Origin of the sequence: Streptomyces sp. E-08, assembly GCF_049913095.1 — a bacterium.
Classification (GTDB): Bacteria; Actinomycetota; Actinomycetes; order Streptomycetales; family Streptomycetaceae; genus Streptomyces.
The window spans coordinates 1639541-1697211 of record NZ_CP183971.1 but is presented as its reverse complement, the minus strand read 5'-3'; the positions used below and the strand labels follow the sequence as shown (position 1 = coordinate 1697211).

Sequence of the window (57671 nt, the reverse complement as noted above, 5' to 3'; positions counted from 1 at the left end):
GACGAGGAAGAACTGCGAGCCGCCCGTGCCCGGCTGCCCGGTGTTGGCCATGGCGACGGTGCCGGCCGGGAAGGTCACCGTGCCGTCCGCGCCCGCCTTGCCGAGGGCGGTCAGGTTCTCGTCGGGGATCGTGTAGCCGGGGCCGCCGGTGCCGTCGCCCTTGGGGTCGCCGCACTGGAGCACGTAGATGCCCTGGGTCGTGAGGCGGTGGCACTTGGTCCCGTCGAAGTACTTCTTGTCGGCGAGGTGCTTGAAGGAGTTCACCGTGTGCGGCGTCTTCGCCGCGTCCATGGTGATCGTGATCTCGCCTTCGTTCGTCTTGAGGGCCATCGCGTACGTGGCCTTCTGGTCCACGGTCAGCTTCGGCTCGGGGCCCGCCGACTCGCTCTCCGTGGGCGCCGGGGTGCTGGGCGTGCCCGTCGGGTCGCCCGCCGCGCCGGGCGAGCCCTTCGACGAGTCGTCCGTCAGCTCCACGGAGGCGTACACGGCGGCGCCCGCCGCCAGCACCACCGCGAGCGCGGCCGCGACCACGGTGTTGCGGCGCTTCGCCTTGAGCCGGGTCTCCTCCCGACGCTGCTGCTGCCGCGCGTACTTCTCCCTGGCAAGCTGCCGCCGTCGCTGATCGCTGGTGACCACCGGGTCCGCTCCTTGTCGCTCGTCTGTTCCTGTCCTGGCCGGATGTGCCCGTACCGTATACGGGTTGGCTGTGGAACCGGCACCGCCGGTAGGCTCTGATCTGCCGCATTCTGCGATTTCCGCGGGTTCCGCGAATTCCGCGCCTCCGTGCCGGACGACAACTAAGGACGAACGTGCTGATTGCCGGGTTCCCCGCCGGGGCCTGGGGGACCAACTGCTATCTGGTCGCCCCCGCCGCAGGCGAGGAGTGCGTGATCATCGACCCGGGCCACCAGGCCGCCCAGGGTGTCGAGGAGACGCTGAAGAAGCATCGGCTCAAGCCCGTCGCCGTCGTCCTCACCCATGGACACATCGACCACGTCGCCTCCGTCGTTCCGGTGTGCGGCGCCCATGACGTCCCCGCGTGGATCCACCCGTCCGACCGCTACATGATGAGCGACCCGGAGAAGGCCCTCGGCCGCTCCATCGGGATGCCCCTCATGGGCGAGCTGACCGTGGGAGAGCCCGACGACGTGCGCGAGCTCACCGACGGCGCGCAGCTGAAGCTCGCCGGTCTCGACTTCTCCGTCGCCCACGCGCCCGGTCATACCAAGGGGTCGGTGACCTTCCGGATGCCCGAGACCACGGAGATCCCCTCCGTGTTCTTCTCCGGGGATCTGCTGTTCGCCGGCTCCATCGGACGCACCGACCTTCCCGGCGGTGACATGGACGAGATGCTCGCGTCGCTGGCCCGCGTGTGCCTGCCGCTCGACAACTCGACCGTGGTGCTGTCGGGACACGGTCCCCAGACGACCATCGGCCAGGAGCGCGCCACCAACCCCTATCTGCGGGACGTGGCCGCCGGCCTCGGGAGCACGGACGCTCCCCGACGAGGAATGTGACGACTCACGTGAGCACCTTCAAGGCCCCCAAGGGCACGTACGACCTGATCCCGCCCTACTCCGCCCAGTACCTGGCGGTCCGGGACGCGATCTCCGGACCCCTGCGGAAGTCCGGCTACGGCTACGTCGAGACCCCCGGCTTCGAGGACGTGAACCTCTTCGCCCGCGGCGTCGGCGAGTCCACCGACATCGTCAGCAAGGAGATGTACGCCTTCGAGACCAAGGGCGGCGACAAGCTCGCCCTGCGTCCCGAGGGCACCGCCTCCGTGCTGCGCGCCGCCCTGGAGGCGAACCTCCACAAGCAGGGCAACCTGCCGGTCAAGCTCTGGTACTCCGGCTCGTACTACCGCTACGAGCGCCCGCAGAAGGGCCGGTACAGGCACTTCTCCCAGGTCGGTGCCGAGGCCATCGGCGCCGAGGACCCGGCCCTCGACGCCGAGCTGATCATCCTGGCCGACGAGGCCTACCGCTCCCTCGGCCTGCGGAACTTCCGCATCCTGCTGAACTCGCTCGGCGACAAGGAGTGCCGCCCCGTCTACCGGGAGGCCCTCCAGACCTTCCTGCGCGGGCTCGACCTCGACGAGGACACCCTGCGCCGCGCCGAGATCAACCCGCTGCGCGTCCTCGACGACAAGCGCGAGGCCGTGCAGAAGCAGCTGACCGAGGCGCCGCTCCTGCGCGACTACCTGTGCGACGCGTGCAAGGCGTACCACGAGGAGGTGCGCGCCCTGATCACCGCGGCGGGCGTCGTCTTCGAGGACGACCCCAAGCTGGTCCGCGGCCTCGACTACTACACCCGCACCACCTTCGAGTTCGTCCACGGCGGTCTCGGCTCGCAGTCGGCGGTCGGCGGCGGCGGCCGCTACGACGGCCTCTCCGAGATGATCGGCGGCCCCGCGCTGCCGTCGGTGGGCTGGGCCCTCGGCGTGGACCGCACGGTCCTCGCCCTGGAGGCGGAGGGCGTCGAGCTCGACATCCCCGCCGCCACCAGCGTCTTCGCCGTCGCCATCGGCGAGGAGGCCCGCCGTCTCCTCTTCGGCAAGGTCACCGAGCTGCGCAGGGCCGGAGTCGCCGCAGACTTCTCCTTCGGCGGCAAGGGCCTCAAGGGCGCCATGAAGGACGCCAACCGCTCGGGAGCCCGCCTCGCCGTCGTCGCCGGCGAGCGCGACCTCGCCGAGGGCGTCGTCCAGCTCAAGGACATGGAGTCCGGAGAGCAGCAGGCCGTCACCCTGGACGCCCTCGTGGACGCCGTACGCGCCAAGCTGGCCTGATCCACCGTGAGGAAGGGCCCGGACCGCACCCCGGTCCGGGCCCTTCCTTATCTCCCGCGAACGGCCGGACCGCAGGTCGGTGTTGCAGAATGACCCTGCCCACAAGGCCGGTCGAGCGAGGGAAAAGGTGACATGGCGAAGGCAGCGGTGGACGAGGTCGGCTCCGGCCGGGACGGCGGCGGCACGATCGGGGCGAGCCGGGCCTTCTCCTGGCTCCTCGTGATCACCGGAGCGGCCGGACTGCTCGCCGCCTGGGTCATCACCATCGACAAGTTCAAGCTCCTCGAGGACCCCGACTTCACGCCGGGGTGCAGCCTCAACCCGATCGTGTCCTGCGGCAACATCATGAAGAGCGAGCAGGCCTCGGTCTTCGGCTTCCCGAACCCGATGCTCGGCCTCGTGACGTACGCCATGGTCATCGCGATCGGCGTGGGCCTGCTCGCCGGAGCCCGCTACCGCCGCTGGTACTGGCTCGGCCTCAACGCCGGCACCCTCTTCGGCGTCGGCTTCTGCACCTGGCTGATGTACCAGTCGCTGTACGAGATCAACTCGCTCTGCCTGTGGTGCTGCCTCGCCTGGGTCGCCACCATCGTCATGTTCTGGTACGTGACCTCGCACAACGTCCGCCTCGGCGTGATCCCCGCCCCCGGCGGCCTGAAGACCTTCTTCGACGAGTTCACCTGGATCCTGCCCGTCCTGCACATCGGGATCATCGGCATGCTGATCCTCACCCGCTGGTGGGACTTCTGGACCAGCTGACGGAGACCGGACTGTCGGTGCGGTGACCTAGGCTTCATGACTGTGGAGCCCGACCTCTTTACCGCAGCAGCCGAAGACCGCCAGGAGAAGGACCCGGCCAGCAGCCCGCTGGCCGTCCGGATGCGCCCCCGCACCCTCGACGAGGTGGTGGGGCAGCAGCACCTGCTCAAGCCCGGCTCGCCGCTGCGCCGACTCGTGGGGGACGGGGACGGCGGCCCCGCCGGCGCCTCCTCCGTCATCCTCTGGGGCCCGCCGGGGATCGGGAAGACGACCCTGGCGTACGTCGTCTCGAAGGCCACCAACAAGCGCTTCGTGGAGCTGTCCGCGATCACCGCGGGCGTCAAGGAGGTCCGGGCCGTCATCGACGGCGCCCGGCGCGCCGTCGGCGGCTACGGCAAGGAGACCGTCCTCTTCCTCGACGAGATCCACCGCTTCTCCAAGGCCCAGCAGGACTCGCTCCTGCCGGCCGTCGAGAACCGCTGGGTGACGCTGATCGCCGCCACCACCGAGAACCCCTACTTCTCCGTGATCTCCCCGCTCCTCTCCCGCTCGCTGCTCCTCACCCTGGAGCCGTTGACCGACGAGGACCTCAAGGGCCTGATGGCCCGGGCGCTCACCGGCGAGCGGGGACTCGGCGGCGCGGTGACCCTGCCGGAGGACGCCGAGGCCCACCTCCTGCGCGTCGCCGGCGGCGACGCCCGGCGGGCCCTGACGGCACTGGAGGCGGCGGCGGGCGCGGCGATCGCCAAGGGCGAGCCGGAGATCACCCTCCAGACCGTCGAGGAGACCGTCGACCGCGCGGCCGTGAAGTACGACCGGGACGGCGACCAGCACTACGACGTGGCCAGCGCCCTCATCAAGTCGATCCGCGGCTCGGACGTGGACGCGGCCCTGCACTACCTGGCGCGGATGATCGAGGCGGGGGAGGACCCGCGCTTCATCGCCCGCCGACTGATGATCTCCGCGAGCGAGGACATCGGCCTCGCCGACCCCCACGCGCTGCCGATCGCCGTCGCCGCCGCCCAGGCGGTCGCCATGATCGGCTTCCCCGAGGCGGCCCTCACCCTGAGCCACGCGACCATCGCCCTCGCACTGGCTCCCAAGTCGAACGCGGCGACGACCGCGATCGGCGCCGCCCTCGCCGACGTGCGGGGCGGCCTCGCGGGCTCCGTCCCGCCGCATCTGCGCGACGGCCACTACAAGGGCGCGGCCAAACTCGGCCACGCCCAGGGGTACGTGTACCCGCACGACGTACCGGGCGGGATCGCGGCCCAGCAGTACGCCCCGGACACGATCCACGGCCGCCAGTACTACGAGCCCACGCGCTACGGGGCGGAGGCGAGGTACGCGGACGTGGTGGAGCGCGTCCGGGCCCGTCTGAAGGGCGCCGAGTAGCCCCGGCCGTGCGATCGCGCTCCGCGGACCCGGTACACTGGTCCGGATTGCTGCGTCCCGTGTCCGGCCCCGGTCGGCACACCAGAACGGGACAGTCAGCGGGAGACCCGGCCCCCGGGCGGGGTTTCCAGGAGCGTCGCGCACCTTCGAAGGTGTCGCGGGCCACCCATCACCACCCGGATTCCCGGGAGCGGCGGTGGGTCGTTCGCGTGCTGCACGTATGTGCCCAGACCTGGGAGCGGCTGCCCGGCAGGTCCGCCCTGTGCGGACCCGGTGGGTTTCCCGGCTGCGGATGCGACCTCCCCTAACCCTGGTGAAGCCGTTTTCGTATCAATGAGAGAGGTTGGTTCATGCCGAACCAGTCCCGTCCCAAGGTCAAGAAGTCGCGTGCCCTCGGCATCGCGCTGACCCCGAAGGCCGTCAAGTACTTCGAGGCCCGCCCCTACCCGCCGGGCGAGCACGGCCGTGGCCGCAAGCAGAACTCGGACTACAAGGTCCGTCTGCTCGAGAAGCAGCGTCTGCGCGCCCAGTACGACATCAGCGAGCGCCAGATGGCGCGTGCCTACGACCGCGCCAAGAAGGCCGAGGGCAAGACGGGCGAGGCGCTGGTCGTCGAGCTCGAGCGTCGCCTCGACGCCCTGGTCCTGCGTTCGGGCATCGCCCGCACCATCTACCAGGCCCGCCAGATGGTCGTGCACGGTCACATCCAGGTCAACGGTGGCAAGGTCGACAAGCCGTCGTTCCGCGTCCGTCCCGACGACGTCGTGATGGTCCGCGAGCGCAGCCGCACCAAGCCGCTGTTCGAGATGGCCCGCGAGGGTGGCTTCGCCGCCGACGGCGAGACCCCGCGCTACCTGCAGGTCAACCTGAAGGCCCTGGCCTTCCGTCTCGACCGCGACCCGAACCGCAAGGAAATCCCGGTCATCTGCGACGAGCAGCTGGTCGTCGAGTACTACGCCCGCTGATCCCAGCCAAGGCGTAGTACCGCACCCGCGGTTTCAGCCCGCCGCCTCCCCGCCCTTACCGGTGGGGGAGCCGGCGGGCTTCCGCGTTCCCGGGACCCGCGCCGACCCGGCCGTACGGAACGGGCGGGGGGCCGCCGCGTCCGCCGGGTCGCCCGCGGCCGGATCCCGGCGCGCGGCGAGCGCCCGCTCCACGACCGCGTCGAGCGGCAGACGCCGGCCCTCCTGGACCGCGACGCCGAACGCCTCCGCGCCCAGGGCCTCCTCCGCCCGCTGCTCGCACAGCGCCCTCGGCCCGTCGAACGCCTCCGAGCCGAAGAGCCGGATGCCCACCGTGTCCCACACCGGCACCGCGGCCCCCTGGAGCACCGCCGCCTCCGCCGCGTCCCCCTCGCTGACCGTCACGAGCGCGAGCAGCTCGATCGCCAGGACGAGACCGACCAGGTCACGGAAGGTGTGATGGATCGAGACGCACTCGGTGAGCAGCTCCCGCGCCTCCCCGTACGCGTCCCGGGTCCACGCCGAGTACGCCAGGACGTAGAGGGCGTAGGCCCGGGTCCAGAGCTCCCCGCGCTCCTCGCAGACCTCCCGGACCTCCCGGCAGATCGCGACGGCCCCCGCCAGGTCCCCCCGGAAGGCTCTCGCCATCGCGACCTCGACCTGGCCCATCAGCACGTTGCTGTTCAGCTCGCCGAGCTCCCGGTAGGAGTCGAGCGCCCGCCCGATCAGCGACTCGGCCCGCGGCAGATCGTCCGAGAGCAGCGCCAGACAGCCCATCCGGTGCGTCGCGTACGCCTCCGCCAGCGCGTTCCGCGAGGAACGGGCCCGCTCCCCGCACTCGTGGAGCGCCGCCACCGCCGCCGTGCCGTCCCCCTGCAGGACCGACACGTACCCGAGCACCCACAGCGCCTTGAGCCGCGCCTCCTCGTGCCCGGACTCCAGCGCGACCGCCCGCTCCAGCCAGTGCCGGCCCTCCGAGAGGCGGCCGCAGCCGACCCAGGCGAACCACAGCGTGCCCGCCAGGTGCTGGGCGAGGTGGGCGTCCTCCGGGAGTTCGAGGCACAGGTCGAGCGCCGCCCGCAGATTGGGCAGCGCCGCGTCCGTGCGGGCCGCCACCTCCGGCTGGCGGGGGCTGAACCACTCCAGCTCGCACCAGGTGGCGAGCCCCATGTACCAGTCGCGGTGCCGTCGCCGCATCCGCTCGGTGTCGCCGAGCGCCGCCAGCCACTCCGCCCCGTACGCGGCGACCGTGTCCAGGAGCCGGTAGGCGGGACCGGCCGGGGTGTCCTCCCGCGACACCAGGGACTGCGCGATCAGACCCCCGAGGTGGTCGAGGACCCGCTCCGGCGGCAGCTCCCGGCTGCCGCACACGTACTCCACCGCCTCCAGGTCGAAGGGGCCGGCGAACACCGAGAGCCGTGCCCAGAGCAGCCGTTCCTCCGGGGTGCACAGCTCGTGGCTCCAGCCGATCGCGGTGCGGAGCGTCTGATGGCGGGGGAGCACCCCGCGCTCGCCGTCCGTCAGGAGCCGGAAGCGGTCGTCGAGACGGTGCAGCATCTGCTCGACCGAGAGGAGGGGCAGGCGGCCGGCGGCCAGTTCGAGGGCGAGCGGGATGCCGTCGAGCCGCCGGCACAGCTCCCGCACGGCCTCGGCGCCGGGCTCCAGGGCCGTCCCCGCGTCCGGAAGATCCGGGGAGCCGGGGTCCGCGGACCCCACCGGCGCGCCCGCGGGGGTCGTGCCCGTCACCGGCGCGCCCGCCTCCGCCGCCCGCTCGGCGAGCAGCGTCACCGCGTCCGCCTCGCCCATCGGGGCCAGCGCGAACACGGCCTCGCCCGCCACCCGCAGGGGCCTGCGGCCGACCGCGAGCACGGTGAGCCCGGGCGCGTGGGCCAGGAGCTCCCGCACCAGCGGCGCACAGCTCTCCACCAAGTGCTCGAAACCGTCCACCACCAGCAGCATCCGCCGCTCCGCGAGGTGCTCGACCAGCACCTCGCGCGGGGGCCTCGGCGTGTGGTCGGTCAGGCCGAGCGCCTCGACCAGGGCGTACGCGACCAGCTCGGGGTCGCGCAGGGGCGCGAGCTCGGCCAGCCGGACCCCTTCGCCGTAGCGTTTCTGCGCCCCCGCGGCAGCCCGAAGCGCCAGCCGTGTCTTGCCGACCCCGCCGACCCCCACGACCGTGACCAGGCGGGATGTCCCGAGGAGCGCCGTCAGTGCGGCCTGCTCGGCGGTCCGTCCGACGAACCGGTTCAGCTCCGCCGGGAGATTGCTCCGTCGCATGGGACACGGAGCGTACTCACCCGCGCGCGCTCCGTACAATCGGGTTCCCGTAACTCCCGTCCCACGGGCGGTAATGCGGTACGGCAGGACAGCCCGGGCGCGATAGGGTCGGGGGACGACTTTTCACAAGGCCAACGACAGCAGAGAGCGGTGCACAGTGACCGGTGGAGAGGTTGCCGGGATCCTGGTGGCCGTGTTCTGGGCGATCCTCGTCTCCTTCCTCGCCGTGGTGCTGGTGAGGCTGGCGCAGACGCTCAGGGCGACCACCCGGCTGGTGGCGGACGTGACCGAACAGGCCGTTCCCCTGCTGGCGGACGCCTCCGCGACCGTGCGCTCGGCACAGACCCAGCTCGACCGGGTCGACGCCATCGCCTCGGACGTCCAGGAGGTCACCTCCAACGCCTCCGCGCTGTCCACGACCGTCGCCTCCACCTTCGGCGGCCCGCTCGTCAAGGTGGCCGCCTTCGGCTACGGCGTCCGCAGGGCGCTCGGCCGGGGCCGCGCGGCGGAGGACGCGCCGCAGGCCGCTCCCGCCGCCCGCCGTACTGTGATCGTCGGCCGTACCGTGCCGTCCTCGCGACGCCGGAAGCAGAAGGGCTGAGCCGCGATGTTCCGCCGCACGTTCTGGTTCACGGCCGGCGCAGCCGCCGGCGTGTGGGCCACCACCAAGGTCAACCGGAAGCTGAAGCAGCTGACCCCCGAGAGCCTCGCGGCCCAGGCGGCGAACAAGGCGCTCGAGACCGGCCACCGGCTCAAGGACTTCGCCCTCGACGTGAGGGCGGGCATGGTCCAGCGAGAGGCCGAGCTGGGCGAGGCGCTCGGCCTGGAAGCCCCCGTGGACCAGGGCCGGGAGCTGCCGGAGCCGCGCCGGAGGGCCGCGCTGGGCCCGGTCGCGCACCCGACCACCTATTCGTTTTCCAAGATGCCTACGAGTTCGTACAACCGGAATGAGGACCACTGATGGAGTCGGCTGAAATCCGCCGCCGCTGGCTGAGCTTCTTCGAGGAGCGCGGGCACACCGTCGTCCCTTCGGCGTCGCTCATCGCGGACGACCCGACTCTGCTGCTCGTCCCGGCCGGCATGGTGCCGTTCAAGCCCTACTTCCTGGGCGAGGTCAAGCCCCCCTTCACGCGCGCCTCCAGCGTGCAGAAGTGCGTGCGCACGCCGGACATCGAAGAGGTCGGCAAGACGACCCGGCACGGCACGTTCTTCCAGATGTGCGGCAACTTCTCCTTCGGCGACTACTTCAAGGAAGGCGCCATCAAGCTCGCCTGGGAGCTGCTGACCACCCCGGTGGAGCACGGCGGCTACGGGCTCGAGCCGGAGAAGCTCTGGATCACCGTCTACCAGGAGGACGACGAGGCCGAGCAGATCTGGCGCGACGTCGTCGGCGTCCCGGCCGAGCGCATCCAGCGCCTCGGCAAGAAGGACAACTACTGGTCGATGGGCGTCCCCGGCCCCTGCGGCCCGTGCTCCGAGATCAACTACGACCGCGGCCCCGAGTTCGGCGTCGAGGGCGGCCCGGCCGTCAACGACGAGCGGTACGTGGAGATCTGGAACCTGGTCTTCATGCAGTACGAGCGCGGTGAGGGCTCGGGCAAGGACGACTTCCCGATCCTCGGCGAGCTCCCGTCGAAGAACATCGACACGGGCCTCGGCCTCGAGCGCCTGGCGATGATCCTCCAGGGCGTCCAGAACATGTACGAGACGGACACCCTCCAGGTCGTCATCGACAAGGCCACCGCCCTCACCGGCGTCGCCTACGGCAAGGCCCACGACAGCGACGTCTCGCTCCGCGTGGTCGCCGACCACATGCGCACGTCCGTCATGCTCATCGGCGACGGCGTCACCCCCGGCAACGAGGGCCGCGGCTACGTGCTGCGCCGCATCATGCGCCGCGCCGTCCGCAACATGCGCCTGCTCGGCGCCACCGGCCCGGTCGTCCAGGAGCTCGTGGACACCGTGATCAACACGATGGGCGAGCAGTACCCGGAGCTGGTCACCGACCGCAAGCGCATCGAGACCGTCGCCCTCGCCGAAGAGGCCGCCTTCCTGAAGGCCCTCAAGGGCGGCACCAACATCCTCGACACCGCCGTCACCGAGACCAAGGCCGCCGGCGGCACCGTCCTCGCCGGCGAGAAGGCGTTCCTGCTCCACGACACCTGGGGCTTCCCGATCGACCTCACCCTGGAGATGGCCGCCGAGCAGGGCCTCTCCGTGGACGAGGACGGCTTCCGCCGCCTGATGACGGAGCAGCGGGACCGCGCCAAGGCCGACGCCAAGGCGAAGAAGACCGGCCACGCCGACATGACGTCGTACCGGGAGATCGCCGACAGCAACGGCGCCACCGAGTTCACCGGCTACACGAACACGGAGGGCGAGAGCACCGTCGTCGGTCTCCTCGTCAACGGTGTCTCCTCGCCGGCCGCCTCCGAGGGCGACGAGGTCGAGGTCGTCCTCGACCGCACCCCGTTCTACGCCGAGGGCGGCGGTCAGATCGCCGACCAGGGCCGGATCAAGCTGCACAGCGGCGCGGTCATCGAGATCCGTGACGTCCAGCAGCCCGTTCCCGGTGTCTCCGTGCACAAGGGTTCCGTGCAGGTCGGCGAGGTGACCGTGGGCGCCACCGCCTACGCCACCATCGACGTCAAGCGCCGCCGGGCCATCGCCCGCGCCCACTCCGCCACGCACCTGACCCACCAGGCCCTGCGTGACGCCCTCGGCCCGACGGCCGCCCAGGCCGGTTCCGAGAACCAGCCCGGCCGCTTCCGCTTCGACTTCGGCTCGCCGAACGCCGTTCCCGGCGCCGTCCTCACCGACGTCGAGCAGAAGATCAACGAGGTCCTCTCGCGCGAGCTGGAGGTCCACGCCGAGGTCATGCCGATCAACGAGGCCAAGCGCCAGGGCGCCATCGCCGAGTTCGGCGAGAAGTACGGCGAGCAGGTCCGCGTCGTCACCATCGGCGACTTCTCCAAGGAGCTGTGCGGCGGCACGCACGTCGGCAACACCGCCCAGCTGGGCCTGGTGAAGCTGCTCGGCGAGTCGTCCATCGGCTCCGGCGTGCGCCGCATCGAGGCCCTCGTGGGTGTCGACGCGTACAACTTCCTCGCCCGCGAGCACACGGTCGTCGCCCAGCTCCAGGAGCTCGTCAAGGGCCGCCCGGAGGAGCTCCCGGAGAAGATCTCCTCCATGCTCGGCAAGCTGAAGGACGCCGAGAAGGAGATCGAGAAGTTCCGCGCGGAGAAGGTCCTCCAGGCCGCCGCCGGTCTTGTCGAGTCCGCCCGCGACATCCGGGGCGTCGCCCTCGTCACCGGGCAGGTCCCGGACGGCACGGGCGCCGACGACCTCCGCAGGCTGGTCCTCGACGTGCGCGGCCGGATCTCCTCCGACCGTCCGGTCGTCGTGGCCCTGTTCACCACGGTCAACGGCAAGCCGCTGACGGTCATCGCCACCAACGAGGCCGCCCGTGAGCGCGGCCTCAAGGCCGGCGAGCTCGTCCGCACGGCCGCCAAGACCCTCGGCGGCGGTGGCGGCGGCAAGCCGGACGTCGCCCAGGGCGGCGGCCAGAACCCGGAGGCCGTCGGCGAGGCCATCGCCGCCGTCGAGCGCCTCGTGGTGGAGACGGCGTGACGATGCGCCGCGGCCGTCGCCTCGCGGTCGACGTCGGGGACGCCCGGATCGGGGTCGCCTCGTGCGACCCCGACGGGGTCCTCGCGACGCCGGTGGAGACCGTGCCGGGACGTGACGTCCCGGCCGCCCACCGGCGGCTCCGCCAGATCGTCGAGGAGTACGAGCCCATCGAGGTCGTCGTGGGTCTGCCCCGCTCGCTCAGCGGGCGGGAGGGCCCGGCCGCGACCAAGGTCCGTGCCTTCGCCCGGGAGATGGCGAAGGGCATCGCCCCGGTGCCGGTCCGCCTGGTCGACGAGCGGATGACCACCGTCACCGCGACCCAGGGCCTGCGCGCCTCGGGCGTGAAGGCGAAGAAGGGGCGGTCCGTGATCGACCAGGCCGCCGCTGTGATCATCCTTCAGAACGCTCTTGAGTCCGAACGGGTATCAGGTAATCCGCCCGGTGAGGGCGTCGAAGTGGTCATCTGATCGCGATACGGTAACGTTCCGCGCGATGCGGCGGTGTTCGAACAGCTGCCGCACTACGTAGAGGCGGATCGTCCGGAAGCCTCGCGGCTGTTTTGGGGATCGATGACTGAGTATGGCCGGGGCCCTGGCTCCGAACCGTGGCACCCCGGGGACCCGCTCTACGGGGACCAGGGGTGGGAGGGCCAGCAGCAGTACCCGCACCCGCAGCAGGCGAGCCAGTACGGCCACCAGGGCCAGGGCTATGTGGACCCGTACGGCCAGGGCGGTCACGCCGACCAGGGCTACGGGGTCGACCCGTACCAGCAGCAGGCCGAGCAGCAGTACCAGCAGGCGCAGCAGCACCAGCAGCAGTACCAGCCGCAGGTGGAGCAGCAGTACCAGCAGCAGCCGCAGCAGTACGTCGATCCCCAGTACCAGCAGCATCCTCAGTACCAGCAACAGCCGCAGCAGCAGTACGAGACGGGCTACCCGGGCGGTTACGACACGCCCGGGCAGCTCGGACAGCAGTACGACGGCAACTGGGAGACCGGCCAGGCGGCGATGGCGTACGGCGCGCCCCCGGCCGATCCGTACGGCGGCCAGAACCCGGACCTCTACGGGACCCCCGAGGCCTACCCGCCTCCCCAGCCGCCCGGCCGCCGCCAGAACCCGCCGGAGCCCGTCGTCGACTGGGCGCCGGAGGAAGAGGCGCAGGACCCGGAGCCGGAGGAGGAGAACCACCCCTTCTTCACCGGGGGCGACGACTCCGACGACGACCACGACGAGGAGCCGAGGCGCGGCCGCGGCTCCCGCGACGACGACCGCGAACGCCGGAGCAAAGCGAAGAAACGCAAAGGCAAGAACGGCGTGGCCTGCCTGGTCGTCGCGGCCGTCATGGTCGGCGGCGTGGGCGGCATCGGCTACTTCGGCTACAAGTTCTGGCAGGGCCAGTTCGGTGCGGCGCCCGACTACGCGGGCAGCGGCAGCGGTGTCGTGCAGGTCGAGATCCCGAAGGACGCCGGCGGCTACGAGATCGGCAACATCCTCAAGAAGGCCGGCGTGGTCAAGAGCGTCGACGCCTTCGTGTCGGCGCAGCAGAAGAACCCCCGCGGTCTCTCGATCCAGGCGGGCGCCTACACGCTGAAGACGGAGATGTCGGCGGACAGCGCGGTGACGCTGATGCTGGACCCGGCCAGCCAGGCCAACCTGATCATCCCCGAGGGCAAGCGGAACGCCTGGGTCTACGAGAAGCTCGACGAGCGTCTGGACCTCAAGCCGGGCACCAGCAAGAGCATCGCACTCGCGAAGGCGGACTCCCTCGGGCTGCCCGACTGGGCCAAGAACCACGAAGACGTCAAGGACCCGCTGGAAGGCTTCCTCTTCCCGGCGAGCTACCCCGTGGCCAAGGGCAGCAAGCCCGAGGACGCGCTGCGCAAGATGGTGTCCCGCGCGAACCAGGAGTACCTGAAGCTGGACCTGGAGTCGAAGGCGAAGTCGCTCGGCGTCAAGGGGCCGTGGGAACTCGTCACGGTCGCGAGCCTGGTCCAGGCGGAGGGCAAGACCCACGAGGACTTCCGCAAGATGGCGGAGGTCGTCTACAACCGCCTCCAGCCCGACAACCGCGAGACGTTCCAGCTGCTCCAGTTCGACTCGACCCTGAACTACCTCAAGGGCCAGAGCAAGATCAAGATCTCCGAGCAAGAGGCCAACACCAACACGGACCCGTACAACACGTACAAGCACAAGGGTCTGCCGCCGGGGCCGATCAGCAACCCGGGTAACGAGGCGCTCGCCGCCATGCTCAACCCCACGAACGACGGCTGGATCTACTTCGTCGCCACCGACGGCATGAACAAGACCGAGTTCGCGAAGACCCTGGCCGAGCACAACAAGTTGAGGGACAAGTTCAATGCCAACACGGGCCAGTGAGACGCGCCGCCGCGCGGCCGTCCTCGGTTCGCCGATCGCCCACTCGCTCTCCCCGGTCCTGCACCGGGCCGCGTACGCCGAGCTCGGTCTCGACGACTGGGCGTACGACCGCTTCGAGGTCGACGAGGCCGGGCTGGCCGGCTTCGTCGGCGAGCTCGACGGCAGCTGGGCCGGGCTCTCGCTGACCATGCCGCTCAAGCGGGCGATCATCCCGCTGCTCGACGAGATCAGCGACACGGCCGCCTCCGTGGAGGCCGTCAACACCGTCGTCCTCCACGAGGACGGGCGCCGCGCCGGCGACAACACCGACATCCCCGGCATGGTCGCCGCCCTGCGCGAGCGGGGCGTCGAGAAGGTCGGGTCGGCGGCCGTCCTCGGCGCCGGCGCCACCGCCTCCTCCGCGCTCGCCGCCCTCGCCCGGATCTGCGCGGGTCCCGTCACCGCGTACGTACGGAGCGAGGCCCGGGCCGAGGAGATGCGCGGCTGGGGCGAGCGGCTCGGCGTGGACGTCCGTACCGCCGACTGGGAGCGGGCGGCGGAGGCCTTCGACGCCCCGCTCGTCATCGCGACCACCCCCGCCGGCACCACCAACGCCCTGGCGACCGCCGTCCCCGACCGGGCCGGCACCCTCTTCGACGTCCTGTACGACCCCTGGCCGACCGCGCTCGCGGCCGCCTGGTCCGACCGCGGCGGCAAGGTCGTCGGCGGGCTCGACCTCCTCGTCCACCAGGCCGTTCTCCAGGTCGAACAGATGACGGGCGTCCCCGAGGCCCCGCTCGCCGCCATGCGCGCCGCGGGGGAGCGGGCGCTGGCCGCGCGATAGGCTGCACCGCCACGCCGGGCGGAACACGGGGGAGTACGGCGACATGAGCGAGCAGCTGACGCTGGCGTCCAGATGGGACGCGGCGGACGACATCGTGCGCTTCCTCTGGCTGGTGACCTCACGGCACCTGCCCGAATGGGTGCGCCATCCGCTGATCGCCGCCGGCGTCACCTTCGCCGTCCACGAAGGCCTCGGGTGGCTGCGCACCCGCTTCGGCGAGTCGCCGGACGCGGACCTGCCCGTCCAGGAAAGCGACTCCCGCGTCCGATAGCTGGACCGGAGGGCGGGTTCGTCCCCCGGACGTGGGAGGATCGGGGACGGCGGGCCAGGGCCGCGCACCCGGCCGCGCCGTCGCAGTGCCCAGGCGCGAGCATGAGGAGCATCGTTGAGCAGGTTGCGTTGGCTGACCGCTGGGGAATCCCACGGACCCGCGCTGGTCGCGACGCTGGAGGGTCTTCCCGCCGGCGTCCCGGTCACCACTGAGCTGGTGGCGGACCACCTCGCGCGGCGACGCCTCGGCTATGGACGTGGCGCCCGCATGAAGTTCGAGCAGGACGAGATCACCTTCCTCGGCGGCGTCCGGCACGGACTCTCCCTGGGCTCCCCGATCGCCGTCATGGTCGGCAACACCGAGTGGCCCAAGTGGGAGAAGGTCATGTCGGCCGATCCGGTCGACCCCTCGGAGCTCAAGGAGACGGGCCGCAACGCGCCCCTGACCCGGCCCCGCCCCGGTCACGCCGACCTCGCCGGCATGCAGAAGTACGGCTTCGACGAGGCCCGGCCGATCCTGGAGCGCGCCAGCGCCCGTGAGACCGCCGCCCGGGTCGCCCTCGGCGCCGTCGCCCGGTCCTTCCTCAAGGAGGCCGCCGGCATCGAGATCGTGAGCCACGTCGTCGAGCTGGCCGCCGCCAAGGCGCCGTACGGCGTCTACCCCACCCCGGCCGACGTCGAGAAGCTCGACGCCGACCCGGTCCGCTGCCTCGACGCCGACGCGTCGAAGGCGATGGTCGCGGAGATCGACCAGGCCCACAAGGACGGCGACACCCTCGGCGGCGTCGTCGAGGTCCTCGCCTACGGCGTGCCCGTCGGACTCGGCTCGCACGTCCACTGGGACCGGCGACTCGACGCCCGGCTCGCCGCCGCCCTCATGGGCATCCAGGCCATCAAGGGCGTCGAGGTCGGCGACGGCTTCGACCTCGCCCGCGTGCCCGGCTCCCAGGCCCACGACGAGATCGTGCGCACCGAGGACGGCATCAAGCGCACCTCCGGCCGCTCCGGCGGCACCGAGGGCGGCCTGACCACCGGCGAGCTGCTGCGCGTCCGCGCCGCGATGAAGCCCATCGCGACCGTCCCGCGCGCCCTGGCCACCATCGACGTCGCCACCGGCGAGGCCGCGGCCGCCCACCACCAGCGCTCCGACGTCTGCGCCGTCCCCGCCGCCGGCATCGTCGCCGAGGCCATGGTCGCGCTCGTCCTCGCGGACGCGGTCGTCGAGAAGTTCGGCGGCGACAGCGTCCCCGAGACCCGCCGCAACGTGCGGTCGTACCTCGACCACCTGACCATCCGGTGACCGGCGGACCCCTGGTCGTCCTCGTCGGGCCCATGGGCTCCGGCAAGTCCACGGTGGGCGCGCTCCTGGCCGAACGGCTCGGCGCGCCCTACCGGGACACCGACGCCGACATCGTCGCCGCCGAAGGACGCGAGATCGCCGACATCTTCGTCGAGGACGGCGAGGAGCACTTCCGCGCCCTGGAGCGGGCCGCCGTCGCCGCGGCCGTCGCCGAGCACGAGGGCGTCCTCGCCCTCGGCGGCGGCGCGATCCTGGACGCGGGGACCCGCGCCCTGCTCGCCGGGCTGCCCGTCGCGTACCTCTCGATGGACGTCGAGGAGGCGGTCCGCCGCGTCGGCCTCAACACCGCGCGGCCGCTGCTCGCCGTCAACCCGCGCCGTCAGTGGCGCGAGCTGATGGAGGCGCGCCGCCATCTGTACACCGAAGTCGCCCGGGTCGTCGTCGGCACGGACGAGCGCACCCCCCAAGAGGTCGCCCAGGCGGTCCTCGACGCACTGGAGTTGAAGGACGTATGACGGAGCAGGACCAGGTGACCCGGATCCAGGTCGGCGGTTCCGCGGGCACCGATCCGTACGAGGTACTCGTCGGGCGGCAGCTCCTCGGTGAGCTCCCCGGCCTGATCGGCCCCCAGGCCAAGCGGGTCGCCGTGATCCACCCGGAGGCGCTCGCCGACACCGGCGAGGCGCTCCGCGCCGACCTCGCCGACCAGGGCTACGAGGCGGTCGCCATCCAGGTGCCGAACGCCGAGGAGGCGAAGACCGCCGAGGTCGCCGCCTACTGCTGGAAGGCCCTGGGCCAGACCGGCTTCACCCGCAGCGACGTCGTCATCGGCGTCGGCGGCGGCGCCACCACCGACCTGGCGGGCTTCGTGGCCGCGACCTGGCTGCGCGGCGTGCGCTGGATCGCCGTGCCGACCACCGTCCTCGCCATGGTCGACGCGGCCGTCGGCGGCAAGACGGGCATCAACACCGCCGAGGGCAAGAACCTCGTCGGCGCCTTCCACCCGCCGGCGGGCGTCCTGTGCGACCTCGCGGCACTGGACTCGCTTCCGGTGCACGACTACGTCAGCGGCCTCGCCGAGATCATCAAGGCCGGCTTCATCGTCGACCCGGTCATCCTCGACCTGATCGAGGATGACCCGCAGGCCGCCCGCACCCCGGCCGGGCCGCACACCGCCGAGCTGCTCGTCCGCTCGATCAAGGTCAAGGCCGAGGTGGTCTCCGGGGACCTCAAGGAGTCCGGCCGCCGGGAGATCCTCAACTACGGCCACACCCTGGCCCACGCCATCGAGAAGAACGAGCGGTACAAGTGGCGCCACGGCGCCGCCGTCTCCGTCGGCATGGTCTTCGCCGCCGAGCTGGGCCGCCTCGCCGGGCGGCTCGACGACGCCACCGCCGACCGGCACCGGGCGATCCTGGAGTCCGTCGGCCTGCCGCTCACCTACCGCGGCGACCAGTGGCCGAAGCTCCTGGAGACGATGCGGGTCGACAAGAAGTCCCGCGGCGACCTGCTGCGCTTCATCGTGCTCGACGGCATCGGCAAGCCGACCGTCCTGGAGGGCCCCGACCCGGCCGTCCTGATCGCGGCGTACGGCGAGGTGTCGGCGTGAGCGAGCCGCGCCCGGTCCTGGTGCTGAACGGCCCCAACCTGGGCCGTCTCGGCTCCCGCGAGCCCGACATCTACGGCGCCACCTCCTACAAGGGGCTCGTCGAGTCCTGCCGGACCCTCGGCGCGGAGCTCGGCTTCGACGTCGACGTCCGGGAGACCAACGACGAGGGCGAGATGATCCGCTGGCTCCACGAGGCGGCGGACGCCTCGGTCCCGGTGGTGATCAACCCCGGCGCGTTCACGCACTACTCGTACGGGATGCGGGACGCCGCCGCCCAGCGGACCGCCCCGCTGATCGAGGTGCACATCTCGAACCCGTACGCCCGCGAGGAGTTCCGGCACACCTCGGTGATCGCGGCCGTGGCGACCGGGACGGTCGCCGGCTTCGGGATCGGTTCCTACCGGCTGGCGCTGCGGGCGCTCGCCGAGGAACTCGCCGGCTGACGGGCAGGGCACCAGGGGGCGTCCCCGGCCGTTCCCCCTGTGGGGGCCGGGGGCGGTAACGTTCCGCCGTCCACGGACACACCGGTCCGGGGATCCGACAGGCGCACGAGACGGAGTGGCACGGGATGCAGCACGCAGTGGGGGGTCCGCTGCCTCCGCCCGAGGGCTCGGGCGGGCCGACCGGCCCGGGACCCGTGCCGGGACCGGGACCCATACCGGGATCAGGGCCCGTGCCCGGCGGCGCCGTGCCCGTGCCCGGATCGGGCCCCGTCCCCGTCGCGGGTGGTGGGGAGCCCGGTGGGCAGCCCCCGGTCCCGCCGTACCCGGGGCCCGCGTCGGGTCCCCGGCTCGGTGTGCACCCGACCGTCCAGGCCGGGGCTCCGCGGCCCCCGCACGCCCCGCCGGGCTGGGGCACCCCCGGAGGCGTACCGCAGCATCCGGCGGCCCCCCAGCACCCCGCACCGCCCCACCCGGCCGGTCCGCCGCACCCGGGAGCACCTCAGCAGCCGCCCTCCGGCCCGCAGCACCCCTCCTCCGGGCCGCCGCACCCGGGCGTCGCGCAGCAGCCCGCCTCCGGTCAGCACGCCGCGGCCCCGCGGCACCCCTCGGCCGCGCCGCCGCGCGCCGACCTGACCGGGCACGTTCCGCTGCCGCCCGTGAGCGCGCCCCTCGCACCGCCCGTGGAGCACGGTGCCGGGACCGGCGCGGCGACCCTCGCCGTGCTCCTCATCGGCCCCGCGGGCGCGGGCAAGACGACCGTCGCCCGGCACTGGGCGCAGCGCCGCCGGGTGCCGACCGCGCACATCAGCCTCGACGACGTCCGCGAGTGGGTCTGCTCCGGCTTCGCCGACCCGCAGTCCGGCTGGAACGAGCACTCCGAGGCGCAGTACCGGCTCGCCCGCCGCACCTGCGGCTTCGCCGCGCGCAACTTCCTCGCCAACGGCATCTCCTGCATCGTCGACGACGCCGTCTTCCCCGACCGGCCCGTCGTGGGCCTCGGAGGGTGGAAGCGCCACGTCGGCCCCGGTCTGCTGCCCGTCGTCCTCCTCCCCGGCCTGGAGATCGTCCTGGAGCGCAACGCCGAGCGCAGCGGCAACCGGCGGCTCTCGGACGAGGAGGTCGCCGCGATCCACGGCCGGATGGCCGGCTGGTACGGCTCGGGCCTGCCGATCATCGACAACTCCACGTACGACGTCGAAACCACCGCGCGCGTCCTCGACGACGTCCTGGCCCGCGCGATCGCGAGCCCGCCCACCTGGTGACCGCGCCCGGACGGCCGTTCTGAACAGGACGCCCCGCCGCCACGCTCGTAGGCTCGGAGCATGTCAGAGGTGTATGCGGACCGCCGTGTACGGCTGCGCGACCGGTGCGCGGCCGCGGGCAGCCCGGCGGCCCTGGTCTCCCGCCCCGCCAACGTCCGCTATCTCGCCGGTGGTTCGCCGCCGGGCGCCGTGCTGCTGGTCGGGCCCGAACCGGAGGCGGACGTCCTGCTCTGCCCCGTCGCGCCCAGCGGCGAGCCGGCCGACGGCAGGCTCGACGAGGTGCTCCGGCAGCAGGTCCTGCCCACGGGCGCAGGCGACCCCGCGGTCGCCGCGGTCGACCTGGCACGCCGGGCCGGCGCGGACGCGCTCGCGGTCGAGGAGCACCACCTGACGGTCGCCCGGCACCGGGCCATGGGCTCCGTCGGCCCCGGACTGCGTCTCGCCGACCTCGCCTGCGCCGTGGAGCAGCTCAGGATCGTCAAGGACGAGGACGAGATCGCCTGCCTGCGGATCGCGGCGGAGATCGCCGACCAGGCCCTCGGAGAGCTCCTGGAGTCGATCCTGGTGGGCCGGACCGAGCGCCACCTCGCCCTGGAGCTGGAGCGGCGGCTCGTCGACCACGGCGCCGACGGGGCCGCCTTCCCCACCTCGGTGGGGACAGGACCGCACTCCGGGCGCCGGGGGCACCGGCCCACCGACCGCAGGGTCGAGGAGGGCGATTTCCTCTCCGTCTGCCTCGGCGCGGACTACCGCGGCTACCGGTGCGAGATCGGCCGCACCTTCGTCATCGGCACGACCCCCGCCGACTGGCAGATCGAGCTGTACGAGCTCGTCTTCGCCGCTCAGCGGGCCGGGCGCGAGTCCCTCGCACCCGGCGCGGAATACCGCGACGTGGACCGGGCGGCCCGCCAGATCCTGGACGCCGCGGGCCACGCGGAGGCCGCCGTGCCCCTCACCGGGCACGGGGTGGGGCTCGAAATCGACGAGGACCCGCAGCTCTCACCCTCGGCCATGGGTAAACTGGACGCTTGCGTGCCGGTCACCGTCGAACCGGGGGTTCACCTCCCGGGACGGGGCGGGGTCCGGATCGATGACACGCTCGTCGTGCGCCAGGAGGCGGACGGCGGACCCGAGCTACTCACCATCACGACCAAGGAGCTGCTCGCGCTGTAAGGCGCGTACGCCTCCTCGGTCCCACGTCAGTCCAGGAGATTCCGCAACCGTGGCTTCCACGAACGACCTCAAGAACGGCATGGTGCTCAAGCTCGACGGGGGCCAGCTCTGGTCCGTCGTCGAGTTCCAGCACGTCAAGCCCGGCAAGGGCCCGGCTTTCGTGCGCACCAAGCTCAAGCACGTGCTCTCCGGCAAGGTCGTCGACAAGACCTTCAACGCCGGTACGAAGGTCGACACGGCCACCATCGACCGCCGTGACATGCAGTTCTCCTACATGGACGGCGAGTACTTCGTCTTCATGGACATGGAGACGTACGACCAGCTGCACATCGACCGGAAGAACGTCGGCGACGCCGCCAACTTCCTGATCGAGGGCTTCACCGCCTCCGTGGCGCAGCACGAGGGCGAGGTGCTCTACGTCGAGCTGCCGGCCGCCGTCGAGCTGGTCATCCAGCACACCGACCCGGGCGTCCAGGGCGACCGCTCCACCGGCGGCACCAAGCCGGCCACGCTGGAGACCGGCCACGAGATCCAGGTCCCGCTCTTCATCACCACCGGTGAGAAGGTCAAGGTCGACACCCGCGACAGCAGCTACCTCGGCCGGGTGAACAAGTAACCGTGGCCGCTCGGAGCAAGGCCCGCAAGCGCGCCTTCCAGATCCTCTTCGAGGCGGACCAGCGTGGTGCCTCCGTCCAGGAGGTTCTCGCGGACCAGGTCCGGCACGCGCGGTCGGACGACCGCCAGCCGCCGGTCAACGACTTCACCATGCAGCTGGTCGAGGGGTACGCGGCCCACGAGGCGCGGATCGACGATCTCATCGCGACCTACGCCGTGGACTGGGACCTCGACCGGATGCCCGTCGCCGACCGGAACATCGTGCGCCTCGGAGCGTACGAGCTGCTCTGGGAGGACGGCACCCCCGACGCGGTCGCGATCGACGAGGCGGTGCAGCTCGCCAAGGAGTTCTCCACCGACGAGTCCCCGACCTTCGTCAACGGCCTCCTCGGTCGCTTCAAGGACCTGAAGCCGCGCCTGCGCCGGGACGCGGACGCCTAGTCCCGCACGGTACGCGAAGGGGCCCGCAGCACTCGGTGCTGCGGGCCCCTTCGCGTACCCGTGACACGTCCGCGGAAAAGCGCCGGGCCCGTGGACGTCGGATGACGTCCACGGGCCCGGCGGTACGTTTCTGCTGTGCCCTCGCCGAGGGTCAGTTGTCCTCGTGGGCGACCGCGCGGCGCGCGTCCGCGTCCAGGACACCCCAGCTGATCAGCTGCTCGGTGAGGACCGAGGGGGACTGGTCGTAGATGACGGCGAGCGTGCGCAGGTCGTCCTGACGGATCGACAGCACCTTGCCGTTGTAGTCGCCGCGCTGCGACTGGATCGTCGCCGCGTAGCGCTGGAGCGGGCCCGCCTTCTCCTGCGGGACGTGCGCGAGGCGCTCCAGGTCCAGGACCAGCTTCGGCGGCGGCTCGGCGGCCCCGCCCGGAGTCGTGCCCGGCAGGAGCTCCTGCACCGGCACCCCGTAGAAGTCGGCCAGCTCGGCAAGACGCTGCACCGTCACCGCGCGGTCTCCGCGCTCGTACGAGCCGACCACGACGGCCTTCCAGCGGCCCTGGGACTTCTCCTCCACCCCGTGGAGGGACAGACCCTGCTGGGTGCGGATGGCACGGAGTTTGGCCCCGAGCTGCTTTGCGTATTCGCTGGACATAACGCTCCCGGACGCTGTGACGACATGCGGCTGCGCCGCGCGGCTGGTAACTCACTGTGAGGTTACGCAGCGTTACACCTACCCGTCAAGCCGAATGGTCCGTACCGCCCCCTCCCGGGGGACGGCGCCCGGAGGGGCGGCAGGGGTGCGCGGGAAAGCCGCCCCCACCCCTGGTAGAGTGAACGGCGCAAATCCGACGTCCTTTAAGAGCCGTCCCGTGAGGCGGAGAAGGAGGTCCGTTTCCCATGGACACTCAGCAGCAGCACAGCGACGACGCGCGGCCCGTTCTCGAGGCCCCCGACATCGCGCGGGTCCTGACCCGCATCGCCCACGAGATCGTCGAGCGCGCCAAGGGCGCCGACGACGTGGTCCTCCTCGGCATCCCCACCCGTGGCGTCTTCCTCGCCCGCCGGCTCGCCGAGAAGCTCGAATCGATCACCGGCGCCAAGATCCCGGTCGGTTCCCTCGACATCACCATGTACCGGGACGACCTGCGGCTGAAGCCCGCCCGCGCCATCGGTCGCACCGAGATCCCCGGTGACGGCATCGACGGCCGCCTCGTCGTCCTCGTCGACGACGTGCTCTTCTCCGGCCGCACCATCCGCGCCGCCCTCGACGCCCTCGGCGACATCGGCCGCCCGCGCGCCGTCCAGCTCGCGGTCCTCGTCGACCGCGGCCACCGCGAACTTCCGATCCGCGCCGACTACGTCGGCAAGAACCTCCCCACGTCGTTGCGGGAGACGGTCAAGGTCCAGCTCGCCGAGGAAGACGGTCGCGACACCGTCCTGCTCGGCTCCAAGCCCGCCTCCTAGCCGGACCGGCTTCCCGCCGGGGCCGGGGCACACCCCTGTGCCCCCGCATGCCCTCACACCTCCCCACCACGGAGAGAAACCCCGATGATGCGTCACCTCATCTCGGCCGCCGACCTCACCCGCGACGACGCCGTCCAGATCCTCGACACCGCCGAGGAGATGGCCCGGGTGGCCGACCGGCCCATCAAGAAGCTCCCGACCCTCCGCGGCCGGACCATCTGCAACCTCTTCTTCGAGGACTCCACCCGGACCCGGATCTCCTTCGAGGCCGCCGAGAAGCGCCTCTCCGCCGACGTGATCAACTTCGCGGCCAAGGGCTCCAGCGTCTCCAAGGGCGAGTCCCTCAAGGACACCGCGCAGACGCTGGAGGCCATGGGCGTCGACGCGGTCGTCATCCGGCACAGCGCCTCCGGCGCCCCCTACCGGCTCGCCACCTCCGGCTGGATCGACGCCCCCGTCATCAACGCCGGCGACGGCACCCACCAGCACCCCACCCAGGCCCTCCTCGACGCCTTCACCATGCGCCGCCGCCTCGTCGGCCGCGACGCCGGCCTCGGCCAGGACCTCGCCGGCAAGCGCATCACGCTGGTGGGCGACGTCCTGCACAGCCGGGTCGCCCGCTCCAACGTCGACCTGCTCCACACCCTCGGCGCCGAGGTCACCCTGGTGGCCCCGCCCACCCTCGTCCCCGTCGGCGTCGAGACCTGGCCCTGCGACATCTCGTACGACCTCGACAGCGTGCTGCCGAAGTCCGACGCGGTGATGATGCTGCGTGTGCAGCGCGAGCGGATGAACGCCGCCTTCTTCCCGACCGAGCGCGAGTACTCGCGCCGCTACGGGCTCGACGGCGAGCGGATGGCGAGGATGCCCGAGCACGCCATCGTCATGCACCCCGGCCCGATGGTCCGCGGCATGGAGATCACCGCCGAGGTCGCCGACTCCGACCGCTGCACCGTCGTCGAGCAGGTCGCCAACGGCGTCTCCGTCCGGATGGCCGTCCTCTACCTGCTTCTGGGCGGCAACGAGTCCGCCGTCAGCCACACCCGTACCGAGGAGAGCAAGTAACCATGAGCAAGATCCTTATCCGCGGTGCGCAGGTCCTCGGCGACGGCGTCCAGGACGTCCTCGTCGACGGCGAGACCATCGCCGAGGTCGGCACCGGACTCTCCGCCGAGGGCGCGACCGTGATCGAGGCCGACGGCCAGATCCTGCTGCCCGGCCTGGTCGACCTCCACACCCACCTCCGCGAGCCCGGCCGCGAGGACTCCGAGACGGTCCTCACCGGCACCCGCGCCGCCGCCTCCGGCGGCTACACCGCCGTCTTCGCCATGGCCAACACCCACCCCGTCGCCGACACCGCCGGCGTCGTCGAGCAGGTCTGGCGCCTCGGCCAGGAGGCCGGCTACTGCGACGTCCAGCCCATCGGCGCCGTCACCGTCGGCCTGGAGGGCAAGAAGCTCGCCGAGCTCGGCGCCATGCACGACTCCGCCGCCGGCGTCACCGTCTTCTCCGACGACGGCAAGTGCGTCGACGACGCCGTGATCATGCGCCGCGCCCTGGAGTACGTGAAGGCCTTCGGCGGCGTCGTCGCCCAGCACGCCCAGGAGCCCCGCCTCACCGAGGGCGCCCAGATGAACGAGGGCATCGTCTCGGCGGAGCTGGGCCTCGGCGGCTGGCCCGCCGTCGCCGAGGAGTCGATCATCGCCCGCGACGTCCTCCTCGCCGAGCACGTCGGCTCCCGCGTCCACATCTGCCACCTCTCCACCGCCGGCTCCGTCGAGATCGTCCGCTGGGCCAAGTCCCGCGGCATCGACGTCACAGCCGAGGTCACCCCGCACCACCTCCTCCTCACGGACGAGCTGGTCCGCTCGTACAACCCGGTCTACAAGGTCAACCCGCCGCTGCGCACCGAGAAGGACGTCCTCGCCCTGCGCGAGGCGCTCGCCGACGGCACCATCGACATCGTCGCCACCGACCACGCCCCGCACCCGCACGAGGACAAGGACTGCGAGTGGGCCGCGGCCGCCATGGGCATGGTCGGCCTGGAGACCGCGCTCTCCGTCGTCCAGCAGACGATGGTCGAGACCGGCCTCCTCGACTGGGCCGGCGTCGCCGACCGGATGTCCTTCGCCCCGGCCCGCATCGGCGGGGCCAAGGGCCACGGACGGCCCGTCTCGGCAGGTGAGCCCGCGAACCTGACGCTGGTCGATCCGGCTTACCGTGGTGTCGTGGACCCCGCGGACTTCGCCTCCCGCAGCCGCAACACCCCCTACGAGGGCCGCGAGCTGCCGGGACGCGTCACCCACACCTTCCTGCGGGGCCGGGCAACGGTCGTGGACGGGAAGCTGGCGTGACACCACTCATCGCAATCGCCGCAGAGGCTGCCGAGCAGAAGTCGGCGGAGGTGACCGACTGGGCCGGGCGGCTCGGCTGGGTCGCCGGACTGCTCCTCTTCGTCGTCTTCGTCTACTGGCTCATGCGCCAGGGATGGAAATGGCGCGGCAGCCTCCAGTCGGACCTCCCCGAGCTGCCCACCGCGCCGGACACGACCGGCGAGGCGAGACTGACTCTCAGCGGGCGCTACCACGGGTCCACGACCGCCGGGCAGTGGCTCGACCGGATCGTCGCCCACGGCCTCGGCACCCGCAGCCGTGTCGAGCTCACGCTCACCGACGCCGGGATCGAGGTCGCACGCCCCGGGGCGAACGACTTCTTCGTCCCGGCCGATGCCCTGCGCGAGGCCCGCCTCGACAAGGGCATCGCAGGCAAGGTCCTCGCCGAGGGCGGGCTCCTGATCGTCACCTGGGAGCACGGTGGCAAGCAGCTCGACTCCGGCTTCCGCTCCGACCGGGCGGCCGAGCACACGGCCTGGGTCGAGGCCATCAACTCCATGAACGCCGTAACCACCACGACGGAAGGCATCGCACGATGACGACCTCCACCAGGGGAGCCGCCAAGGCTCCCGCCGTACTCGTCCTGGAGGACGGCCGCGCCTTCCGCGGCCGCGCCTACGGGGCCGTGGGGGAGACCTTCGGCGAGGCCGTGTTCTCCACCGGCATGACCGGCTACCAGGAGACCCTCACCGACCCGTCGTACCACCGCCAGGTCGTGGTCATGACCGCCCCGCACGTCGGCAACACCGGCGTCAACGACGAGGACCCCGAGTCCGGCCGCATCTGGGTCTCCGGCTACGTCGTCCGCGACCCCGCCCGCGTCTCCTCCAACTGGCGCGCGCAGCGCTCGCTGGACGAGGAGCTGGAGCGCCAGGGCGTCGTCGGCATCTCCGGCATCGACACCCGCGCCCTCACCCGCCACCTGCGCGAGCGCGGCGCCATGCGCGTCGGCATCTTCTCCGGCGACGCCCTCGCCGACGAGGCCGCCCTCCTGGCCAAGGTCCAGGCGCAGCCGCAGATGAAGGGCGCCAACCTCTCCGCCGAGGTCGCCACCAAGGAGACGTACGTCGTCCCCGCGATCGGCGAGAAGAAGTTCACGGTCGCCGCCGTCGACCTCGGCATCAAGGGCATGACCCCGCACCGGATGGCCGAGCGCGGCATCGAGGTCCACGTCCTGCCCGCCACCGCCACCGCCGAGGACATCTACGCGGTGGACCCGGACGGCGTCTTCTTCTCCAACGGCCCGGGCGACCCGGCCACCGCCGACGGCCCCGTCGCCGTCATGCAGGCGGTCCTGGAGCGCAAGACCCCGCTCTTCGGCATCTGCTTCGGCAACCAGATCCTCGGGCGCGCCCTCGGCTTCGGCACCTACAAGCTGAAGTACGGCCACCGCGGCATCAACCAGCCGGTCCAGGACCGCACCACCGGCAAGGTCGAGGTCACCGCGCACAACCACGGCTTCGCCGTCGACGCGCCCCTCGACAAGGTCTCGGACACCCCCTACGGGCGCGCCGAGGTCTCCCACGTCTGCCTGAACGACCAGGTCGTCGAAGGCCTCCAGCTGCTCGACCAGCCGGCCTTCTCCGTCCAGTACCACCCCGAGGCGGCCGCGGGCCCGCACGACGCCGCGTACCTCTTCGACCGCTTCGTATCCCTCATGGAGGCCGAGCGTGCCTAAGCGCACCGATATCCAGTCCGTCCTGGTCATCGGCTCCGGCCCGATCGTCATCGGCCAGGCCGCCGAGTTCGACTACTCCGGCACCCAGGCCTGCCGCATCCTCAAGGCCGAGGGCCTGCGGGTGATCCTGGTCAACTCCAACCCGGCCACGATCATGACCGACCCGGAGATCGCCGACGCCACGTACGTCGAGCCGATCACCCCCGAGTTCGTCGAGAAGATCATCGCCAAGGAGCGCCCCGACGCGCTCCTGCCCACCCTCGGCGGCCAGACCGCGCTCAACACCGCGATCTCCATGCACGAGCAGGGCGTCCTCGAGAAGTACGGCGTCGAGCTCATCGGCGCCAACGTCGAGGCCATCAACAAGGGCGAGGACCGCGACCTCTTCAAGGGCGTCGTCGAGGCCGTCAAGGCCAAGATCGGTTACGGCGAGTCCGCCCGCTCGGTCATCTGCCACTCCATGGACGACGTCATCAAGGGCGTCGAGACGCTCGGCGGCTACCCCGTCGTCGTCCGCCCGTCCTTCACCATGGGCGGTGCCGGCTCCGGCTTCGCCCACGACGAGGAGGAGCTGCGCCGCATCGCCGGCCAGGGCCTCACGCTCTCCCCGACCACCGAGGTGCTCCTGGAGGAGTCCATCCTCGGCTGGAAGGAGTACGAGCTGGAGCTCATGCGCGACAAGCACGACAACGTCGTGGTCGTCTGCTCCATCGAGAACTTCGACCCGATGGGCGTCCACACCGGTGACTCGATCACCGTCGCCCCGGCGATGACGCTCACCGACCGCGAGTACCAGCGGCTCCGCGACATCGGCATCGCGATCATCCGCGAGGTCGGCGTCGACACCGGCGGCTGCAACATCCAGTTCGCGATCGACCCGGTCGACGGCCGGATCATCGTCATCGAGATGAACCCGCGCGTCTCCCGCTCCTCGGCGCTCGCCTCCAAGGCGACCGGCTTCCCGATCGCCAAGATCGCGGCCCGTCTCGCCGTCGGCTACACGCTCGACGAGATCCCGAACGACATCACGGAGAAGACCCCGGCGTCCTTCGAGCCCACGCTCGACTACGTCGTCGTCAAGGCCCCGCGCTTCGCCTTCGAGAAGTTCCCGCAGGCCGACTCCACCCTCACCACCACCATGAAGTCGGTCGGCGAGGCCATGGCCATCGGCCGCAACTTCACCGAGGCGCTGCAGAAGGCCCTGCGCTCCCTGGAGAAGAAGGGCTCGCAGTTCACCTTCGTGGGCGAGCCCGGCGACAAGGCGGAGCTGCTGAGCGAGTCGGTCCGCCCGACCGACGGCCGCATCAACACCGTCATGCAGGCCATCCGCGCCGGCGCCACCCCGCAGGAGGTCTTCGACGCCACGAAGATCGACCCGTGGTTCGTCGACCAGCTCTTCCTGATCAAGGAGATCGCCGACGAGCTGACCGCCGCCGAGAAGCTCCACCCCGAGCTCCTCGCCGAGGCCAAGCGCCACGGCTTCTCCGACGCGCAGATCGCCGAGATCCGCGGCCTGCGCGAGGACGTCGTCCGCGAGGTCCGGCACGCCCTCGGCGTCCGCCCGGTCTACAAGACGGTCGACACCTGCGCCGCCGAGTTCGCCGCCAAGACCCCGTACTTCTACTCCTCGTACGACGAGGAGAGCGAGGTCGCCCCGCGCGACAAGCCCGCGGTGATCATCCTGGGCTCCGGCCCGAACCGCATCGGCCAGGGCATCGAGTTCGACTACTCCTGCGTCCACGCCTCCTTCGCCCTGAGCGACGCGGGCTACGAGACCGTGATGGTCAACTGCAACCCGGAGACCGTCTCGACGGACTACGACACCTCCGACCGCCTGTACTTCGAGCCGCTGACGCTGGAAGACGTGCTGGAGATCGTCCACGCCGAGACCCTCGCCGGCCCCGTCGCCGGTGTCGTCGTCCAGCTCGGCGGCCAGACCCCGCTGGGCCTGGCGCAGGCGCTCAAGGACAACGGCGTGCCGGTCGTCGGCACCTCCCCGGAGGCCATCCACGCCGCCGAGGACCGCGGCGCCTTCGGCCAGGTCCTCGCCGAGGCCGGCCTCCCCGCGCCGAAGCACGGCACCGCCACCACCTTCGCCGGTGCCAAGGCCATCGCCGACGAGATCGGCTACCCCGTCCTCGTACGCCCCTCGTACGTGCTCGGCGGCCGCGGCATGGAGATCGTGTACGACGAGGCCCGCCTGGAGTCGTACATCGCCGAGTCCACCGAGATCAGCCCCACCCGGCCGGTCCTGGTCGACCGCTTCCTCGACGACGCCATCGAGATCGACGTCGACGCGCTCTACGACGGCGAGGAGCTCTACCTCGGCGGCGTGATGGAGCACATCGAGGAGGCCGGCATCCACTCCGGCGACTCGGCCTGCGCCCTGCCCCCGATCACCCTCGGCGGCTTCGACATCAAGCGCCTGCGCGCCTCCACCGAGGCCATCGCCAAGGGCGTCGGCGTCCGCGGCCTGATCAACATCCAGTTCGCCATGGCCGGCGACATCCTCTACGTCCTGGAGGCCAACCCGCGCGCCTCCCGGACCGTCCCCTTCACCTCGAAGGCGACCGCCGTGCCGCTCGCGAAGGCCGCCGCCCGCATCTCGCTGGGCGCCACCATCGCCGAGCTGCGCGCCGAGGGCCTGCTCCCGAAGAACGGCGACGGCGGCACCCTGCCGCTCGACGCGCCGATCTCCGTCAAGGAGGCCGTCATGCCGTGGTCGCGCTTCCGCGACGTGCACGGCCGCGGCGTCGACACCGTCCTCGGCCCGGAGATGCGCTCCACCGGCGAGGTCATGGGCATCGACGCGGTCTTCGGCACGGCCTACGCCAAGTCGCAGGCCGGCGCCTACGGCCCGCTGCCCACCAAGGGCCGCGCGTTCATCTCCGTCGCCAACCGCGACAAGCGCTCGATGATCTTCCCGGCCCGCGAGCTCGTCGCCCACGGCTTCGAGCTGCTCGCCACCTCCGGCACCGCCGAGGTCCTCAAGCGCAACGGCATCAACGCCACGGTCGTCCGCAAGCTCAGCGAGGGCGAGGGCCCGAACGGCGAGAAGACCATCGTCCAGCTCATCCACGACGGCCAGGTCGACCTGATCGTCAACACCCCGTACGGCACCGGCGGCCGCCTCGACGGCTACGAGATCCGTACGGCCGCGGTGGCGCGCAGCGTCCCGTGCCTCACCACGGTCCAGGCGCTCGCCGCGGCCGTCCAGGGCATCGAGGCGCTCGGCCACGGCGACGTGGGCGTCCGCTCGCTCCAGGAGCACGCGGAGCACCTGACCGCGGCCCGCGACTAGCAGCCCGTACGAGGAGGGGGACACCGGCAGCACCTGCGGTGTCCCCCTCGTCATGAGCACACCTGGACGACAGACACATGTACAAGTTCTTCTTCAACCTGGTCTTCAAGCGGATGGACCCCGAGCAGGCCCACTACATGGCCTTCCGGTGGATCCGGCTCGCCGCTCGCACTCCGGTCCTGCGCACCTTCGTCGCGGCCGTCCTCGCGCCCCGGTACAAGGAGCTGCGCACCGAGGCCCTCGGCCTGCGCATGCACGGGCCCTTCGGCCTCGCCGCCGGCTTCGACAAGAACGCGGTCGCCATCGACGGCATGTCGATGCTCGGCTTCGACCACGTCGAGATCGGCACCGTCACCGGCGAGGCCCAGCCCGGCAACCCCAGGAAGCGGCTCTTCCGGCTCGTCCCGGACCGCGCCCTGATCAACCGCATGGGCTTCAACAACGAGGGCTCCGCCGCCGTCGCCGCGCGCCTGGGCGCCCGCAGGGCGGTCTTCCGGACGACCGTCGGCGTCAACATCGGCAAGACCAAGGTCGTCCCCGAGGCCGAAGCCGCCGCCGACTACGTGAAGTCCACCGAGCGCCTCGCCGCGCACGCCGACTACCTCGTCGTCAACGTCTCCTCCCCGAACACCCCCGGCCTGCGCAACCTCCAGGCCACCGAGTCCCTGCGCCCGCTCCTCACCGCCGTCCGCGAGGCCGCCGACCGCACGGTCACCGACCGCCGCGTCCCCCTCCTGGTCAAGATCGCCCCCGACCTGGCCGACGAGGACGTCGACGCGGTCGCCGACCTCGCCCTGGAGCTCGGCCTCGACGGCATCATCGCCACCAACACCACCATCGCGCGCGAGGGCCTCGGCCTGACGTCCGACCCCGCGCTGGTCAAGGAGACCGGCGGCCTGTCCGGCGCGCCCGTCAAGGAGCGCTCCCTGGCCGTCCTGCGCCGCCTCCACGCGCGCGTGGGCGACCGCCTGGTCCTGGTGGGCGTCGGCGGCATCGAGAACGCGGAGGACGCCTGGCAGCGCATCCTCGCCGGCGCCACCCTCGTCCAGGGCTACAGCGCCTTCATCTACGAGGGCCCGTTCTACGCCCGCGCGATCCACAAGGGCCTGGCCGCGCGCCTCGCGGCCTCCCCGTACGCCACCCTCGCCGAGGCCGTCGGCGCCGACCACCGAAAGGCCGCCCAGTGACCCTCTCCTTCGGCACCCGCCTGCGCCACGCGATGGACGAGCGCGGCCCGCTCTGCGTGGGCATCGACCCGCACGCCGCCCTGCTCGACTCCTGGGGCCTGAACGACGACATCTCCGGCCTGGAGAGCTTCACCTTCACCGTCGTCGAGGCCCTCGCCGAGCACGTGGCCGTCTTCAAGCCGCAGTCGGCCTTCTTCGAGCGCTTCGGCTCCCGCGGCATCGCGGTCCTGGAGCGGGCCACGGCCGATCTGCGGGCGTCGGGCGGCCTGGTCGTCATGGACGCCAAGCGCGGCGACATCGGCTCCACGATGGCCGCGTACGCGGAGACCTTCCTGCACAAGGACTCCCCGCTCTTCTCCGACGCGCTGACGGTCTCCCCGTACCTCGGCTACGGCGCCCTGAAGCCGGCCGTCAACCTGGCGCGGGAGTCCGGCGCCGGCCTCTTCGTGCTGGCCCTCACCTCCAACCCGGAGGGCGCGGAGGTCCAGCGGGCGGTCCGCGAGGACGGCCGCACCATCGGCGCGACGATGCTCGCCCACCTCGCCGAGGAGAACGCGGGGGAGACCCCGATGGGCTCCTTCGGCGCGGTCGTCGGCGCCACCCTCGGCGATCTGTCCTCCTTCGACCTGGACATCAACGGGCCGCTCCTCGCCCCCGGCATCGGCGCCCAGGGCGCGACCCCCGCCGACCTCCCCGCCGTCTTCGGCGCGGCGGTCGGCAACGTCGTCCCGAACGTCAGCCGCGGGGTCCTCCGGCACGGTCCCGACGTGGCCGCCCTGCGGGACTCGGCTCACCGCTACGCGGACGAGATCCGGGCGGCCGTCGCCGGCTGACGGGTCTCCCGGACAATCCGCAGGTCGGAGGGGACGGGTCGGCCGATGGTGAGCCGTCTCACCACTTGACGAAAACTTGGCTCAAAACCGGGTCGTTATGCCGGAAAAGTCCTGGTCGGTCGATGCTGACCAGGACTTTTCCGCTGTTCTCGCTGACTGGAGCGGCCTCGGCCGCTAGTCTCCGGGGCAGAGCAGGCGTTCAACGGCCACTCCGTTGCGCGTTGCTCCACTGGTGTGGGGCGTCAGGTTCCTCACCGGTCCGTATCCGACAGATCGACATCCGAGGTGACGTAGGCGTGGCTCTTCCGCCCCTTACCCCTGAACAGCGCGCAGCCGCGCTCGAAAAGGCCGCCGCGGCTCGCCGGGAGCGGGCCGAGGTCAAGAATCGACTCAAGCACTCCGGCGCTTCCCTCCACGAGGTCATCAAGACGGGCCAGGAGAACGACGTCATCGGCAAGATGAAGGTCTCCGCGCTCCTTGAGTCCCTGCCCGGCGTCGGCAAGGTCCGTGCCAAGCAGATCATGGAGCGACTCGGCATCTCCGAGAGCCGCCGGGTGCGCGGTCTCGGCTCCAACCAGATCGCCTCCCTGGAGCGCGAGTTCGGCAGCACGGGCGCCTGATCGGCGACCGGACCGGCTTCCGATCCGGGACACGCGTCCCGGGCATGCCGGTAAAGCTGGAATAATCGCTGCATGGCAGCAGAGGTACGTCCGCGGCTGACCGTGCTCTCCGGCCCCTCAGGGGTCGGCAAGAGCACGGTCGTCGCTCATATGCGCAAGGTCCACCCCGAGGTCTGGCTCTCGGTGTCGGCGACGACACGGAAGCCCCGCCCCGGCGAGAAGCACGGCGTCCACTACTTCTTCGTCGCGGACGACGAGTTCGACAAGCTGATCGCCAACGGTGAGCTCCTCGAGTGGGCCGAGTTCGCGGGCAACCGCTACGGCACCCCGCGCGGCGCCGTCCTGGAGCGGCTGGACTCGGGAGAGCCCGTGCTCCTGGAGATCGACCTCCAGGGCGCCCGCCAGGTGAAGGACTCCATGCCGGAGTCCCAGCTGGTCTTCCTGGCCCCGCCCAGCTGGGAGGAACTGGTCCGCCGGCTCACCGGCCGCGGCACCGAGTCGCCCGAGGTCATCGCGCGCCGCCTGGAGGCCGCGAAGGTCGAGCTGGCCGCCGAGTCGGAGTTCGACACCACGCTCGTCAACACCTCCGTCGAGGACGTCGCACGCGAGCTGCTAACGTTGATGAACGTTGTCTGATCTTTTTTCCATCTTCGGAAGGTAGAGCGTGTCCTCTTCCATCACCGCGCCCGAGGGCATCATCAACCCGCCGATCGACGAGCTGCTCGAGGCCACGGACTCGAAGTACAGCCTCGTGATCTACGCGGCCAAGCGCGCGCGTCAGATCAACGCGTACTACTCCCAGCTCGGCGAGGGCCTGCTGGAGTACGTGGGTCCGCTGGTCGACACCCACGTCCACGAGAAGCCGCTCTCGATCGCCCTGCGCGAGATCAACGCGGGTCTGCTGACGTCCGAGGCCATCGAGGGCCCCGCGACCTGAGCACGTAGCGTGTAACGCTTGTCACCACAGGCCCGGCGGACCATCCGCCGGGCCTGTGGTGTCTCATGGAGTCGTACGCATCCGAGTGCGGGGAGTCGTGGAAGTCGTGTCCGAGCCGAAGGTCGTCCTGGGCGTGAGCGGCGGCATCGCCGCCTACAAGGCGTGCGAGCTGCTCCGTCGGCTCACCGAGTCGGGCCACGACGTGCGCGTCGTCCCCACCGACTCCGCACTGCACTTCGTCGGCGCGGCGACCTGGTCCGCGCTCTCCGGGAACCCCGTGTCCACCGAGGTGTGGGACTCCGTCCACGAGGTCCCGCACGTGCGGATCGGCCAGGCCGCCGACCTCGTCGTCGTCGCCCCCGCCACCGCCGACATGCTCGCCAAGGCCGCCCACGGCCTCGCCGACGACCTGCTCACCAACACGCTGCTGACCGCGCGCTGTCCGGTCGTCTTCGCCCCCGCCATGCACACCGAGATGTGGGAGCACCCGGCGACCCAGGAGAACGTGGCCACCCTGCGCGGGCGCGGCGCCGTCGTCATCGAGCCCGCCGTCGGCCGCCTCACCGGCGTCGACACCGGCAAGGGCCGCCTCCCGGACCCGGCGGAGATCTTCGAGGTCTGCCGCAGGATCCTGGCCCGCGGTGACGCCGCCCCCGATCTCGTGGGCCGCCACGTCGTCGTCAGCGCCGGCGGCACCCGCGAGCCCCTCGACCCCGTCCGCTACCTCGGCAACCGCTCCTCCGGGAAGCAGGGCTACGCCCTCGCGAAGGCGGCCGCCGCGCGCGGCGCCCGGGTCACCCTCGTGGAGGCGAACACCGGGATCGCGGACCCGGCCGGGGTCGACGTGGTCCACGTCGGCACCGCCGTGCAGCTCCGCGAGGCGGTGCTCAAGGCCGCCGCCGATGCCGACGCGGTCGTGATGGCCGCCGCCGTCGCCGACTTCCGCCCGGCCGTGTACGCCCCCGGCAAGATCAAGAAGACGGACGACGGGGGCGCGCCCACCATCGAGCTCGTCCGGAACCCCGACATCCTCGCCGAGCTGTCCGCCGACCGCGCCCTGCCCGGCCAGGTCGTCGTCGGCTTCGCCGCCGAGACCGACGACGTCCTCGCCAACGGGCGCGCGAAGCTCCGCCGGAAGGGCTGCGACCTGCTCGTCGTCAACGAGGTGGGGGAGCGCAAGACCTTCGGCTCCGAGGAGAACGAGGCTGTCGTCCTCGCGTCGGACGGCGCCGAGACCCCCGTCCCGTACGGGCCGAAGGAAGCGCTCGCGGAGACGGTCTGGGACCTGGTCCTGCCGCGGCTGCGCCCCGCGACCTGACGGATCCGGCCGTCCCCGCCGTGGGCCGTTCGGGGGGCGTGACGGCGCTCCACGGAGGCGCGAAACACCTCCTCGCGGGTGATTTACGCCCCATCCCGGTGGGCACGTCTGCCTTGCCCGAGGCCGGTTCCGCCCGTCCACGGGCATTCGCCAGTCGAGACACCTGGTCCATTGTCCGACCACGACCGATAGACTGTTCGTGGAACGTCGCGGGGCGCAGCCCCCTGCCGGTCCGCGTCACGAGTAGCCAGCAGCCGCTGCAACCCCAGGGAGCGTTGTGTCCCGTCGTCTGTTCACCTCGGAGTCCGTCACCGAGGGTCACCCCGACAAGATCGCTGACCAGATCAGCGACACCATCCTCGACGCACTGCTGCGCGAGGACCCCACGTCGCGCGTCGCCGTGGAGACGCTGATCACCACCGGCCTGGTGCACGTCGCCGGTGAGGTCACCACGAAGGCGTGGGCGGACATCCCCACCCTCGTCCGGAACAAGATCCTCGAGATCGGCTACGACTCCTCGAAGAAGGGCTTCGACGGCGCCTCCTGCGGCGTGTCGGTGTCCATCGGATCGCAGTCCCCGGACATCGCCCAGGGCGTGGACACCGCGTACGAGTCGCGGGTCGAGGGGGCCTCCCGTGGGGACGAGGATGACGAGCTCGACAAGCAGGGCGCCGGCGACCAGGGCCTGATGTTCGGCTACGCGTCGGACGAGACCCCCGAGCTGATGCCGCTGCCGATCCACATCGCGCACCGCCTCTCCCGGCGTCTCACCGAGGTCCGCAAGAACGGGACCATCCCGTACCTGCGCCCCGACGGCAAGACCCAGGTCACCATCGAGTACGACGGCGACAAGGCCGTCCGCCTCGACACGGTCGTGGTCTCCTCGCAGCACGCCTCGGACATCGACCTCGAGTCGCTGCTCGCGCCCGACATCCGCGAGTTCGTCGTCGAGCACGTCCTGAAGCAGCTCGTCGAGGACGGCATCAAGCTCGACACCGACGGCTACCGCCTGCTCGTGAACCCGACCGGCCGCTTCGAGATCGGCGGCCCGATGGGCGACGCCGGCCTCACCGGTCGCAAGATCATCATCGACACCTACGGCGGCATGGCCCGTCACGGTGGCGGTGCCTTCTCCGGCAAGGACCCGTCCAAGGTCGACCGCTCGGCCGCCTACGCCATGCGCTGGGTCGCCAAGAACGTCGTCGCCGCCGGCCTCGCCGCGCGCTGCGAGGTCCAGGTCGCCTACGCGATCGGCAAGGCCGAGCCCGTCGGTCTCTTCGTCGAGACCTTCGGCACCAACACCGTCGAGAACGAGAAGATCGAGAACGCCATCGCCGAGGTCTTCGACCTCCGCCCGGCCGCGATCATCCGCGACCTCGACCTGCTCCGCCCGATCTACTCCCAGACCGCCGCCTACGGCCACTTCGGCCGTGAGCTGCCGGACTTCACCTGGGAGCGCACCGACCGCGTGGACGCCCTGAAGCAGGCCGCCGGCCTGTAGTCCCAGGCCTGAGGCGTCGGAGCCCGGTACCCCGTGGGGGTGCCGGGCTCCGGTCATGTCCGGCTGTCGGTGGCGTCTGGTAGGTATGGGGCTGTGAGCAGCGAGAACGAGAAGTCCGACGAACCCGAGCAGCTCGCGCTCATCCGGGAGACCGTACGGAGCGCGAAGGTGCCGCGGGCCAAGCCGCGGACCTGGCGCGGGGCCGCGCTGGCCAAGGAGCTGCCGGTCGCGCGGGTCGTCGTGAACAAGGGCGCGCTCCACCTCGACCAGTTCTTCGACTACGCGGTCCCCGAGGAGCTCGACGAGACCGCCCGGCCCGGGGTCCGGGTCCGGGTGCGGTTCGGGGCGGGCGCCCACCAGGTGCGGGGCGGCCGGCGCGAGGGCGGCCGGCTCATCGACGGGTTCCTCGTGGAGCGGCGCGCCGAGTCGGACTACTCCGGGGCGCTCGCCGCGCTCGCCGACGTCGTCTCGCCGGAACCGGTGCTCGGACCGGAGCTGCTCGGGCTGGCCCGGGCCGTCGCCGACCGGTACGCGGGGAGCCTCGCCGACGTCCTCCAGCTCGCCGTCCCCCCGCGCAACGCGACCGCCGAGCGCAAGCCCTCGCCCGAGCCGCTGCCGCCGCCCGCGGCGCCGGAGCCCGGGAGCTGGACGCGGTACGAACGCGGTCCCGCGTTCCTGGACTCCCTCGCGCGCGGGGGGGCGCCCAGGGCCGTGTGGAACGCGCTGCCGGGGCCCTACTGGGCCGAGGAGATCGCCCGGGCCGTCGCCGCGACGCTCGCCTCCGGACGGGGCGCGCTCGTCGTCGTCCCCGACGGGCGGGCCGCCGGCCGGGTCGACGCGGCCCTGACCGAGGTCCTGGGGGCGGGGCGGCACGCGGTGCTCACCGCCGAAGCCGGCCCCGAGAAGCGGTACGCGCAGTGGCTCGCCGTGCGGCGCGGCGCCGTACGGGCCGTCGTCGGCACCCGGGCCGCGATGTTCGCCCCCGTGCGCGACCTCGGTCTCACCGTCATCTGGGACGACGGCGACGGCAGCCACAGCGAGCCGCACGCCCCCCAGCCGCACGCGCGCGAGGTGCTGCTGCTGCGCGCCGCCCACGACCGCTGCGCCTTCCTCCTCGGCTCCACCGGCTGCACCGTCGAGGCCGCCCAGCTCGTCGAGTCCGGCTGGGCCCAGGCGCTGAACGCCGGACGCGAGCAGGTCCGCAGGGCCGCCCCGCTGATCCGGACCGTCGGCGACGGCGAACTCGCCCGGGACGAGGCCGCGCGGGCCGCCCGGCTGCCCTCGCTGGCCTGGCAGGCCGTACGGGAGGGGCTCAAGACCGGGCCGGTGCTCGTGCAGGTCCCCCGCCGGGGGTACGTGCCGAGGCTGGCCTGCGAGCGCTGCCGCACGCCCGCCCGCTGCCGGCACTGCGCCGGGCCCCTGGAGGCCCCCGAGCAGCAGGAGCTGCGGTGCGGCTGGTGCGGCCGCGGCGCCCCCGACTGGCACTGCGTCGAGTGCGGCTCGACCCGGCTGCGGGCCCAGGTGGTCGGCGCCCGGCGGACCGCGGAGGAGCTCGGCCGGGCGTTCCCCGCCGTGCCGGTACGGACCTCCGGCCGCGACCACGTCCTGGACAGCGTCCCCGGGCGCCCCGCGCTCGTCGTCTCCACCCCCGGCGCCGAGCCCGTAGCCGAGGGCGGCTACGCGGCCGCGCTGCTCCTCGACGGCTGGGCGCTGCTCGGCCGCCCCGACCTGCGCGCGGGCGAGGAGGCGCTGCGCCGCTGGATCGACGCGGCCTCGCTGGTCCGCGGACAGGCCGAGGGCGGCACCGTGGTCGTCGTCGCCGAACCGACCCTCCGGCCGGTCCAGGCGCTCGTTCGCTGGGACCCGGTCGGGCACGCCCGGCGGGAGCTGGCCGAGCGGGCCGAGCTTGGCTTCCCGCCGGTCTCCCGGATGGCCGCCGTGACCGGGCCGCCGGAGGCCGTCGAGGGCTTCCTCGCCGCGGCCGGGCTCCCGGCCGACGCCGAGATCCTGGGGCCCGTCCCGCTGCCCGTCGTCCGCCCCGGCGGGCCGCGCAGACCAGGCGATCCGCCGCCGGGGGAGCAGTGGGAGCGGGCCCTGGTCCGGGTGCCGCCGGGCAGCGGCGCGGCCCTGGCGGCCGCACTGAAGCAGGCCCGGGCGGCGCGCCTCGCGCGCGGTGGCGGGGATCCGGTGCGGATCCGGGTGGACCCGCCGGACATCGGCTGACGGGGCCGCCCGCGGACACGCGAACGGCCGCCCGTCCCCGGAAGGGGCGGGCGGCCGTCGACGGTCGTCCGGTGGGTCAGCCGTTGCGCGGGCCGGGGAAGGCCGGCGGGCGGGGGTCCTCGCGGAGGGTGGCACTGCCCGAAGTGGGCTGCGGCGGCATCGAACGGGCCGCGGGGACCGAGGGGAGCGTGCGGGTCGTGCCCGGCTCCACCACATGGTCCTGGTCCACGGCCGCCGCGCCCGGCTGGGGCGCGCGCCGGGCGCCGTAACGGCGGTGGACGGCCTGCTTGGTGACCCCGAGCGCGGAACCCACCGCGTCCCAGGAGAATCCGAGGGAGCGGTCGAAGTCGACCGCAGCGGTCACCAGGGTCTCGACACTGTCCCGCAGCTCCTGGGCGAGACGTACGGTCGGGGCGGGCGCGCGCCCGTAGACGACGAAGCCCGTCGACGGGCCGGAGCGGCGAGGGCGGTAGACATTGCCCAGCTGGGCCGTGAGCGTGCGCAGTGCGTCCACCTGCCGCCGGACCCGCTCGATGTCCCGCACCAACAGATGCAGACTTGCCCGGGCTTGGGCGTCGTGGGTTGCGTGGTCGGCCATGTGAAAGCCTCTCGAACCGGCGTTTAAGGGGCGGGCCGCCGAGGGGGGAACAGCGGCCCGATTCGGTCAATCTCTCTTGACCAACGCGCCACCGGGAGTTGGGTCACGCTGCGGGGGCGTAGACGCATATGCGCGGGGCGCTCGACCTTCCGTACGCCCCCTTCTCTCCGGGACGCCTAGACTGGTGCGCTGCTCGCAACGCCCCCGGAGAGACAGGCAGTCGCCACCCATGAAGCTCGTCTTCGCAGGCACCCCCGAGGTCGCCGTTCCCGCCCTGGACGCCCTGCTCGCCTCCGGGCGGCACGAGGTGGCCGCCGTGGTCACCCGGCCGGACGCCCCGGCGGGCCGCGGCCGGCGGCTCGTCGCCAGCCCGGTGGCCCAGCGGGCGGAGGAGGCCGGGATCGAGGTCCTGAAGCCGGCCAGGCCCCGCGACGAGGACTTCCTCGCCCGGCTGCGGGAGATCGCGCCGGACTGCTGCCCGGTCGTCGCGTACGGCGCGCTGCTGCCCAAGGTCGCCCTCGACATCCCCGCCCGGGGCTGGGTCAACCTGCACTTCTCGCTGCTGCCCGCCTGGCGCGGCGCGGCGCCCGTGCAGCACTCCCTGATGGCCGGCGACCAGGTGACGGGCGCCTCCACCTTCCTCATCGAGGAGGGCCTCGACTCCGGCCCGGTCTACGGCGTCGTGACCGAGGACATCCGCCCGACCGACACCAGCGGCGACCTCCTCACCCGGCTCGCGTTCGCGGGCGCCGGACTGCTCGCCGCGACCATGGACGGCATCGAGGACGGCACGCTCCAGGCCGTCCCGCAGCCGGTCGAGGGCATCACGCTCGCCCCGAAGATCCAGGTCGAGGACGCCCACGTCGACTTCGCCGCCCCCGCGCTCCGCGTGGACCGCGTGGTCCGCGGCTGCACCCCGGCCCCCGGCGCCTGGACGGTCTTCCGCGGCGAGCGCCTCAAGCTGATCCAGGTCACCCCCCTCCCGGACCGCACCGGCCTGGCCCCGGGCGAGCTCGCGGTGGGCAAGAACAACGTGTACGCGGGCACCGGCTCGTACGCCGTGGAACTGCTCTGGGTCCAGCCCCAGGGCAAGAAGCCGATGAAGGCCGCCGACTGGGCCCGCGGCGTCCGCATCGCGCCGGGGGAGCGGCTGGGGGCGTAGGCGCAGGGCGGGGGCCTGGGGCGCAGGGCGCGGGCGGCTCCACGGGCGACGTAGGCTGAGAGGGTTCGACCTTCTTCATTTCGTCACGCGGAGCACCTTTGAGCGAGCAGGCACGTCGTCGTCCCCCCAAGCCCTACCGGCGGCCCCAGAAGGACCCCGTCCGGATGCTCGCCTTCGAGGCGCTGAGGGCGGTGGACGAGCGGGACGCCTACGCGAACCTGGTGCTGCCGCCGCTGCTGCGGAAGGCCCGTGAGAAGGGCGACTTCGACGGTCGGGACGCCGCGCTGGCGACCGAGCTCGTCTACGGGACGCTCCGCCGGCAGGGCACGTACGACGCGATCATCTCGGCCTGCATCGACCGGCCGCTCCGCGAGGTCGACCCGCCCGTGCTCGACGTGCTGTCGCTCGGCGCGCACCAGCTGCTCGGGACGCGGATCCCCACGCACGCCGCCGTCTCCGCCAGCGTCGAGCTCGCGCGCGTGGTGCTCGGCGACGGGCGCGCCAAGTTCGTGAACGCCGTGCTGCGGAAGATCTCGCAGCAGGACCTCGACGCCTGGGTCGAGCAGGTCGCCCCGCCGTACGAGGACGACGCCGAGGACCACCTCGCCGTCGTCCACTCGCACCCCCGCTGGGTCGTCTCGGCGCTCTGGGACTCTCTCGGCGGCGGCCGCGCCGGCATCGAGGACCTCCTGGAGGCGGACAACGAGCGCCCCGAGGTCACCCTCGTCGCCCGCCCCGGCCGCTCCACCACCGAGGAGCTGGCCGGCGTCACCGAGACCCTCCCGGGCCGCTGGTCGCCGTACGCCCTGCGGATGGCCGAGGGCGGCGAGCCCGGCGCCATCGAGGCCGTCAAGGAGGGCCGGGCCGGCGTCCAGGACGAGGGCAGCCAGCTCGTCGCGATCGCCCTCGCCAACGCACCCGTGGAAGGTGCCGACGCCCGCTGGCTCGACGGCTGCGCGGGCCCCGGTGGCAAGGCCGCCCTGCTCGCCGCCCTCGCGGCCGAACGCGGCGCCTTCCTGCTCGCCTCCGAGAAGCAGCCGCACCGCGCCCGCCTCGTCGAGCGCGCCCTGGCCGGCAACCCCGGCCCGTACCAGGTGATCGCCGCCGACGGCACCCGCCCGCCGTGGCGCCCCGGCTCCTTCGACCGCGTCCTCGTCGACGTGCCGTGCTCGGGCCTCGGCGCCCTCCGCCGCCGCCCCGAGGCCCGCTGGCGCCGCCGCCCCGAGGACCTGGACGGCTTCGCCCCGCTCCAGCGCGCGCTGCTGACCGAGGCGCTGAGCGCGGTCCGCGTGGGAGGCGTGGTGGGGTACGCCACCTGCTCGCCGCACCTCGCCGAGACCCGCGTGGTCGTCGACGACGTCCTGAAGAAGGTCGGCGGCGCCGAGCTGATCGACGCCCGCCCGCTGCTGCCCGGCGTCCCGGCGCTCGGCGACGGCCCGGACGTCCAGCTGTGGCCGCATCTGCACGGTACGGACGCCATGTACCTGGCGCTGCTGCGCAGGACCGCCTGACGGGCGGGCCCGACCCTTCGATCGTCTGACCGTAATCTCCCGGTCCCTCCCGGTCCCGGTCTCGTCGCTTCGTACCGAAATTGGTCTGGACCGGATTCGAAACCGCTGAGCGGCAAAGAAGTGCCCAAGAACGTGGGAGGCTTGGCACATGGCGCAGATCAACCCCAGCATCCTGTCCGCGGACTTCGCCCGGCTCGCCGATGAGGCGAAGGCCGTCGGCGGTGCCGACTGGCTGCACGTCGACGTGATGGACAACCACTTCGTGCCCAACCTGACGCTGGGCGTCCCGATCGTGGAGTCGCTGGCCCGGGCGACGGACACCCCGCTCGACTGCCACCTGATGATCGAGGACCCCGACCGCTGGGCCCCGCAGTACGTCGAGGCGGGCGCCGGCTCGGTGACCTTCCACGTCGAGGCGGCCGCCGCGCCGGTGCGGCTCGCGCGGGAGATCCGGGCCAAGGGGGCCAGGGCGTCGATGGCGCTCAAGCCGGCCACGCCGATCGAGCCGTACGAGGACCTGCTCCCCGAGCTCGACATGCTGCTCATCATGACGGTCGAGCCCGGCTTCGGCGGCCAGGCCTTCCTCGACATCATGCTTCCCAAGATCCGCCGGACCCGGGAACTGATCTCCAAGCACGGTCTGGAGCTCTGGCTCCAGGTCGACGGCGGGGTCGCCGAGTCCACGATCGAGCGGTGCGCCGAGGCCGGCGCCGACGTCTTCGTCGCGGGCTCCGCGGTGTACGGAGCGGCGGATCCGGCCGCGGCCGTCGCCTCGCTCCGGGCCCGCGCGGAGGCCGCGACCGCCTCCGCCGCGTGGGCGTGTGGCCACTGAGCCTCCGGCGGATGAACGCGGTCCGTCGGGCCGCCGACAGGACTGATCAAGGCCCGCCGTTTCTGACAGGATGAACGGCGAGCCAGAGTGTGAACGACAGCCGTACGTGAACAGCGGTACGTGAACAGCAGTGAGGAGATCGCGGTGGCCGGTATGTCGGCGGGACGGTCGGCCCTGCGGATGGGTCCCGCGGAGCTGGTGCAGGCGGCGGCGATGGCCCGCCGCTTCTACCTCGAGGGCAAGTCCAAGATCCAGATCGCCGAGGAGTTCGGCGTGAGCCGCTTCAAGGTGGCCCGGGTCCTGGAGACGGCCCTGGAGCGCGACCTCGTGCGGATCGAGATCCGCGTGCCGGCCGAGCTGGACGCCGAGCGCTCCGACGCGCTCCGCGCCCGCTACGGGCTCCGCCACGCCGTCGTCGTCGAGTCCCCGGCCGAGGGCGACGACGAGTCGCCCGACCCGGAGAACCTCGGCGAGGTCGCGGCCGACCTGCTCGGCGAGCTCGTCACCGAGGGCGACGTCCTCGGCCTGGCCTGGGGCCGCTCCACCATCCACATGGCGGCCGCCCTCGACCGGCTGCCGCCCTGCACCGTCGTCCAGCTCACCGGCGTGTACGACGCCGGGACCGCCGAGCGCGGCTCCGTCGAGGCCGTCCGGCGCGCCGCCCAGGTCTCGGGCGGCGAGGCCCACCCCATCTACGCGCCCATGCTGCTGCCCGACCCGGCCACCGCGGCCGCGCTCCGCAGCCAGACCGGCATCGCGCGGGCCTTCGAGTACTTCGACAAGGTCACCGTCGCCTGCGTCTCCATCGGCTCCTGGGAGCCGGGCATCTCGACCGTCCACGACATGCTCTCCGACGCCGAGCGCGCCCACTACGCCTCGCTCGGCGTCGCCGCCGAGATGTCCGCGCACCTCTTCGACAGCGAGGGGCGCCGGGTCGGCCGCGACCTGGGCGAGCGCTGCATCACCGTCGAGGCGGACCGGCTGCGCCGGATCCCCGAGGTCGTGGCCATCGCCGGCGGCCAGCGCAAGGCCGCGGCGATCGGCGCGGTGCTCCGCTCCGGGCTCGTCACCAGCCTGGTCACCGACCGCGCCGCGGCGGACTACCTGCTGACCGAGTCGAGCCCGGGCACGCACCCGGCGCTCGACCGGAAGGACCCCGACGGCAGCTGAGCGCCGCACGCCAGGAGGGGCCGGAGCCATCCCGTAACGGTATGTTCGGGGCATGTCGCTCCGGCCCCTGCGCGTGCTCCTCGCGCTCGTCCTCGCGGTCTTCCTCGCCGGGTGCTCCTCGGCGAGCGGCGGCGGGACCGGCACCGCCACCCCCGCCCGCACCACCGTGGCCGCCGCGCCCACCGGCACCTCCGGGCTGCCCACCGTGCGCGCGGCGGACCTGCCGCCCGAGGCGCGGAAGACGCTCGCCCTCATCGCGCGCGGCGGCCCCTTCCCGTACGCCAAGGACGGCACCGTCTTCTCGAACTTCGAGCGCGTCCTGCCCCGCGAGGCGCGTGGCTACTACCACGAGTACACCGTGAAGACCCCCGGCGAACGCGACCGGGGAGCGCGCCGGATCGTCACCGGACGGAACGGCGAGACCTACTACACCGACGACCACTACGAGACCTTCCGGGAGGTGGTCACGGATGAGGCTTGACGACCCCGTCGTCCTCGACCTGACCGGAGTCGTGGACAAGGCCGCGCTCATGGACCGGTGCGCCGGCACGCTCGCGCTGCCCGACTGGTTCGGCCGCAACTGGGACGCCCTCGCCGACTGCCTCACCGACCTGCCGGAGCCGGTCACCCTCGTCGTCACCGGCTGGCAGGAGTACGCCAGGACGCGCCCGCGTGAGTGGGGAACCGCCCAGGAGGTCTTCGCCACGGCGGTCGAGGAACGCCCCACACGCCTCTCGGTGCTCCTCGCCCTGGGGGAGTATTCGGACGATCCGACGAAGCCCCTGCCGCAAGCCTCGGATGATTAGCCCGGGGCTGGTATTCGTACAGGCGTGGGACAATGAACTACGTGCTTTTTCCCCTGGCTGAAATGCCTAGGGGCCGATCCGAACGACTGGGATGTCAGCACGTGCGTTTCCTCAATGACGTCAAGCCGCCCTACGACCTGACGTACGACGATGTGTTCATGGTGCCGAGCCGCTCGGCCGTCGGCTCCCGCCAGGCCGTGGACCTCTCCTCGCCCGACGGGACCGGGACGACCATCCCGCTCGTCGTCGCCAACATGACCGCCATCGCCGGCCGCCGGATGGCCGAGACCGTCGCCCGCCGCGGCGGCCTGGTGGTCATCCCGCAGGACATCCCGATCGAGGTCGTCACCGACGTCATCTCGTGGGTGAAGAGCCGCCACCACGTGCTGGACACCCCGATCGTCCTGGAGCCGCACCAGACGGTCGCCGACGCGCTCTCCCTGCTGCCGAAGCGCGCCCACGACGCCGGTGTCGTCGTCGACGAGAACCGCCGCCCGGTGGGCGTCGTCACCGACGCGGACCTCTCCGGCGTGGACCGCTTCACCCAGCTGTCCGAGGTCATGTCCAAGGACCTGCTCCTCCTGGACGCCGACATCGACCCGCGCGAGGCCTTCAACACCCTCGACGCCGCCAACCGCCGCTACGCCCCGGCCGTGGACTCCGACGGGAAGCTCGTCGGCATCCTCACCCGCAAGGGCGCCCTGCGCGCGACCCTCTACAGCCCGGCCGTCGACAAGAACGGCCACCTGCGGATCGCCGCGGCCGTCGGCATCAACGGCGACGTGGCCGGCAAGGCCAAGCAGCTCCTCGACGCGGGCGTCGACACGCTCGTCATCGACACCGCGCACGGCCACCAGGAGTCGATGATCTCCGCGATCCGCACCGTGCGGGCGCTCGACCCGCAGGTCCCGATCGTCGCGGGCAACATCGTCGCCGCCGAGGGCGTCAAGGACCTCATCGAGGCGGGCGCCGACATCATCAAGGTCGGCGTGGGCCCCGGTGCCATGTGCACCACCCGCATGATGACCGGCGTCGGCCGGCCGCAGTTCTCCGCCGTGCTGGAGTGCGCCGCCGAGGCGAAGAAGTACGGCAAGCACGTCTGGGCCGACGGCGGTGTCCGTCACCCGCGCGACGTCGCCATGGCGCTCGCCGCCGGCGCGTCCAACGTGATGATCGGCTCCTGGTTCGCCGGGACGTACGAGTCCCCGGGCGACCTCCAGCACGACGCCAAGGGGCGCGCGTACAAGGAGTCCTTCGGCATGGCCTCGGCCCGCGCCGTCCGGAACCGGACCTCCGACGAGTCCTCCTACGACCGCGCCCGCAAGGCGCTGTTCGAGGAGGGCATCTCGACCTCGCGCATGTTCCTCGACCCGCAGCGTCCGGGCGTCGAGGACCTGATCGACTCGATCATCGCGGGCGTGCGGTCCTCCTGCACCTACGCGGGTGCCGCGTCGCTCGCCGAGTTCGAGGAGAAGTCGGTGGTCGGCATCCAGTCCGCCGCCGGCTACGCCGAGGGCAAGCCGCTGCACGCCAGCTGGAGCTAGCCTCCTGCCGTACGGCGTGGGCCCCGGGAGATCTCTCCCGGGGCCCACGCCCGTTGTGGGCATGCGCCCGTCGGGGGGTCACCCCGGCCCGTCGTGGGGCGTCAGGCGGGCGGGGGGAACACCTCTCGGAGGGCCACCGTCACCGCGCGAGCCAGCCGCGCGTGCCCCGCGTCGTTCGGGTGCAGCCCGTCCGCGAGGTGTTCCGGGCCGAGCAGTGGGCGGCCCGGGAGGACGCTCAGGTGCCGGTCGCCCTCGGCGGCGAGGTCCCGTCCCGCCCTCTCCATCGCCCGGCGCAGCTCCGTGAGCGTGGCCCCGAGGGCGTTGCGGGTGTGTTCGGCCTCCGGCCGCAGGACCGGCGAGACGATCAGGAGCGGGGTCTGCGGGTGGCCCCGGCGGACCAGGCCGACGAAGGCGCGGAGGGTCGCGTAGAGCCAGTCGGGCGTGGCGGGCACCCGGGACCAGCAGTTGGTGCCGAAGGCGAGGGTGATCAGATCGCCCGGGAGCCGCGCCAGGTGCTCGGCGAGGGGCAGCTCGCCCCTGGCCCCGCCGGCGTACCCCAGGTTCACCGGGTCGAGGCCGAGGAGCCGTCCCGCCGTGGCGGGCCAGGAGTGGGCCGGGCGGGTCGCCCACCAGCCCTCGGTGATGGAGTCGCCGTGGACGAGCCAGCGGGGCCGGGCCGGGGCGGGGCGTAGGAAGCCCCCGACGGCCCGCAGGGCGACCGGCACGGGCGCCTGGCCCTCCGGGAGGTGGACGGTGAACTCACCGCCGCACGGAGGCAGCGGGAGCCTCACGACGGCTTCCCGCGCCGGAGCCGCGCAGGTCTCGCCCACGAGCCGCGTGCCCTGCCAGAGCGCGAAGCAGTGCCGCAGCGCGCGCAGGGGGTCGTCGGACGCGGGGACGGCCGCCCGGTAGCGCAGCTCCACCGCGCGCGTGCCGGGTGCGGCCGTGAACTCGATCCGTACGCCGATGGGCAGCGCGGCCCGCTCGGCGATGTCCCACGGCAGCCGTTCGAGGTCGTCGGGATCGGCGCGGACGGGCCGGTCCCCGTCCAGCCAGGCGGTGCCGCGCAGGAACGGTGCCGGGTCGAGCCAGTGCACCGGGGCCTCCGATCGTGGGGCGGTGAGGGGCTCGCAGCGTCGGTCATCGGGCATGAGGAGTCCATACGCGTGCGCGTGCCGGTTCACACCCCGATGTGTCGATTCATGCGGGGGAGCGCAATGTTCACCCGTCTGTGCCCGAAGCGCGCAATGATCATCCGCCACTGCGCAACAACCCTGCATTACGACTGCGAACCTCCGCCCCTTAGGCTCGTGCCCCGTACCAGGAGTGGCGGCGACCGCCTGCTCGGCGGTTTCCGTCCCCCGTGGGCCTGCTTCGGCATGCCCTCGTACCGCCGCGGTCGCCTCCGCCCCCACAGGCAGCGATAAGGAGCCTCCGCAGTGCTGGATCAAGGCGCAGCCCCGCCGGTCGACGACTCGACCACCCCGAAGACCTCCGCTCTCGCCGCACTCGTCCGGCGCAAGCCGGTGGAACGCCTGGTCGAAGAGGGTGGCCAGGGTGAGGGCGGCAGTCTTCGCCGCTCGCTCTCGATGTGGCAGCTGACCATGATCAGCATCGGTGCCACCCTCGGCACGGGCATCTTCGTCGTCCTCGGTGGCGCCGTCCCGAAGGCCGGCCCCGCCGTCACGATCGCCTTCGTCATCGCCGGCCTCACGGCCCTGTTCTCGGCGCTCTCGTACGCCGAGCTGGCGGGCTCCATCCCGGTCGCGGGGTCCTCGTACTCGTACGCGTACGCAACGATGGGCGAACTCGTCGCCTGGGTCTGCGGCTGGTGTCTGGTCCTGGAGTACGGCGTCTCCGTCGCCGCCGTGGCCGTCGGCTGGGGCGAGTACCTGAACGAGCTGCTCGACGGGACCATCGGCGTCACCATCCCCGACGCGCTCTCCTCGGCCCCGGGCGAGGGCGGCTACATCAACCTGCCCGGTCTGATCGTCGTTCTGCTCGCGATGGTCTTCCTGCTCGGCGGCGCCCGCGAGTCCGCCGTGGTCAACACGATCATGGTCGTGGTGAAGATCGCCGCGCTCGCCCTCTTCTGCGCGATCGGCTTCATGGGCTTCAAGTCCGGCAACTACAAGGACTTCATGCCGCTCGGCATGACCGGCGTCGGCGCCGCGAGCGCCAGCCTCTTCTTCTCGTACATCGGTTTCGACGCCGCCTCCACGGCCGGCGAAGAGGCGAAGAACCCCAAGCGCGACCTGCCCCGCGCGATCATGCTCTCGCTGCTCATCGTCACCGTCCTCTACGTCCTGGTCGCCGCCGTCGCGGTCGGGGCGTGGGACTGGAAGGAGTTCGAGGGCTCCGAGGCCACGCTCGCGGCGATCATGAACGACGTCACGGGCCAGACCTTCTGGGGCACGATGCTCGCCGCCGGCGCGGTCATCTCCATCGCCAGCGTCGTCCTCACCGTGCTCTACGGCCAGACCCGCATCCTCTTCGCCATGTCCCGCGACGGCCTGGTCCCCAAGGTCTTCGGCAAGGTCAGCGGCAAGACCGGTACCCCGCGCGTGAACACGGTCATCGTGTCGCTCTTCTGCGCCGTCCTGGCCTCGGTCGTCCCGCTCTTCAAGCTCGTCGACGCCACCAGCATCGGGACGCTCTTCGCCTTCGGCCTGGTCAACATCGCGGTCATCGTGCTCCGCTACACCCGCCCCGACATGCCGCGCACCTTCAAGGTGGCCCTCGGGCCGGTCTTCCCGATCCTCGGCCTGGGCTTCTGCGTCTACAACATGTTCGGCCTCGACGCCATCACCTGGACGTACTTCGGTTGCTGGATGGCCGCCGGGCTCGTGTTCTACTTCCTGTACGGCATTCGCCGCTCCCGACTGGCATCCGAACAGAAGTGATCCACCCGTAGTGCGACTCAACGACCTCGACGAACGCATCGTCCACGCCCTCGCGGAAGACGCCCGCCGCAGCTACGCCGACATCGGCTCGCTCGTCGGACTCTCCGCGCCCGCCGTGAAGCGGCGCGTGGACCGGCTCCGGGCCGAGGGCGCCATCACCGGATTCACCGTACGGGTGGACCCGGCGGCGCTCGGCTGGGAGACCGAGGGGTTCGTCGAGATCTACTGCCGCCACAACACCTCGCCGGACGACATCCGGCGAGGTCTGGAGCGGTACCCCGAGGTGGTGTCCGCGTCGACCGTCACCGGTGACGCGGACGCCGTCGTCCAGGTCTTCGCCTCGGACATGCGCCACTTCGAACGCGTCCTGGAACGCATCGCCGGCGAGCCCTTCGTGGAGCGCACCAAGTCCGTCCTGGTTCTCTCGCCGCTGCTGCGGCGCTTCTCCTCGGGCTCGCCCGCGTAACCCCCCGGGGGCACGGGCGGCCGGGCCGGTGCGGGCCGTGGTTCCCGCACCGGCCCCCGCCCACCCCCGTGGGGCGGTCTACTCGGTCGGGTAGTCGAGCTGCCAGGGCACCACCTTGAAGTCACCGGTGCCGGGCAGCACCTTCTCGAACGGCGCCGCGCTCAGGCACGGCGGGACCTCCAGGTTCGTGTCGCGCCCGACCCAGCTGTAGCCCAGGCGGTCGTGCTTCCCGTCGTCGTGCACCGAGACGCCGACCCGCTTGTTCCGGAAGGCGTCCACGTCGGTCTCGATCACCTCGCCCGTCACCACGGCCACCTTGCCGCCCGTGGTGAGGCAGTCGACCTTCGCCACCGCGTACCCGCCCTTCCCGTCCTTGTAGTGGCTGAAGCGGAAGGTGCCGGTCGCGGCCTGCGGGTCCTGGTTGTCCTTCGACGCCAGGTGCGCGTCGAAGCTGAACGTGATGTCGTCCCCGGCCGGCCGGTAGAGCTTGGCCGTCCCGGTCAGCGCGGCGGCCTCCCGGACGCCGTGGGCCCCGTGCCCGCCGTCCCCTCCCGAGGCGACGGCGACGCCCCCGGCCCCCAGGGTCAGCAGAACGGCGGCGGATACGGCGACGATCTTCGTACGGCGGTTCATCGTGGTCCCTTTCGGCAGGTCGTCCGGGGGTCTTCCGGACGACCACCACTCTTCCGCGCGGACCGTGCCCGGGCGTCGCGCCGCAGGACGGTCCTCGTCTCCGCCGCGCGGCGGGGAAGCCGTACGCCCCCGGGCGGAGCCGTACGCAACGAATCGACGCTCCGGCCGTCGATCGCGCAACGGTTCGACGGTCGGTCCGCAACGCTGCCGCCTTGTCCCGGGAGAGTGCGAAACCGTACCGTTTTTGACGTCTTCCCCCTCAACTCCCGACCCCCGAGGATCGCCGATGCCCGCGCTGCGCACCGCCCTGCTCCAGAGCTCCGGCGAGCTCGGTGACGTGGCCGCCAACCTCAAGGTCCTCGACGAGGCCGCCGCCCGCGCCGCGGCCGCCGGCGCGAGCGTGCTGCTGGCCCCCGAGCTGTTCCTCACCGGCTACGCCATCGGCGCCGACATCGCGCGCCTGGCCGAGCCGGCCGACGGCCCCTCCGCCCGCGCCGTCGCGGCGATCGCCGTGCGCCACGGCCTGGCCGTCGGCTACGGCTACCCGGAGCGGGACACCGAGCGGCACGGCGTGCTCTACAACTCCGCGCAGCTCATCGGCGCCGACGGCGTCCCGCTCGTGCGGTACCGCAAGACCCACCTCTTCGGGGACTTCGAGCTGACGTGGTTCACCCCCGGTGACCGGGCCGTCGTCCAGGCGGAGCTCGGCGGGCTCACCGTCTCCATGATGATCTGCTACGACGTCGAGTTCCCGGAGAACGTCCGGGCGCACGCGCTGGCCGGTACGGACCTCCTCCTCGTACCGACCGCGCTCATGCACCCCGCCGAGGTCGTGCCCCTCTCCGTGGTGCCGGTCCGCGCCTTCGAGAACCAGCTCTACATCGCGTACGCCAACCGGACCGGCCCCGAGGGCGACTTCGAGTTCGTCGGCCTCTCCACCCTGGCCGGCCCCGACGGCACCCCCCGGGCCCGTGCCGGGCGCGGTGAGGACCTCGTCATCGGCGACGTCGACCCGGCCTTCCTCGCGGCCTCCCGCGAGGAGAACCCCTACCTCCGCGACCGGCGCCCGGGCCTCTACGGCCCCCTCGTCTGAACCGGCCCCGCGCCGCCCCCCAGCCTCCCCGCCTCACCCTTTTTTCCGTGCAAGGAGTCCGTACCCCATGACGTCCACGGTGCCCACGACCGCCGTCCCCCACAGCGACGGCCAGCCGCCGATCACCATGTTCGGTCCGGACTTCCCGTACGCGTACGACGACTTCCTGGCCCACCCGGCCGGTCTCGGCCAGATACCGGCCACCGAGCACGGCACCGAGGTCGCCGTCATCGGCGGCGGGCTCTCCGGCATCATCGCCGCGTACGAGCTGATGAAGATGGGCCTCAAGCCCGTCGTCTACGAGGCCGACCAGATCGGCGGCCGGCTGCGGACCGTCGGCTTCGAGGGCACCGGCACCGAGGAGCTCACCGCCGAGATGGGCGCCATGCGCTTCCCGCCCTCCTCGACGGCGCTCCAGCACTACATCGACCTGGTCGGCCTGGAGACGAGGCCCTTCCCGAACCCGCTCGCCGAGTCGACCCCGTCGACCGTCGTCGACCTCAAGGGCGAGTCGCACTACGCCACCACCGTCGACGACCTCCCGCAGGTCTACCGCGACGTGATGAACGCGTGGAACGCCTGTCTCGACGAGGGCGCCGACTTCTCCGACATGAACCAGGCCATGCGGGAGCGCGACGTCCCCCGCATCCGCGAGATCTGGTCGAAGCTCGTCGAGAAGCTCGACAACCAGACCTTCTACGGCTTCCTCTGCGAGTCCGAGGCCTTCAAGTCCTTCCGGCACCGCGAGATCTTCGGCCAGGTCGGCTTCGGCACCGGCGGCTGGGACACCGACTTCCCGAACTCCATCCTGGAGATCCTCCGCGTCGTCTACACCGAGGCCGACGACCACCACCGCGGCATCGTGGGCGGCTCCCAGCAGCTGCCGCTGCGCCTGTGGGAGCGCGAGCCGGAGAAGATCGTCCACTGGGCGCCGGGCACCTCGCTCAGCTCCCTGCACGGGGGCTCCCCGAAGCCGGCCGTGACGCGGCTGAACCGGACCGCGGGCAACCGGATCACGGTCACCGACGCCTCCGGCGACATCCGTACGTTCCAGGCGGCGATCTTCACCGCCCAGTCCTGGATGCTGCTGTCCAAGATCGCCTGCGACGACTCGCTGTTCCCGATCGACCACTGGACGGCGATCGAGCGCACCCACTACATGGAGTCGTCGAAGCTGTTCGTGCCCGTGGACCGGCCCTTCTGGCTGGACAAGGACGAGGAGACCGGCCGGGACGTCATGTCGATGACGCTGACCGACCGGATGACCCGCGGCACCTACCTCCTGGACGAGGGCCCGGACAAGCCGGCCGTCATCTGCCTCTCGTACACCTGGTGCGACGACAGCCTGAAGTGGCTGCCGCTCTCGGCGAACGAGCGCATGGAGGTCATGCTGAAGTCGCTCGGCGAGATCTACCCGAAGGTCGACATCCGGAAGCACATCATCGGCAACCCGGTGACGGTCTCCTGGGAGAACGAGCCCTTCTTCATGGGCGCCTTCAAGGCGAACCTGCCGGGCCACTACCGCTACCAGCGCCGCCTGTTCACGCACTTCATGCAGGACCGGCTGCCCGAGGACAAGCGGGGCATCTTCCTCGCCGGCGACGACATCTCCTGGACGGCCGGCTGGGCCGAGGGCGCGGTGCAGACGGCGCTCAACGCGGTCTGGGGCGTGATGCACCACTTCGGCGGCGCCACCGACGGCACCAACCCGGGTCCGGGCGACGTGTACGACGAGATCGCCCCGGTCGAGCTGCCGGAGGACTGATCCCCGTCAGGGCCTGGTCAGGGGCGTGAGCAGCATCCGCCCCACCAGGCCCACCGACCGGTCGAGGCGTTCGGTGAACTCCTCGGCCAGGTCGGGCAGCCGCCGCAGCTGCCACAGCGAGCGGGCGGCGAGCCAGGCCCCGTCGCGGGCCCGGTCCAGGCTCCAGCAGCCGAGCAGATGCGTCAGCGGGTCCGCGACCTCCAGGAGGTCCGGGCCCGGCATCAGTTCCTCCCGGATGCGCTCCTCCAGGAGGACGAGGATGTCGCCGACCCGGTCGAACTCGTCCTCCAGGTCGGCCGGGGCGCACTCCAGGATCCGGCAGGCGTCGACGACGGCGAGCGCCAGGTCGTGGCCGATGTGCGCGTTGATCCCGGCGAGCGCGAACTGCAGCGGCCGTACGCCGGGATGGCGCCGGTAGTGGAAGAGGGGCCGCCAGCAGGCGGGCGCGGGGCGGCCTGTGGTGGCGGCGTCGACCGCGGCGAGGTACCGCTCGGCGAACCGGACGTCGAGGGTGGCGGCGGCCCGCCGGTCGGCGAAGGTGCCCGCCTCGATGGCGTGGCCGATCTCCTCGGTGACCGTCAGATAGACCCGGTTGAAGACGGCGACTCCGTCGGCCGGATGCCAGGCCGAGCGGAGCGCCCGCATCCGGTCCACCACGGGGTCGACCGCGACGAACTGGCCGATGCGCGGTCCGATCTGCTGCCCGAGCTGCTGGGTCTGCGCCATGGGGGCAGGCTCCCAGCCGCCGGGCCCGGGAGGGAACTCATCGGGCCCGGCTTACCCAGAACGGGCGAATCACTCAGTTCTTCGACACGTCGTCCGCGCCCGTCTCGTACGAGCTGGTGCCGGAGTCCAGGAGCGGTTCCTGGGTCTTGAGGTGGGCCGGGGCGAAGGCCCGCAGCACGTGGTAGCCGGTGATGACGACGATCGTGCCCAGCGCGATGCCGCCCAGCTCGAACGTGTCGGTGAAGGTCAGCTTCACGCCGCCGACGCCGATGATGATGCCGGCGGCGGCCGGGACCAGGTTGAGCGGGTTGCGCAGGTCGACCTTGGCGTTGATCCAGATCTGGGCGCCGAGCAGGCCGATCATGCCGTACAGGATCACGGTGATGCCGCCGAGGACGCCGCCGGGGATCGCGGCGACCACCGCGCCGAACTTGGGGCAGAGGCCGAAGAGCAGCGCGAAGCCCGCGGCGGCCCAGTAGGCGGCGGTCGAGTAGACGCGGGTGGCGGCCATGACGCCGATGTTCTCGGAGTACGTGGTGTTCGGCGGGCCGCCGACGGCCGTCGACAGCACCGAGGCGGCGCCGTCGGCGGCGATCGCGGTGCCGAGCTGGTCGTCCAGGTTGTGGCCGGTCATCTCGCCGACGGCCTTGACGTGCCCGGCGTTCTCCGCGATCAGGGCGATGACCACGGGCAGCGCGACCAGGATCGCGGACCACTCGAAGCTGGGGCCGTGGAAGGACGGCAGGCCGATCCAGTCGGCCTGGGTGACGCCGGAGAGGTCGAGCCGCCAGTGGTCGGTGACCTGGCCGGAGGGGGACATCGAGTGGATCCTGCCGAAGACGAGGTCGAAGATCCAGGAGATGGCGTAGCCGAAGACCAGGCCGAGGAAGATCGCGATGCGGGACCAGAACCCGCGCAGGCAGACCACGGCCAGGCCGGTGAACAGCATCACCAGCAGGGCCGTCCACTGGTCCTGCGGCCAGTACGTCGAGGCGGTGACCGGCGCCAGGTTGAAGCCGATCAGCATGACGACCGCGCCGGTCACGATCGGCGGCATCGCCGCGTGGATGATCCGCGCGCCGAACTTCCGGACCGCGAGACCGGCGAGGAAGAGCACCGCGCCCACGACGAGGACCGCGCCGGTCACGGTGGCGCTGGTGCCGCCGGAGGCCCGGATCGCGGCGGCGACGCCGACGAAGGAGAGCGAGCAGCCCAGGTAGGACGGGACGGTGCCGCGGGTCGCGAGCAGGAAGATCGCGGTCGCGACACCGGACATCATGATCGCGAGGTTCGGGTCCAGGCCCATGAGGACCGGGGCGACGAAGGACGCGCCGAACATGGCGACGACGTGCTGGGCGCCGAGGCCGACCGTGCGGGGCCAGGAGAGCCGCTCGTCCGGGCGGACGACGGCTCCCGGAGCGGGTGTTCTCCCGTCGCCGTGCAAGGTCCAGCGCACGCCGAGGTTCATGAGGTCGCTCCCGTTCTCCGGTTCCGGCGGCCGCGTCGTGACCGCAAAAGATCAGCCACATGGTATGCGCCGCCGCCGGCCGGAGATCTCGGGCGGCCGGTCTACCCGACCGGGCCCGCGCTCTTCGCGCGCTCGGGCGCGGCCGGGGCCGTCTCCCGCCCGCCGGTCCTGAGCACGCCCGCGCCGAACACCAGGCCCAGGGCGAGCAGGGTGACCAGGCCGAAGGAGAAGACCAGCGAGGTCGCGTCGGCGATGCCGCCGATCGCCGAGGGGGCGATGAGCCCCGAGGTGTAGGTGATGGTGGCGACGCCCGCGATGGCCTGGCTCGGGTTCGGGCCGCTGCGCCCGGCCGCGGCGAACGCCAGCGGGACGACGACCGCGATCCCGAGTCCGATCAGACCGAATCCAGCCATCGCGACCGCGGCGTGCGGGGCGAGGACCACCAGGACCCCGCCGAGGGTGGCGGCGGCGCCCCCGACCCGTACCGTACGGACCGCGCCGAAGCGGTCCACCACCCGGTCGCCGGCCAGCCGTGCCACCGCCATCGTCAGCGCGAAGGCGGTCGTGGAGGCGGCCGCGAGCCCCGCCGGGCTGCCCAGCTCGTCCCGGAGGTAGACGGCCGACCAGTCGAGGCTGGCGCCCTCCGCGAACACCCCGCAGAAGCCGATCGCGCCGATGACCAGTGCCGACTTCGGCGGCAGCGAGAAGCGCGGCGGCGGCTCCTCCTCCGGGGTGCTGCGGACGTCCAGCACGCCCTGGCAGAAGACCAGGCCGAGCGCGGTGAGCACGAGGGCCGCGACCAGGTGGTGGAGCCGGGCGTCGCCGCCGAGGTGGGCGGCGACCGTGCCGGCGGCGGAGCCGAGCAGCGCGCCCACACTCCACATGCCGTGCAGGCTCGACATGATGGACTTGCCGAGCCGGTTCTCGGTCTCGACGCCGAGCGCGTTCATCGCCACGTCGGACATGCCCGCGGTCGCCCCGTAGACGAAGAGGGCGCCGCCGAGACCCCAGAAGTTCGGGGCGAGCGAGGGCAGCGTGAGCGAGAGGGTCCACAGGGCGAGCAGGCCGCGCAGCGCCGTGCGGGCGCCGAAGCGGTGCGAGACGGCCCCGGCCAGGGGCATCGCCAGGGAGGCGCCGAGCGCGGGGAAGGCGAGGGCGAGGCCGAGCTGACCCGCGCTGACGCCCGCGTGCTCCTGGATCCAGGGGATCCGGGTCGCGAAGCTGCCGGTGACGGCGCCGTGGACGCAGAAGACGGCGGCGACCGCGAAGCGCGCCCGCCGGAGGCGATCGGTGCTGGTGACGGTCTCCGCCGCCATGGGCCCTCCCTGTGGTCGTGGTGTGCCGCGTAAACTATCAGGAACCCTGCCTGATAAATAGTCCGCGGAAGGGAGTCCCGCCCCCCGCGCGTCTGAGAGGA

At 72.1% G+C, this 57671-nt stretch carries 54 protein-coding genes (1 of these 54 cut by a window edge); 45 read left to right on the top strand and 9 right to left on the bottom strand.

Annotated features, from left to right (window positions below; translation table 11 throughout):
- Positions 1–636, bottom strand: partial view of a peptidylprolyl isomerase gene (locus tag ACN9MM_RS07705; protein WP_426362933.1) — the 5' portion only. 168 nt of this gene lie to the left of the window's left edge; only the first 636 of its 804 coding nucleotides appear in the window; its start codon is at positions 634–636; the stop codon falls past the left edge of the window.
- Between the two features lie 173 nt (positions 637–809).
- Here ACN9MM_RS07705 and ACN9MM_RS07700 point away from each other — a divergent pair, with 173 nt between their 5' ends.
- From ACN9MM_RS07700 to rpsD, 5 genes are all read left to right on the top strand, one after another.
- Positions 810–1517, top strand: coding sequence for an MBL fold metallo-hydrolase (locus tag ACN9MM_RS07700; protein WP_116161998.1), 708 nt, complete (start codon positions 810–812; stop codon positions 1515–1517).
- An 8-nt stretch (positions 1518–1525) separates the two neighbouring features.
- On the top strand, positions 1526–2788 hold the full coding sequence (gene hisS, locus ACN9MM_RS07695) for a histidine--tRNA ligase (protein ID WP_426362932.1): 1263 nt from the start codon (positions 1526–1528) through the stop codon (positions 2786–2788).
- A gap of 132 nt (positions 2789–2920) precedes the next feature.
- Positions 2921–3547 carry a vitamin K epoxide reductase family protein gene (locus ACN9MM_RS07690; RefSeq protein WP_426362931.1) on the top strand — a complete coding sequence of 209 codons (627 nt, stop codon included), beginning with the start codon at positions 2921–2923 and terminating at the stop codon, positions 3545–3547.
- A gap of 42 nt (positions 3548–3589) precedes the next feature.
- Positions 3590–4942 (top strand): replication-associated recombination protein A, encoded by a 1353-nt coding sequence (locus ACN9MM_RS07685; protein WP_382867144.1) that lies wholly within the window; start codon positions 3590–3592, stop codon positions 4940–4942.
- Positions 4943–5292: 350 nt separating this feature from the next.
- Entirely contained in the window at positions 5293–5907 is a 615-nt protein-coding gene (rpsD, locus tag ACN9MM_RS07680; RefSeq protein WP_015032311.1) for a 30S ribosomal protein S4, read from the top strand.
- A 33-nt stretch (positions 5908–5940) separates the two neighbouring features.
- On the opposite strand, the gene ACN9MM_RS07675 is transcribed toward rpsD, so the two are convergent.
- The gene (locus ACN9MM_RS07675; RefSeq protein WP_426362930.1) at positions 5941–8181 is read right to left on the bottom strand and encodes an ATP-binding protein; all 2241 of its coding nucleotides are present in this window, start codon (positions 8179–8181) and stop codon (positions 5941–5943) included.
- A gap of 157 nt (positions 8182–8338) precedes the next feature.
- On the opposite strand from ACN9MM_RS07675, the gene ACN9MM_RS07670 reads away from it, so the two are divergent.
- The 15 genes from ACN9MM_RS07670 (at position 8339) to nusB (ending at position 22122) form a co-directional block, all read left to right on the top strand.
- Entirely contained in the window at positions 8339–8782 is a 444-nt protein-coding gene (locus tag ACN9MM_RS07670) for a DUF948 domain-containing protein (RefSeq protein ID WP_426362929.1), read from the top strand.
- A gap of 6 nt (positions 8783–8788) precedes the next feature.
- A complete protein-coding gene (locus ACN9MM_RS07665) occupies positions 8789–9142 on the top strand; it encodes a DUF6167 family protein (protein ID WP_382866879.1) in 354 nt (117 codons plus the stop codon).
- On the top strand, positions 9142–11811 hold the full coding sequence (gene alaS, locus ACN9MM_RS07660; protein ID WP_426362928.1) for an alanine--tRNA ligase: 2670 nt from the start codon (positions 9142–9144) through the stop codon (positions 11809–11811). The genes ACN9MM_RS07665 and alaS overlap by 1 nt, the downstream gene beginning before the upstream one ends.
- 2 nt (positions 11812–11813) lie before the next feature.
- A complete protein-coding gene (gene ruvX, locus ACN9MM_RS07655) occupies positions 11814–12278 on the top strand; it encodes a Holliday junction resolvase RuvX (protein WP_030693079.1) in 465 nt (154 codons plus the stop codon).
- A 102-nt stretch (positions 12279–12380) separates the two neighbouring features.
- Entirely contained in the window at positions 12381–14186 is a 1806-nt protein-coding gene (gene mltG, locus ACN9MM_RS07650) for an endolytic transglycosylase MltG (protein WP_426362927.1), read from the top strand.
- Positions 14167–15009, top strand: a complete 843-nt coding sequence (locus ACN9MM_RS07645; RefSeq protein WP_426362926.1) for a shikimate dehydrogenase — start codon at positions 14167–14169, stop codon at positions 15007–15009. The genes mltG and ACN9MM_RS07645 overlap by 20 nt, the downstream gene beginning before the upstream one ends.
- A gap of 43 nt (positions 15010–15052) precedes the next feature.
- Positions 15053–15280, top strand: coding sequence for a hypothetical protein (locus ACN9MM_RS07640; RefSeq protein ID WP_426362925.1), 228 nt, complete (start codon positions 15053–15055; stop codon positions 15278–15280).
- 114 nt (positions 15281–15394) lie between these two features.
- Positions 15395–16579: a chorismate synthase gene (gene aroC, locus ACN9MM_RS07635; RefSeq protein ID WP_382866865.1), complete on the top strand. Its 1185-nt coding sequence runs from the start codon at positions 15395–15397 to the stop codon at positions 16577–16579.
- Positions 16576–17094: a shikimate kinase gene (locus tag ACN9MM_RS07630; protein ID WP_382866862.1), complete on the top strand. Its 519-nt coding sequence runs from the start codon at positions 16576–16578 to the stop codon at positions 17092–17094. Before aroC ends, ACN9MM_RS07630 begins: the two co-directional genes overlap by 4 nt.
- Positions 17091–18188 carry a 3-dehydroquinate synthase gene (gene aroB, locus ACN9MM_RS07625; protein WP_426362924.1) on the top strand — a complete coding sequence of 366 codons (1098 nt, stop codon included), beginning with the start codon at positions 17091–17093 and terminating at the stop codon, positions 18186–18188. The genes ACN9MM_RS07630 and aroB overlap by 4 nt, the downstream gene beginning before the upstream one ends.
- Positions 18185–18631, top strand: coding sequence for a type II 3-dehydroquinate dehydratase (aroQ, locus tag ACN9MM_RS07620; protein WP_382866858.1), 447 nt, complete (start codon positions 18185–18187; stop codon positions 18629–18631). Before aroB ends, aroQ begins: the two co-directional genes overlap by 4 nt.
- 353 nt (positions 18632–18984) lie before the next feature.
- A complete protein-coding gene (locus tag ACN9MM_RS07615; protein WP_426362923.1) occupies positions 18985–19893 on the top strand; it encodes an AAA family ATPase in 909 nt (302 codons plus the stop codon).
- Positions 19894–19953: 60 nt separating this feature from the next.
- Entirely contained in the window at positions 19954–21066 is a 1113-nt protein-coding gene (locus tag ACN9MM_RS07610; protein WP_426362922.1) for an aminopeptidase P family protein, read from the top strand.
- A 49-nt stretch (positions 21067–21115) separates the two neighbouring features.
- Positions 21116–21682, top strand: a complete 567-nt coding sequence (gene efp / locus ACN9MM_RS07605) for an elongation factor P (protein ID WP_352021702.1) — start codon at positions 21116–21118, stop codon at positions 21680–21682.
- 2 nt (positions 21683–21684) lie between these two features.
- Complete coding sequence (gene nusB / locus ACN9MM_RS07600) at positions 21685–22122, top strand: transcription antitermination factor NusB (protein WP_365228784.1); 438 nt, start codon at positions 21685–21687, stop codon at positions 22120–22122.
- A gap of 151 nt (positions 22123–22273) precedes the next feature.
- Here nusB and bldD read toward each other — a convergent pair whose 3' ends face one another.
- Positions 22274–22774 carry a transcriptional regulator BldD gene (bldD, locus tag ACN9MM_RS07595; protein ID WP_017242229.1) on the bottom strand — a complete coding sequence of 167 codons (501 nt, stop codon included), beginning with the start codon at positions 22772–22774 and terminating at the stop codon, positions 22274–22276.
- Positions 22775–23019: 245 nt separating this feature from the next.
- Here bldD and pyrR point away from each other — a divergent pair, with 245 nt between their 5' ends.
- The 14 genes from pyrR (at position 23020) to ACN9MM_RS07525 (ending at position 39577) form a co-directional block, all read left to right on the top strand.
- Entirely contained in the window at positions 23020–23586 is a 567-nt protein-coding gene (gene pyrR / locus ACN9MM_RS07590) for a bifunctional pyr operon transcriptional regulator/uracil phosphoribosyltransferase PyrR (RefSeq protein WP_426362921.1), read from the top strand.
- An 84-nt stretch (positions 23587–23670) separates the two neighbouring features.
- Positions 23671–24651, top strand: a complete 981-nt coding sequence (locus ACN9MM_RS07585; protein WP_426362920.1) for an aspartate carbamoyltransferase catalytic subunit — start codon at positions 23671–23673, stop codon at positions 24649–24651.
- Between the two features lie 2 nt (positions 24652–24653).
- Positions 24654–25940 (top strand): dihydroorotase, encoded by a 1287-nt coding sequence (locus ACN9MM_RS07580; protein ID WP_426362919.1) that lies wholly within the window; start codon positions 24654–24656, stop codon positions 25938–25940.
- Positions 25937–26518: a hypothetical protein gene (locus ACN9MM_RS07575; protein WP_426362918.1), complete on the top strand. Its 582-nt coding sequence runs from the start codon at positions 25937–25939 to the stop codon at positions 26516–26518. The genes ACN9MM_RS07580 and ACN9MM_RS07575 overlap by 4 nt, the downstream gene beginning before the upstream one ends.
- Positions 26515–27657 carry a glutamine-hydrolyzing carbamoyl-phosphate synthase small subunit gene (gene carA, locus ACN9MM_RS07570; protein WP_426362917.1) on the top strand — a complete coding sequence of 381 codons (1143 nt, stop codon included), beginning with the start codon at positions 26515–26517 and terminating at the stop codon, positions 27655–27657. The genes ACN9MM_RS07575 and carA overlap by 4 nt, the downstream gene beginning before the upstream one ends.
- Positions 27650–30958 (top strand): carbamoyl-phosphate synthase large subunit, encoded by a 3309-nt coding sequence (gene carB / locus ACN9MM_RS07565; RefSeq protein ID WP_426362916.1) that lies wholly within the window; start codon positions 27650–27652, stop codon positions 30956–30958. The genes carA and carB overlap by 8 nt, the downstream gene beginning before the upstream one ends.
- Positions 30959–31035: 77 nt before the next feature.
- Positions 31036–32145: a quinone-dependent dihydroorotate dehydrogenase gene (locus ACN9MM_RS07560; protein ID WP_426362915.1), complete on the top strand. Its 1110-nt coding sequence runs from the start codon at positions 31036–31038 to the stop codon at positions 32143–32145.
- A complete protein-coding gene (gene pyrF, locus ACN9MM_RS07555) occupies positions 32142–32978 on the top strand; it encodes an orotidine-5'-phosphate decarboxylase (protein ID WP_426362914.1) in 837 nt (278 codons plus the stop codon). Before ACN9MM_RS07560 ends, pyrF begins: the two co-directional genes overlap by 4 nt.
- 296 nt (positions 32979–33274) lie before the next feature.
- Entirely contained in the window at positions 33275–33598 is a 324-nt protein-coding gene (locus ACN9MM_RS07550) for an integration host factor (RefSeq protein ID WP_030204477.1), read from the top strand.
- 72 nt (positions 33599–33670) lie between these two features.
- On the top strand, positions 33671–34234 hold the full coding sequence (gene gmk / locus ACN9MM_RS07545) for a guanylate kinase (protein WP_426362913.1): 564 nt from the start codon (positions 33671–33673) through the stop codon (positions 34232–34234).
- A gap of 28 nt (positions 34235–34262) precedes the next feature.
- Positions 34263–34535 carry a DNA-directed RNA polymerase subunit omega gene (rpoZ, locus tag ACN9MM_RS07540; protein WP_030316319.1) on the top strand — a complete coding sequence of 91 codons (273 nt, stop codon included), beginning with the start codon at positions 34263–34265 and terminating at the stop codon, positions 34533–34535.
- 106 nt (positions 34536–34641) lie between these two features.
- Positions 34642–35853, top strand: a complete 1212-nt coding sequence (coaBC, locus tag ACN9MM_RS07535) for a bifunctional phosphopantothenoylcysteine decarboxylase/phosphopantothenate--cysteine ligase CoaBC (RefSeq protein ID WP_426362912.1) — start codon at positions 34642–34644, stop codon at positions 35851–35853.
- Positions 35854–36130: 277 nt separating this feature from the next.
- Positions 36131–37354, top strand: a complete 1224-nt coding sequence (gene metK, locus ACN9MM_RS07530; RefSeq protein WP_382868388.1) for a methionine adenosyltransferase — start codon at positions 36131–36133, stop codon at positions 37352–37354.
- A gap of 93 nt (positions 37355–37447) precedes the next feature.
- Positions 37448–39577 carry a primosomal protein N' gene (locus tag ACN9MM_RS07525; RefSeq protein ID WP_426362911.1) on the top strand — a complete coding sequence of 710 codons (2130 nt, stop codon included), beginning with the start codon at positions 37448–37450 and terminating at the stop codon, positions 39575–39577.
- A gap of 76 nt (positions 39578–39653) precedes the next feature.
- Here the strand turns inward: ACN9MM_RS07525 and ACN9MM_RS07520 are convergent, their stop codons facing one another.
- Positions 39654–40175, bottom strand: coding sequence for a hypothetical protein (locus tag ACN9MM_RS07520; RefSeq protein WP_382868386.1), 522 nt, complete (start codon positions 40173–40175; stop codon positions 39654–39656).
- Between the two features lie 229 nt (positions 40176–40404).
- On the opposite strand from ACN9MM_RS07520, the gene fmt reads away from it, so the two are divergent.
- The 7 genes from fmt to ACN9MM_RS07485 all read left to right on the top strand — a co-directional run bounded on the left by fmt (position 40405) and on the right by ACN9MM_RS07485 (position 47200).
- The gene (fmt, locus tag ACN9MM_RS07515) at positions 40405–41337 is read left to right on the top strand and encodes a methionyl-tRNA formyltransferase (protein ID WP_426362910.1); all 933 of its coding nucleotides are present in this window, start codon (positions 40405–40407) and stop codon (positions 41335–41337) included.
- 98 nt (positions 41338–41435) lie between these two features.
- Positions 41436–42848, top strand: coding sequence for an RsmB/NOP family class I SAM-dependent RNA methyltransferase (locus tag ACN9MM_RS07510; RefSeq protein ID WP_426362909.1), 1413 nt, complete (start codon positions 41436–41438; stop codon positions 42846–42848).
- Positions 42849–42996: 148 nt separating this feature from the next.
- The gene (rpe, locus tag ACN9MM_RS07505) at positions 42997–43680 is read left to right on the top strand and encodes a ribulose-phosphate 3-epimerase (protein ID WP_041128223.1); all 684 of its coding nucleotides are present in this window, start codon (positions 42997–42999) and stop codon (positions 43678–43680) included.
- 120 nt (positions 43681–43800) lie between these two features.
- On the top strand, positions 43801–44850 hold the full coding sequence (locus ACN9MM_RS07500) for a sugar-binding transcriptional regulator (protein ID WP_383792364.1): 1050 nt from the start codon (positions 43801–43803) through the stop codon (positions 44848–44850).
- A 52-nt stretch (positions 44851–44902) separates the two neighbouring features.
- A complete protein-coding gene (locus tag ACN9MM_RS07495) occupies positions 44903–45331 on the top strand; it encodes a ribonuclease domain-containing protein (RefSeq protein WP_352021720.1) in 429 nt (142 codons plus the stop codon).
- Positions 45321–45656: a barstar family protein gene (locus ACN9MM_RS07490; protein WP_426362908.1), complete on the top strand. Its 336-nt coding sequence runs from the start codon at positions 45321–45323 to the stop codon at positions 45654–45656. The genes ACN9MM_RS07495 and ACN9MM_RS07490 overlap by 11 nt, the downstream gene beginning before the upstream one ends.
- A gap of 101 nt (positions 45657–45757) precedes the next feature.
- Positions 45758–47200: a GuaB1 family IMP dehydrogenase-related protein gene (locus ACN9MM_RS07485; protein ID WP_426362907.1), complete on the top strand. Its 1443-nt coding sequence runs from the start codon at positions 45758–45760 to the stop codon at positions 47198–47200.
- A gap of 101 nt (positions 47201–47301) precedes the next feature.
- Here ACN9MM_RS07485 and ACN9MM_RS07480 read toward each other — a convergent pair whose 3' ends face one another.
- On the bottom strand, positions 47302–48351 hold the full coding sequence (locus ACN9MM_RS07480) for a GDSL-type esterase/lipase family protein (RefSeq protein WP_426362906.1): 1050 nt from the start codon (positions 48349–48351) through the stop codon (positions 47302–47304).
- Positions 48352–48639: 288 nt separating this feature from the next.
- On the opposite strand from ACN9MM_RS07480, the gene ACN9MM_RS07475 reads away from it, so the two are divergent.
- Together ACN9MM_RS07475 and ACN9MM_RS07470 are read left to right on the top strand one after the other, a co-directional pair.
- The gene (locus ACN9MM_RS07475) at positions 48640–50103 is read left to right on the top strand and encodes an amino acid permease (RefSeq protein WP_426362905.1); all 1464 of its coding nucleotides are present in this window, start codon (positions 48640–48642) and stop codon (positions 50101–50103) included.
- Positions 50104–50113: 10 nt separating this feature from the next.
- Positions 50114–50569 (top strand): Lrp/AsnC family transcriptional regulator, encoded by a 456-nt coding sequence (locus tag ACN9MM_RS07470; protein ID WP_015032260.1) that lies wholly within the window; start codon positions 50114–50116, stop codon positions 50567–50569.
- Between the two features lie 78 nt (positions 50570–50647).
- On the opposite strand, the gene ACN9MM_RS07465 is transcribed toward ACN9MM_RS07470, so the two are convergent.
- Positions 50648–51202 (bottom strand): Repetin, encoded by a 555-nt coding sequence (locus ACN9MM_RS07465; RefSeq protein ID WP_426362904.1) that lies wholly within the window; start codon positions 51200–51202, stop codon positions 50648–50650.
- Positions 51203–51488: 286 nt separating this feature from the next.
- On the opposite strand from ACN9MM_RS07465, the gene ACN9MM_RS07460 reads away from it, so the two are divergent.
- Complete coding sequence (locus ACN9MM_RS07460; RefSeq protein WP_426362903.1) at positions 51489–52295, top strand: carbon-nitrogen hydrolase family protein; 807 nt, start codon at positions 51489–51491, stop codon at positions 52293–52295.
- A gap of 67 nt (positions 52296–52362) precedes the next feature.
- Entirely contained in the window at positions 52363–54060 is a 1698-nt protein-coding gene (locus ACN9MM_RS07455; protein WP_426362902.1) for a flavin monoamine oxidase family protein, read from the top strand.
- A gap of 6 nt (positions 54061–54066) precedes the next feature.
- Here ACN9MM_RS07455 and ACN9MM_RS07450 read toward each other — a convergent pair whose 3' ends face one another.
- The 3 genes from ACN9MM_RS07450 to ACN9MM_RS07440 all read right to left on the bottom strand — a co-directional run bounded on the left by ACN9MM_RS07450 (position 54067) and on the right by ACN9MM_RS07440 (position 57570).
- Positions 54067–54786 (bottom strand): DUF5995 family protein, encoded by a 720-nt coding sequence (locus ACN9MM_RS07450; protein ID WP_426362901.1) that lies wholly within the window; start codon positions 54784–54786, stop codon positions 54067–54069.
- Between the two features lie 73 nt (positions 54787–54859).
- A complete protein-coding gene (locus ACN9MM_RS07445) occupies positions 54860–56254 on the bottom strand; it encodes a uracil-xanthine permease family protein (protein ID WP_426362900.1) in 1395 nt (464 codons plus the stop codon).
- 101 nt (positions 56255–56355) lie between these two features.
- A complete protein-coding gene (locus ACN9MM_RS07440) occupies positions 56356–57570 on the bottom strand; it encodes an MFS transporter (protein WP_426362899.1) in 1215 nt (404 codons plus the stop codon).
- Positions 57571–57671: the final 101 nt, after the last annotated feature.

What these genes read in the sequence shown, in the direction of transcription:
- ACN9MM_RS07440 (WP_426362899.1), bottom strand. Translation starts at nt 57,570, where the DNA reads ATGGCGGCGGAGACCGTCACCAGCACCGATCGCCTCCGGCGGGCGCGC.
- ACN9MM_RS07560 (WP_426362915.1), top strand. Translation starts at nt 31,036, where the DNA reads ATGTACAAGTTCTTCTTCAACCTGGTCTTCAAGCGGATGGACCCCGAG.
- aroB (WP_426362924.1), top strand. Translation starts at nt 17,091, where the DNA reads ATGACGGAGCAGGACCAGGTGACCCGGATCCAGGTCGGCGGTTCCGCG.
- ACN9MM_RS07640 (WP_426362925.1), top strand. Translation starts at nt 15,053, where the DNA reads ATGAGCGAGCAGCTGACGCTGGCGTCCAGATGGGACGCGGCGGACGAC.
- ACN9MM_RS07480 (WP_426362906.1), bottom strand. Translation starts at nt 48,351, where the DNA reads ATGCCCGATGACCGACGCTGCGAGCCCCTCACCGCCCCACGATCGGAG.
- rpe (WP_041128223.1), top strand. Translation starts at nt 42,997, where the DNA reads ATGGCGCAGATCAACCCCAGCATCCTGTCCGCGGACTTCGCCCGGCTC.
- ACN9MM_RS07520 (WP_382868386.1), bottom strand. Translation starts at nt 40,175, where the DNA reads ATGGCCGACCACGCAACCCACGACGCCCAAGCCCGGGCAAGTCTGCAT.
- gmk (WP_426362913.1), top strand. Translation starts at nt 33,671, where the DNA reads ATGGCAGCAGAGGTACGTCCGCGGCTGACCGTGCTCTCCGGCCCCTCA.
- ACN9MM_RS07490 (WP_426362908.1), top strand. Translation starts at nt 45,321, where the DNA reads ATGAGGCTTGACGACCCCGTCGTCCTCGACCTGACCGGAGTCGTGGAC.
- ACN9MM_RS07675 (WP_426362930.1), bottom strand. Translation starts at nt 8,181, where the DNA reads ATGCGACGGAGCAATCTCCCGGCGGAGCTGAACCGGTTCGTCGGACGG.
- ACN9MM_RS07495 (WP_352021720.1), top strand. Translation starts at nt 44,903, where the DNA reads ATGTCGCTCCGGCCCCTGCGCGTGCTCCTCGCGCTCGTCCTCGCGGTC.
- ACN9MM_RS07450 (WP_426362901.1), bottom strand. Translation starts at nt 54,786, where the DNA reads ATGGCGCAGACCCAGCAGCTCGGGCAGCAGATCGGACCGCGCATCGGC.
- ACN9MM_RS07645 (WP_426362926.1), top strand. Translation starts at nt 14,167, where the DNA reads ATGCCAACACGGGCCAGTGAGACGCGCCGCCGCGCGGCCGTCCTCGGT.
- fmt (WP_426362910.1), top strand. Translation starts at nt 40,405, where the DNA reads ATGAAGCTCGTCTTCGCAGGCACCCCCGAGGTCGCCGTTCCCGCCCTG.
- ACN9MM_RS07445 (WP_426362900.1), bottom strand. Translation starts at nt 56,254, where the DNA reads ATGAACCTCGGCGTGCGCTGGACCTTGCACGGCGACGGGAGAACACCC.
- carA (WP_426362917.1), top strand. Translation starts at nt 26,515, where the DNA reads ATGACGACCTCCACCAGGGGAGCCGCCAAGGCTCCCGCCGTACTCGTC.
- ruvX (WP_030693079.1), top strand. Translation starts at nt 11,814, where the DNA reads ATGCGCCGCGGCCGTCGCCTCGCGGTCGACGTCGGGGACGCCCGGATC.
- pyrR (WP_426362921.1), top strand. Translation starts at nt 23,020, where the DNA reads ATGGACACTCAGCAGCAGCACAGCGACGACGCGCGGCCCGTTCTCGAG.
- ACN9MM_RS07665 (WP_382866879.1), top strand. Translation starts at nt 8,789, where the DNA reads ATGTTCCGCCGCACGTTCTGGTTCACGGCCGGCGCAGCCGCCGGCGTG.
- alaS (WP_426362928.1), top strand. Translation starts at nt 9,142, where the DNA reads ATGGAGTCGGCTGAAATCCGCCGCCGCTGGCTGAGCTTCTTCGAGGAG.
- ACN9MM_RS07460 (WP_426362903.1), top strand. Translation starts at nt 51,489, where the DNA reads ATGCCCGCGCTGCGCACCGCCCTGCTCCAGAGCTCCGGCGAGCTCGGT.
- ACN9MM_RS07610 (WP_426362922.1), top strand. Translation starts at nt 19,954, where the DNA reads ATGTCAGAGGTGTATGCGGACCGCCGTGTACGGCTGCGCGACCGGTGC.
- ACN9MM_RS07690 (WP_426362931.1), top strand. Translation starts at nt 2,921, where the DNA reads ATGGCGAAGGCAGCGGTGGACGAGGTCGGCTCCGGCCGGGACGGCGGC.
- ACN9MM_RS07585 (WP_426362920.1), top strand. Translation starts at nt 23,671, where the DNA reads ATGATGCGTCACCTCATCTCGGCCGCCGACCTCACCCGCGACGACGCC.
- bldD (WP_017242229.1), bottom strand. Translation starts at nt 22,774, where the DNA reads ATGTCCAGCGAATACGCAAAGCAGCTCGGGGCCAAACTCCGTGCCATC.
- mltG (WP_426362927.1), top strand. Translation starts at nt 12,381, where the DNA reads ATGACTGAGTATGGCCGGGGCCCTGGCTCCGAACCGTGGCACCCCGGG.
- ACN9MM_RS07455 (WP_426362902.1), top strand. Translation starts at nt 52,363, where the DNA reads ATGACGTCCACGGTGCCCACGACCGCCGTCCCCCACAGCGACGGCCAG.
- rpsD (WP_015032311.1), top strand. Translation starts at nt 5,293, where the DNA reads ATGCCGAACCAGTCCCGTCCCAAGGTCAAGAAGTCGCGTGCCCTCGGC.
- ACN9MM_RS07465 (WP_426362904.1), bottom strand. Translation starts at nt 51,202, where the DNA reads ATGAACCGCCGTACGAAGATCGTCGCCGTATCCGCCGCCGTTCTGCTG.
- ACN9MM_RS07580 (WP_426362919.1), top strand. Translation starts at nt 24,654, where the DNA reads ATGAGCAAGATCCTTATCCGCGGTGCGCAGGTCCTCGGCGACGGCGTC.